Source organism: Pandoraea sp. SD6-2, from assembly GCF_000389825.1.
GTDB classification, from domain to species: Bacteria; Pseudomonadota; Gammaproteobacteria; order Burkholderiales; family Burkholderiaceae; genus Pandoraea; species Pandoraea communis.
In genome coordinates this window covers 1-57671 of record NZ_KB944426.1, presented here as the reverse complement: position 1 = coordinate 57671, position 57671 = coordinate 1, and the positions used below count along the sequence as shown (strand labels likewise).

The window sequence follows — 57671 nt, the reverse complement described above, 5'->3', positions numbered from 1 at the left end:
CGAAGTCCGAGGCTTTGGACGCACCGTCCCGGTTTGAGCTTCATATTCGCCGGATCGATGGGGGGTACTTCACACAGACGCGCCTGAGTGCGCTGCGCGCAGGCGACATGCTCGACGTGGAAGCCCCGCTGGGCGGATTCGGCTATCACGAGGACGACTACCGGCCAATCGTGATGGTGGCGACAGGCACGGGGATCGCGCCGCTGCGCAGTATGCTCGCCGAGATGCTCGCCAGTGGTGATACACCGCCGATCGATTTGTACTGGGGAGGCCGCACGCAGCACGCTCTCTATCTGCACGACGAATTGACCCGACTCGCGGCGCAGTACGAGGATTTCCGCTACGTGCCCGTACTCTCGCGGCCGGATGCCGCGTGGCCCGGAGCCCGTGGATACGTGCAGGATGCCGTGCTGGCGGACCATCCCGATCTGTCTGAGCACGCGCTTTACCTGTGCGGCTCGCCGGTCATGATCGCCGATGCCAGCCGTGCTTTCGTCGCCAATGGCGCCAGTGTGCGCTATTTGTATGTCGACAGCTTCACGTTCGGGCATTCGTCAACGGTGGAAGCTGCCGCCTGAACGGGGAAGGGCAGGGGAAGACAGACGCCAAGGGGCAGGCGATGCCTGCCCCGCTTCTCAATCCGATCGATCCGATTGATCTGACACGCCGGCGAAGTCAGATACTGCGGTCCATGAACGTCTTGTACGCCAGTGCTGCGAGCGCCACGTCCTGCAAGCCGAATCCGACCGCCTTATAGACAATGATCTCGTCGTCGCTCTGGCGACCCGGCGCTTTGCCTTCGAGAACATCCCCCAGTTCGTCGAGGCTGTCCCAATTCACCAGCCCCGGCGCTGCCAGCACCAGATCGCCAGCCTCCTCACGCGCCTGATCGCGCAGCTCGACCACAATGCGACTGGCGCGCTCAAGCGTGGCATCGTCGGTCTCCCGTGAGTGCGGCAGGCTCGATCCTATGGCCGCGACGAGTGTGCCCGGCGTCAAGGCCCGGCCGTCGAAGAGCGGGGTTGTCGAGCGGGTTGCCGTGACGATCACGTCGGCACCTTCGATCGCCTGAGTGGCCTCGACGGCGTGCGCGGTCAAGCCACGCTCGCCATAAGCCTCGTTGAGTGTGTTGGCAAGTGCTGCATCACCTTCGATGCCCACGATGCGAAGCGACCTGATGTCCGTGAATTGTGCCAGCGCGTGCGCATGGGCGCTGCCTTGCACACCGGTGCCGAAGATCGTCGCTGTTTGCGCACCGTCTCGAGCGAGTGCTCGCACGGCAAGCAGGGTAGTGGCCGCTGTGCGCAAGCGCGTGATCGCATTCGCATCCAGCGTGGCCAGGCACCGACCGTCGGACGCGCGGAACAGCACGATGACGAAATTGAATTGACCGCGGATCGTGGTGTAGATCTTTGCGCCAGCCACGTCGGCGCCGCTCAGCACTGCGCCGAGCGTGCTGAGCTTGGTCCCCCCGGCCTCGGTACGTATCCGACGCTGGACGGCGGCAGTGCCGCGAGCCAGTTCGCGAAAGGCACTCTCCAGTGCGGGAATTGCCTGCTTGAAGCCGATGAGTTCGTCAATCTGTGAATCGGTGAGATGGATCATGACGTGAGGTCCGGTGGATTGGATAAGACGCGACTTAGAATACAGTATACATAAATTCAAACTCTCTCGAATTTTCCCGAAGCTCGGCATTCGGAATAACCCGCGAATACGGGAATTTCGCACAGAGATGCGCGCGTTGAATTTATTTTGGTATACAGTATCCACAAATGCGCTACACTTTCGCCAAAAGCCTTACTGCGTTGAGGCCGGGGCGTTTCAGGTAACAGGAGGAAGCATGCCAGTCGTCGTATTTCGCAGGAGCGGGCAGACGTACCGGGAAGAAGTGAAGGCCAACACCAATCTGGTGGTTCGCGCGGGCATCAAGCAGTTCCCGTTCCCGCATTTGCGGTACGAGTGCGGCATGGGCAAATGCGCGCATTGCGCATGCCGGGTGTTGGCGGGGCAGGAACATCTGCCGGCCCCCAACTGGAAGGAGAAGAAGCAACTGGGTGACCGGCTTGACGCGGGTTATCGGCTGGTCTGCCAGTTGTGGATCGAACACGATATTGAACTGGAGCAGGGGGACGATCTGCCGGCGGCGCGCTGAGCGGCATCGGAAATCAGGCTACCCGCAATAAGGAAAGGGCATGTACATCGTACTTACGAGCCGGCCAGGCGAGTATCGCAGCGAGCCGACCCCGGGCATTACCCCCGTAGAAACTCACGACTACTACTACGGCACGCGCCATGTCGCTGCGTTTGTCGTCGCAAAACTGGACGCTCAGGCAAGGGTGCGGATCGTCGAAGAGGCGGCACCGCAAGGCGTGAATCTGGTGCCGACAAAGTTCTACGAGACATTCGAAAGTGTGTCCGAGGCGGTTGCCTCTCTGGAGGCGTTGGTCGGGCACGAGCACGCACAGGCACGCCTTAGCCGCCGTAATACCGAACCACCGGTTGCGGCAATGATCCGGATTACATTTCTGAACAACGGCGGCAAGACGGTCGAGGCGCAGCCGAACAGCAATTTGCTGCGCGTTTCCTTGCGTGAAAAGGGGGGGATTCCGTTTAAATGTGGCGGCGGATTGTGCGGCACCTGCCGTTGCAGGGTGGAAGCCGGCCGTGAACATACCGACGAGGTTAAGCAGAAGGAACGGCGTCACCTGAGTCCCGAAGAAATACAGAACGGGTATCGGATGGCTTGCCAGACCTTTATCAACGGCAATGTGAGCGTGTCATGGTGAGCCATTCAAGTGTCGCGATGGCCCCGTTCGGGGCACTCTCACCCGAGCAGCAACGCCAGATGCTCGCCCTCGGCCCGCGCTGGAATGACGACATCATCGCCCACCGCAAAGCGGTTATCGACTGCTACACGCCACTTCTGGCGAGCGCCGAGAAGAGTCCCCATGTCGAGCGCGATCTGGCCTACGGCATGAACGCGCGTCAGGTACTCGACGTTTTCGAGCCGGTAGATGCAGGTCAGGCGGGCAGGGCGGATGAATTGCGCGAGGCTGTCCTGTTCGTGCATGGTGGCGCGTTCGTGCGCGGCAACAAGAGCGTCAACGGGGAGGTCTATGACAATGTCTGCCACTGGTTCGCGCGGCAGGGTTTCGTCGCGATCAACGTGGAGTACCGTCTGGCCGACGAAGCGCCGTGGCCGGGCGGTGCGCATGACGTTGCCCAGGCCATTGCCTGGGTACATCAGCACGCCGCGCATTGGCGAATCGATCCGTCCCGCATCTTCCTGATTGGCCATTCGGCGGGGGGGACGCACGCGGCGAGCTGCCTGTTCGACCCCGTGGTGACACAGACGCGCGACAAGCTGTCCGGCGACGTGGCAGGGCTCGTGCTGATCAGTGCACGTCTGTTCGCCGACGTCGATCCGCGCAACCCGAACGCGGGGCCGGTGCGCACCTATTTCGGCACGGACGAGGCACGTTATGCCGAGCGCTCCCCACTTACGCACGCCGCGTGCCATCCGGTGCCGGCGATGATCGCGATTGCCGAATACGAGAACCGGTTTCTCGACGATTATGGCGCGGCGTTTTTCCAGCGCTTGCTGCGACAACGTGGCGTTGCGCCCCGTTTCGTGCAGATGCGCGGGCATAACCATACCTCGATCGTTGCGCACTTCAACTCGGGCGAAGAGTGGTTGGGACGGGAGATTCTGGCCTTTATGGCGTCGGTGCCACGCCATTCCTGATTGGGAGGGGCGGTCGGGTAAGTTGATGTCGCACAACAGGTGTCACTTTAAGCGCCGTGTACAGTCTACAAAATGCCGTGCGCTGCTAGAATGCGCTGATGAATAAAACGCCGTGATCTGGCGCGTCATGCGTCGATCAGCGCCATCAAAGGTTTGTGGAGATTGGAAATATGGTGCGGGGAGCCACAGGGGCAAACGGGCGCGAGCCGATCATGCACCAGCAGCTTTCGGATCTGGTGATTGCCCGCTTGCGCGAGTCGATCACGTCGGGCCAGTACAAGCCGGGCGACCGGCTCGTCGAGGGCCGGATTGCCGATGAGCTGGATGTATCGCGCGTGCCTGTGCGAGAGGCGCTGCGGGCGCTGGCCGTCGAAGGGTTGGTAGAAGTGCGCCCGCGCCACGGCGCCGTGGTAGCGTCGTTCGACCCGGCGTCGGCCCGCGAGATGGTGCAGATTCGCGCCACGCTCGAGGGGCTTAACGCGCGTCTGGCTGCCGAGCGTTGCACGCCGGAATTGGTCAAGCGTATTGAAAAAGTCCTGCAAGAAGGCAACGCCAAGGTCGCCGCAGGGGAGACGGCGGGGTTGCTCGAACTCAACGCGCGTTTTCACGATCTGCTTTACACCGCAGGCGCCAACTCGATGCTTGCCGAGCTTATGCGCTCGCTGCGCGATCGCTCTCGCATGCTCTTCGTCAATACGAACGACGAAGAAGTTCGCCTCACATGGGAAGAGCACGCGGCGATCCTGCGCGCAGTTCAATCCGGTGACGCAGCGTTCGCTGCACTCCTCGCCGAACGTCACGTCACCCGCGCGGCTCAGTACTATCTCGATCATCTGGCACGTTGATGCGTTGCAGTGCGTCGGTCGTCGGTTGACGCACCTTGAATTTCTTGTGCCTGTTCCGTATTGAGGGGCGCGCTAAGAGTAGTGTCTGCGGCCCCAATGATGTACTACAAAACAGTTGCCGGCGACCGGAATCAGGATGGCGCACGCCATCCTGAGGTGTATGACGCCGGCAATGAGACGAACGTACTAAGGCCGGCAACGTGAGGCAGATTGAACGGCGTGCCGGCAGCACGGGATTGAACCGACCGACGCATGAGTACGCACGAGGAATACTGCCGTGAAAAGTTGCTTTTGCCGCTGGGTGCTCTCCATGTCAGTTGTCGCGAGCCTCTTGGAGCCACTCGCCAGTCACGCCGCAAGCTTTGATTGCACCAAGGCTGCGTCAGCCACGGAGAAGGCTATCTGCGCCGACGCCAAATTGTCGAAGCTGGATAGCGACCTCGCCGTCGTCTGGAAAAGCGTCTCCCGCGCGTCAGGCACGCCATCCTTGATGGCGTCCCAACGGCAGTGGCTAAAGCGTCGCGATACCTGCGGCGCTGATGTAGCATGCCTCAGCGCACGTTATAACGAACGTTTAGCCGCACTCGCAGGTAACCCTGATACGTCAGTCAATCGCTGGGCCCAGACGTGGCATCTGGATAGCCATTACCCCGGTGTCGGTGGAACCCTGACCTTCACAGGTCAGCTCCCGCGTCTGCATTTTGAAATCGCCGGCTACAACGGCGGACACGCCGGAGGGTATGACGGAGACGTTGTTGTCCAGGGAGAGGGCGCGAGCTATCAGGCGAATGGGTGCGGCCTTAACTTCAAGCGCTCAAGCGATCACGTCGTAGTCACGCAGGAGGGTGATCCCATGGCTTGCGGGCAAGCCATGGGCGTTGACTACAGTGGGACGTACATCACCACTTCGCGGCTCGCTAACGAGCCGGAAGCGGATCTATTGTCCCTTAAGGTATTGGATAACCCTCGCCAGAACGTCGCGGCGCGCGCGCTACTGAGGAATGACTATCAATCGCTTGTCGACACCATCAACATGAGCGAGGGAGAGCGTCCCGACTTGGACCATCTCGGTGCAAAGGTAGACAGTTTCTTTGTACGTGGACTGGCCCCGACTAACGCCTCCATTGTCATGAGTCGAGGCGAAGAACTGTGGATCGGTCTGCTCGCCTTCGATGCCAATGGCAGGACGCGCATGCGTTATTACACCAACGTGGCGGCGTGGAAGACGATGGTGCCCAAGACGATTCAGCGGTGGCACGACACCATCGATACGGCTATACCCATCGACCGGATGCCATGAGGGCGCCGCCTGGCAGCATCTGGGATCCGCCGTCGAGCGTGGCGCGCGTAGCCTCCAGGGCACTGTGAATCTCTCACGCAGCGCTCGTTGCCTCGGAAAGACGGAACTCCTGCTGCAGCCATTCCGAAATCATCCGAACAGTTGCTCGACGCGAACTCCGTCGAGACATCGCGATCCACGTCGATTCCCTCGCCGGGATAGATAGGTGCGGGAAAGTCACCACACCTTGAGCGTGCTCAAGATAGGACTGCCTCACCAGGCCGATGCCCAAGCCTGCCTTCACTGCCTCAAAAACCAAGCTGCTGTCGGGAAACTGCCGAACGTTCAGAGTGCTCGCATCCGCATTGTTGTCCTTGAAGTGCTCGCACCACTCCGCCCACCCGTGCTCCCAGTTTTCCTGCAAGGCAGTGACTCCGGAGAGCGAACGAAAGTCACGGTTTGCAAGCATGTCGGCACCGATAGAGCCCTTCGCAGCGACGGGCACCATGCTGTCGTGGCAGACCTCGAGGGACACGAGACCTTCGAGGTGCTTATTTCCGTGTCGAACAGCGACATCCGCTTCGCCGGCATCCAGATCACGATATGCATAGGACATATCGACGTGAATACGGACTTCTGGAAAAACGGCCTTCAGTTTCTCCAGTCGGGGCAACAGCCATCGAGTCGCGAAAGCCGGGCTGACGGTCACGATTACATCGTTTGCCGATTCCGCTCTTGTGAGCGCTCGCGTCGCCTGGCGAACCGATGAAAAAGCGGCGATGACTTGCATTGCATAGGCTTGACCAGAAGGTGTCAGTGCGATACGGCGTCCGTCGCGAGTGGTGAGCTTGACGCCGAGGAATTCCTCGAGCTGCTTCAAGTGCTTCGATATCACCGTGTGGGTAACGTATAACTCCGCCGCCGCGGCGGTAACGCCACCTAAGCGTGCGACTGCCTCAAAGGCACGAAGGGGCAACATCGGGGGGAGCGTTGTATGGTTTTCCTTCATGGTGCTTCCTGGCGCGAGCGCGATGGCAGACCAAACGTCGTGGACGACATGACTACGGCAAAAAAGTCCGCTAGTGGATTTATGCGAACTTTACAGTCCCTCGACCATTGCGCACAACAACATGTGCGCCAGATGCACATGTTGCGGTAAAAAATCAACTATTTGCCATCAATTTGCCATGCTACTTTGGCCGCACTCGAAAGGCGGCTCGCAGGCAAGCTGTCCGCGCAAGCCTTCATCGACTCCGTAGTCAGAACGGGGCGGTGCATCCCAGTTGAATTGCTTACTACAAGACCATGTATCTCGACACAACTCAAACACGAGAGACGACGCATTCAAAGTCGAAAACGCGAGAAATCGTGGCAGCAACCATCGGCACGTTCTTCGAATGGTACGACCTGCTCCTGTATGCCAGCTTCGCTGTAGTGCTATCGAAACTGTTTTTCCCTATGCAGGATCCATCAGTCTCGATGGTGCTGACGCTACTGACGTTCGCGTCGTCTTACCTCATAAGGCCTCTGGGGGCAATCGTTATTGGCGGATACGCTGATCGGGCAGGGCGTCGAGCCGCATTGGTACTCTCCTCGATACTCATGGCTATCGGCACCTTCATGACAGCAGTACTTCCGACCTATTCACAGATCGGGATTGCTGCCCCGGTTATGCTGGTCATCGCGCGGCTTATCCAGGGCTTTTCCGCAGGCGGCGAGTTCGGCAGTGCCAACACGTATCTGACCGAGCAGAATTCAACGAAGCGGGCGTTCTTTGCCAGCTTCCAGTTTGCAAGCACCGGTGCCGCCATCGTTGCAGCGTCATTATTCGCGTATGTCCTGAACAATCACTTGGATCGTGTTGCCCTTGAGGGCTGGGGCTGGCGAATTCCTTTCTTGATCGGCTTGCTCATTGCGCCCGTCGCATACTACATCCGGCGCAACGTGGAGGAATCGCCGGAATTCGAGGCGGTCTCACCGAGCCGTAATCCTTTATCCGAGACCCTTCGTAGCGATAAATGGCGCTTGATCGTTGGGGCAGGCATCGTTTGCAGTGGAAATGTTGCGAGCTACGTCAACATCTACATGCCGACCTATGCGATTACTCAACTCCACTTGCCTGCCACGTCAGCATTCATCGGCGGAATCGGCGGGGGCATGGTCAGCGCCATATTTCCCCTGCTCGGTGGACATCTGGCTGATCGCTTCGGCGCGATTCGCGTCATGGCGATCGCACTGACGGTTGGCGCGTGCGGCATCTACCCCGCTTTCCTGTGGCTTACAGCGCACCCGTCGGTCGGCGCTTTGGTACTGGTACAAGCTGCGATGAGCCTTGTCTTCTATAGCTTCTACTACGCGCCAGCCGGTTCTGTGCTTAGTCAGCTTTTCCCCGTCTCTCGCAGAACCACAGGCGTTTCGATAAGTTACGTCGCGTCGCAGACGCTATTCGGCGGCATCACACCGCTGATTGTCAACCTGCTAATCAGCAAGACCGAAAACCCCATGATGCCGGCGGCGTATCTATGTGCCATCGCGCTCATAAGCGGCTTCGCCCTGCTTGCGGCGAAGCGCTTGAAAATCGACTAAATCCACTGTTTATCCTCGAGACAATATGAAACCAATCAGTTTGGACAGACTTCTCAAGATCGAGACCGCACGAATGCCGGCGACGGTTAGCTATCCTGCCGACGACATGCGCATCAATGGAACGCCCAGGCGAGCAAGCACCCCTGTGATCGACTTCCAGGCTGGATCCGCCGGCGTCGGGTTCTGGGAAGCGGAGTTCGGTGCCTGGAAATTCGCATATCCATTGGATCGCAGCGAAGTTTTTCACGTCTTGAAGGGCACCTTCTCGCTTGAAGGCGAGAACGCGCCACGCCAAGAGTTCACTGCCGGAGATACAGGCGTTATCCCCGCAGGATTTGTCGGCACGCTTAGCGTGTTGGAAGCCGTTCGAAAGATGTACGTTCTTCTTCCCCGCGCCGCTCGCTAAGCCTCGGTGCGTTAATCGCACGATGTCTTCGGAAGAGGGCGAGGCAGGTTTTCAACACGCGTGGCAAATCCACTCAACGAACAACAGGATCGACACATCATTTCGATGTTTTTGTCGTGAATAGAGAATGACGTCACTTATCGGTAGTTTTCCATCCGACCCAACCCTTCCTCAATCGTCCGATGTCGTCGTCATCGGCGCAGGTATTGTCGGCCTTTCTACGGCCCTTGAGTTGGCGAGAAAGGGGCTCAAAGTCGCAGTGGTGGAGAAGGGACTCGTCGGCGCGGAGCAATCGAGCCGAAACTGGGGGTGGGTGCGGCAATTGAATCGCGACTTTCGGGAATTGCCGTTGATGAGAGCAAGCAAAGACCTTTGGGAGGGCTTTGCGGCAACTACAGGGCATGACACCGGGTTCCGTCGAACGGGGCTGCTATTTGCCGCATCCGACGAAAAGTCGTTGAGTGAGTATCAACATTGGGTGGATGGCGCGAAAGACCGAGGTGTCCACGCTGACCTGCTCACACCCGCCCAAACCAAGGCCGCGCTCTCCAGCACCAACCAGTCCTGGCGGGGTGCCATCTATTGCAAGGAAGATGGCATGGCCGAGCCGTCGATGGCGCCGCTTGCCATTGCGAAAGCCGCGCGCGACCTGGGCGTCTCGTTCCATCAGGAGTGTGCAGCCCGCGGCATGGAGAAATCTGCCGGAAGGGTCTCAGCGGTAGTGACCGAGCGAGGTGTTATCAAGACCGGCGCCGTGGTCGTCGCAGGCGGGGCATGGTCTTCCATGTTTTGCGCTTCGCTGGGACTGCGACTCCCGCAGGCATCCGTGAACGCGACGGCGATGCGAGTGACATCCGAAACCAGAATGGTTGACTGCCCAATTGCGACCTCCACATTCTGCTTGCGGCCGAGATCCGACGGCGGATACACGCTGGCCTTATCGGGCCGGGGAACGCTCGATCTGGCGCCTCGCGGGCTCTTGTACGCGCGACAGTTTCTGCCCACTTACCTGCGCCGTCGAAAAGGGCTCAAGGTTCGCATCGGGTCGGCTTTTTTTCGCGGGCCAGGCGCGTTTGGCCGTTGGTCCCTCGACAGAGCGTCGCCGTTCGAAAGCATGCGCATTCTGGATCCCGGCCCCGATACGACACTGATTAGCGCCGCGCTCGCCTCCTTGATCGACGCTTACCCAGCCGTCAAAGGCGTGCGTATCGCCAACGCATGGGGAGGCGTGATCGATAGTACGCCCGACGCCATTCCCGTCATCTCCAGCGTTTCGAAAATTCCGGGGCTGTTTCTTTCCACTGGATACAGCGGCCACGGATTCGGGCTGGGACTCGGGGCAGGGCGACTGACGGCAGATCTTGTCGCGAACGACACGCCCATCGTCGATCCATATGCATTCCGGTACTCACGCTTTTTTGATGGCACCGCACTTGGCGGGCCCAGCGGAATGTGATTTCCCTGAAACCATCTATGGACGAGACACGCGTCCTCCTTATTAACAAACGGATGCTCGCGTGCACGCGGTGCCCGCCGTTGTGAGACAGCGTAAATACAGGGGTGTGACATGAGCTACATCGATACGAAATTATTCATCGACGGTCAATGGTGTGATGCACTTGACGGTGCGACGATCGCCGTGACAAGCCCTTCGACAGGCGAGACGATCGGCTTTGTCGCACGGGCGACGAAAGACGATCTCGAGCGGGCGGTCTCTGCCGCCGCCAGAGGTTTCGCCGAATGGCGCAACGTTCCCGCCATCGAGCGTGCGAAGATTATGCGACGTGCGGCAGCGCTCTTGAGGGAGCGTCGCGACGACATTGCCCGATTGCTAACGCAAGAGCAAGGTAAGCCGATCGGAGAGGCCCGTGTCGAGATTTCTTTCGCATCCGACATCATCGAATGGTTTGCGGATGAGGGATTGCGGATTTATGGAAGGATCGTCCCGCCGCGAAGTGCAAACGTTCAGCAAACTGTCCAGAAAGAACCGGTTGGCCCCGTCGCGGCATTTACCCCTTGGAATTTCCCGGTCAATCAGATCACCAGAAAGCTGTCCGCCGCGCTGACGACCGGCTGTTCGTTCATCGTGAAGGCTCCCGAGGAAACACCGGCGTCTGCGGCAGCACTCATCGGCGCATTCGCTGACGCCGGAGTGCCCGATGGCGCCATCGGGCTGGTATTCGGCGATCCGGGCGAAGTGTCGCAGTTTCTGATTTCCCACCCAATCATTCGCAAGATCACATTCACCGGCTCCACCGAAGTCGGCAAACATCTGGCCGGCCTCGCTGGCCGGCATATGAAGCGCGCGACAATGGAGCTAGGCGGTCATGCGCCCGTTATCATTGCTGCGGACGCAGACGTCGATGAGGCGGTGCGGGTTCTGGGCGCGTCGAAGTTTCGCAACGCCGGCCAAGTATGTATTTCGCCGACGCGGTTTCTGGTGCATAACAGTTTGCGCAGCGATTTCACGGCGGCGCTCGTTCGATACGCCGATCAGTTGCAGCTTGGCGACGGTCTTTCCGAGGGGACGTCGCTAGGCCCCTTGGCGAACGAACGGCGGTTATCTGCTATGAAAGCCATCGTTGACGACGCTCGTCGCGTTGGCGCGACCGTCGCAACCGGCGGCTATCAAGTCGGGACGCGCGGGAATTTTTTCGCGCCGACGGTGCTTGCCGACGTTCCGTTGGCGGCATCGGTGCTGAATGATGAACCGTTTGGCCCTATTGCAGCCGTCCGAGGTTTCGAGACATTGGACGAGGCAATCGCCGAAGCCAACCGATTGCCTTTTGGTTTGGCGGGATACGCCTTCGCTCAGCGCTTGAAAGATATTCAGAAAATCTCCAAGGATCTGAACGTCGGCATGCTGTGGATCAATCAAGCCGCGACGCCTTGGCCGGAGATGCCGTTCGGGGGCGTAATGGATTCGGGCTACGGCTCCGAAGGCGGCTCGGAAGCGTTAGAGCCGTATCTGGTTTCGAAGGCGGTTACGGTCAAATGGTGACGCTGATGGCTTACACCGTGCGGAGCGGGCAAAGCATGCCGTCACATTGAAAAATCGATGGGCTACCCGGTGGTATCGACGACGCCAGAAGGACACGAAGGTCCTCTGGCGCGTCTGAGAGATTTACGGTGATGTGCCGTCTTACGATGCTCGCGTCAACTCGCTCGCAGGCGAGCCCACCGTTGGCGCAACGGGTGTCGTTGTCGCCAGGGCTTTAGCTGCGAGTTGGGCGACGTGCATTGGCGTTTTTCCTGTGCCGTGTGCTATCTGCTCGCGACAACTGAATCCGTTGGTCAGAATGACGGTGTCTGCCGGCGCGTTGCGCACCAAGGGAAGCAGCTTGCTTTCAGCGATTTTCATCGATAGATCATAGTGTTTCGCACTAAATCCGAACGATCCCGCCATTCCGCAGCATCCCGTGTCGAGCAGTTCCCACGTCACGCCGAGCTTGTCCAGCAACGTTGTGTCTCCTTTCATGCCGAACAGTGACGTTTGGTGGCAGTGCCCATGCACGACCACTTTAGCGTCGAGCTTCGGCCAGTCGAAGTCTGCGCGGGCCACAAAATCCGAGAAAAGGAATGTCTGCTCCGATAGCATCTTTGCCATCGTGTCATCGGGCAATTGCTTGAGCAATTCGTCCTTAAAGACGGACAGGCAGCCGGGCTCCAGCCCGATGACGGGCACACCTGCCCGGACATCGCTTGCCAGTTCATCGACGGCGCTGCGCAGCAGTGACTTCGCCGCGTCCAGAAGTCCGTAGTCGTAAAGCGGACGGCCGCAGCACAACCGCTTGCGTGGTACTACCACTTCATAGCCGATCCGGGTCAAGACATCGTGTGCGGCCGTAGCGATCTCCGGAGAAAAGTGATCGTTGAACGTATCGATCCATAAAATGACCCGCTTGGACGGGTTCGAAACGTTGCGGCCTCTCGCCGCGCCTCGACGGCTCGCCAGCGCCCTGAACGTACGTGGTGCAAATGCAGGCAGATTGCGCTGGGGCGCGACGCCGGCAAACCATTTGCCGATACGAGCAAAGGGGGGACTTGAAATCAGGAAGTTCGTCAATCGCGGAAGACGACTTGCCAGGGGCGCCCATTGCCCGATTCTCCCCATGACCATCGCCTGCCTCGGACGCCGATGGTTTTCGTAGTAGTGTGAAAGGAACTCCGCCTTGTATGACGCCATGTCCGTATGCGTCGGACATTCCGACCGGCATCCCTTGCAGGCAAGACAGCCGTCGAGCGCTTCCTTCACTTCCCGGCTGTTCCATCCGTCCGTAATGACTTCGCCCTGGAGCATTTCCCAGAGCAGATGCGCGCGACCACGTGTGGAGTACATCTCCTCTCTCGTGGCGCGGAAGCTGGGGCACATCGTGCCGCTATCGAGCGACCGGCATTTTCCCATCCCGATGCACCGCTCGACTGCGCGTTGAAGGCCGTCTCCTTCCGGGCTGGTGAAGTTCAGTTTGGTCGTCAAAGTGACTGGCTTGTAAGACGGCCCCATCCGCAGATTCTCGTCGGCACGATAGGCGTTCACGACCTTACCCGGATTCAACCGGTTTGCCGGATCCCAGATAGCTTTGAATTCCTCCATCGCCCGCATGATTTCCGGGCCGTACATAATGGGCAGAAATTCGGCTTTTGCCTGACCATCGCCATGCTCGCCGGATAATGAGCCTCCAAAGTCGACAACGAGCTGCGCTGCCTCCCGCAGGAAACTTCGCCACGTCAACACGCCTTGCGCGGAGCGCACGTCGAAGCTAATGCGCGCATGAACACAGCCGTCGCCGAAGTGGCCGTAGAGAGAGGTTTCGTAGCCATAGCGGTCGACAAGCGCCTGAAACTGCCGAAGATAATCGCCAAGTCGCAACGGGTCGACCGCCGCATCTTCCCAACCGATCATCGGATCTGGCGTCGACGGGTCGATCGACAATGCCACAGCAGAAGCGCCGGTCTCCCGGATCGACCAAATCTTCTGTTGCTTCGCCCTTTCCTCGACGACGAACCCGGTGACGCCGGGGCCACCCCGGCCGGCCGAAAAGTACGCGTGGGCGTCGTTGGCCTGCCTGACGGCATCGGGCAACGTGTCTGCGCCGAACTCCAGCACAACCCATGCATCCCCTGGCGGCAACAACGCTATTTCGTCGGTCTTCAGCGAGCGCGCCTGCAGTCCGCGGATGATAGCCCGGTCGAGCCCTTCGATGGCTATCGGGGAGAAGCGATTGAAATGAACCACGGCGTCGGCCGCCGTATAGATATCGTGGAACCCGAGAACGAGCAGTACACGACATGACGGGCTATGCACGAGACGAACTTTCGCCCGAAGCGTGACCGCGCAAGTTCCCTCCGTGCCAACCAGCGCGCGCGCGACATTGAACCCATTCTCAGGCAGAAGCTGGTCGAGATTGAAGCCCGACACTCGTCGCTTTATCTGCGGGAACTCGGCGCGAATGCGCTTCGCGTACCGGTCTCGAAGATCGCGAAGCTTGCGGTAGATATCGCCGCGCCGTCCACCTTGCAAGATGATGTCCTCGAGTTGGGCTTCGGTCGTAGGCCCAACCCAGAACCGCGCGCCATCGTAAGTGGCAATTTCGAGCGCCTCGACGTTCTCGACCGTCTTGCCCGCCATTACGCTATGCGCGCCGCACGAGTTGTTCGCAATCATTCCGCCAAGCGTGCAGCGACTGTGGGTCGCCGGATCCGGCGCGAACGTGAGGCCGTGTGCCTCTGCCGCGTCGCGCAGGGTGTCGCAGACGACGCCAGGCTCAACGATTGCCGATCGACTCTCGGGGTCGACTGAGACGACCCGGTTCACGTACTTGCTTGCGTCCGCCACGACCGCCACATTCACGCACTGCCCGTTCTGCGACGTGCCGCCGCCGCGTGTCAGAAATGGAACATCCATTCTGCGACACACATCCAGTGCCGCTGCGAGGTCATCGACATCTGCGGGAACGACAACGCCAAGAGGAATCTGGCGATAGTTCGATGCGTCAGACGCGTAGGCGGCCTTTGACCCGGCATCGAAACGGACTTCGCCTCGAATCGCCGTCCGAAGCTCGGCTTCAACTGTCTGAAGCAAGCGCTTGCTTGCTTGAAAAGGAGTGGCTTCTTTCACGTCACTTGGCGCCGTTGGCGGTCATCTTGAAGATGCCGGTTGCATTGCCGGCATCGAAGCGCAGGTCGGTCTTCCAGGCTCGTTCTGCTTTGTCGAATTCGCGTTTGCGCGTGATGAATTCATAGAACGAACCTGGCACGTCCCGCGTTACGGTTTTACCGTCGGCGGACTTGAATTCGCGCTTTATCGTGTCTGCGCGATAGGCCGTTTGGAAAACCCGCCCCGAGCGGGACTGCTCAACATCCGGCTTCATCGGACGGCCCTTCGCCTTCTCGGCATCCGATAACGCGAACACGTCGTCTACGCGATCGGTGGCATGATTGAAGGCGTTTCCTTCCGTCGCGATCCACGCCATCTCGGCCGACTCTCGCAATAGCGTCTCATAGTCCACTTCGCTGGGATTGTCGTGCTGGCGGGCGAACGCGCCGACGATCACAGGCAACAGCGCCTGCGCCGTCGCAAGCGGCAGCGAGCCGTCGCGTTCGAGCTCCGACAGTTGCGAAACGGCAATTGGCGTCAGTGGGTCCTTCGATGATTCGAGAACGTTGGTCACCGCGGCTTGGAACGCCGGCGAGAATCGCTCGGGGTGCAACTCGCTGACGAAAAACTGCGCGATCTCATCGGGCGCATCTTCGTGCGCGTAAGCTCGGCCTGTCATCCCAAGTTTGTCCAGCGGATAGCGCCCATTGAGCCGGAATCCCAGCGGACGCAGAATTCTCGTGAAAGCCGCTTCCCCCGGCGGCAACGCTCCGTGATGCGGCCAGCGAACAGTGCGCAACGCACCGTGATCGAAATACACCGAGCCACCGTTCGCCACGGCTTCTGTCGTGTAGGCGTATCCGTTCGGCGAGCGTTGCAGCAGGTCGTCAAACAGTGCCATGTTCATGGCCTGAGCGAGTTCGGCGCGCGTGACCGTGCCAGCTTCCCAGTCTTGTATGGCGGACGGCATGTTGAGCGTTGAGAACAGGCGCTCGGTTTTCTCGAGGCCGAGGAGCTCCAGTAACAGCCGTTCTACGTTTGCATTGCGCATGACTACATTTCTCTCTGAAGAAACGCCGCACCGGGGCGAAGATGGGGTATCGGCGAGCCGTCGAGACCGAAGCGATCGCCACGCTTTCAATGATTGAACTTCGACACGCCTCACAAATCGATGCGAAATGTGACGCCATTTGGACGAGCGTTTATCCGGCGCTGCGACATCTGGGTGAATTTATATATTTAGGGTTCCGATATTTTTTGAAATCAGGTGATTTCCTCTCGGGTGTGCGAAAAATAGCACGGAGAAATCAAGTCATAAAGTGCAATTTTGTCGAGCATTTGTGCATTATTTGCACGTGTTTTTCTTGCGCGACGAACGTACAGTGACACCGTTCTAGCGCGGCTCTCTGATGATATTGTCTCGGGCCGGGGCGCGTGCTGACGGCGGCATGTCAACGCCGTTGGCGTGCTCCAGCCACAGGCTGCTGATTGACGATCACGATGACGCACGACATTGCCAGTCGTAGATGTTGGGGGGGAGTGCTCCGAATCGGATTCCGTCACGCCGTTTGGCATGTCGCCGCACGCACGCTATGCCTTGCGTCGACGGTGCCCGTAGTGAAGGTCGACGACGCCCCGAATGTGATAAATCATCTCTGCAACACCGATTGTCTCGTCGCGTCGCTCGAGTGCACTAAGCACACGAGAATGCTCGTCGATCGAATATTCGATCCAGTTCGGTGCACCGTATTCACGGCCGCGTGTCAGGCAACTCTTTTCATGTATGACCGTCAATTGCTGTAGCAGAAGTGCATTGCCCGCGCCCTCCGCGATTGTCAGATGGAACGCCGTATCAAGCGCCGAGAACCGCTGCAGATCGGCGCTTTTGAAGGCCTCGTTCTGTTCGGCAATCAGTTTTCGCAGCCGATCAATGAGGGAGTCGTCAGCGCGTTCTACGCATAGCCGCACGGCAGTCGCTTCCAGGCTCTCGCGTACTTCATAGAGGTCGCGGATATCGCTGGGCGTCAGCTCCTTCACTTGATAGAAGCGGCCATCGCGTTCGATGAGGCCATCATCGAGCAACTGGCGGAGTGCTTCGCGCACCGGCGTGCGGCTAACACCGTAATTTGACGCCAGTTCGACCTCCTGCACTGGAGTACCCGCCAGCAATCGCATTTCCAAGATGTCTTTTTTGATGCTCGTGTAAACGTTGCCGCCTAGCGGCCGCTGCCCCACAACTTCCGGGATCACGCCATTTTCAGACATTGCTTCCCTCGCTATAACCATTGGTCGGTCCATTCTTGCACATTGCGTGTATACCGAAAATATACAAGCAGCGTAAACGAGTAATTAAAACGCATTATTTTCGCTTGTTTTCTTTTTTCTTATTTGTAATTGTATACCCAGCGCGTTTGGAATACGCGCCGTCTCTGACAAAAAGGCCGACCATCAGTTAGGCAATCAGGGCTGCCGATATACATTGCTTGCATGCCGACCATGCCTTCGATTGCTTCGGAGTTCTATCGCCAATTGGCACGTTCGGTCACGCCTGATTGCTTCCCGACGGCGTGTCCTCGCCGCTCGCGCGATAGGCGTTTGCACTAACGACTCTGAAGAAGGACTTTGGAAATGAAAAAGCTGAGCAAGTTTTTGGTGGGCATCGCTCTGGTCGCGGGGGGTATCTCGAGCGGCGCCGCTAGCGCCGAGACATTGAAGGTGGGCTCAACGCCCACCGGGGTACCGTTCACCTTCCTCGACACGTCGACTGAAAAAATTACCGGCGTTATGGTCGATATCATGGCCGCGGTTGCCAAGGAGGCTGGTTACGACGTCACGACCGTGCCGCTTGCGTGGTCGGCGCTCATTCCCTCGCTTACGACGGGCAAGATCGACGTGATTGCTGCGGCGATGTTCATTACGCCAGATCGTGCCAAGGCTGTCGATTTCACCGACCCCGTTTATCAGTATGGCGAAGGGGTGATCGTGCCGAAGTCGGACACGAAGAACTATGTCAGTCTGGCCGATCTGAAGGGAAAGGTGGTCGGTGCGCAAATTGGGACACCGTTTCTGAAAGCGCTTCAAGATTCGGGGCTGTTCGCTGAAGTCAGGGTCTACGAGACGCTTCAGGATCTGATGCGCGACGTCAATACCGGCCGCCTGGATGCTGGCGTTGCCGACTTTCCGATTGTTGCCTATCAACTCTCGCACGGCGGCTTCTCCAACACGCGGCTCGTCACGAGCTATAAGGCTGTCATGCCCGGTCAAGTCGGTATCGCAGTTGCAAAGGGACACCCGGAACGCATCGCGAGGCTCAACGTCGCTATTGCCAAGGTCAAAGCCGATGGCCGGATCTACGCCATCGTGAAGAAGTGGGGATTCTGACATCCGGCTCGCCGGCGCGATTTTCGCGTCGGCCTTTGGGCCGGTTTGTTACGGGCACATTCCTGCGAGCTTCGGCAATAGGACCTTGATTCATGCAAAATTTTTTCCATTATTCAGTTGAATTCCTCCCGATTCTTCTGCGGGGGGTGAAGCTGACGATCGCCGTCACGGTCGGCTCGCTCATCCTCTCGACCCTGCTTGGCATGGTATGGGCGTTGATGCGCGTATCCGGGGTGCGCACGCTTGATCTCATCGCACGCTGCGTCATCAATTTTCTGCGTGGCGTGCCGATCATTGTCCAACTCTTCGTGATCTATTTCGTTCTGCCGGAGCTTGGCATATCGCTAAGCGCGCTGAATGCGGCGATCTTCGGGTTGGGTATAGCCTATTCGGCATATCAGGCCGAGAATTTCCGCGCGGGCATTCAAGCGATCGATAGGGGGCAGTTGGAAGCCGCTCAGTCGATCGGCATGCGCCACACGATGACGATGCGCCGTGTGATCCTGCCGCAGGCGTTCCGCATTGCGTTGCCGCCCTACGGCAACACCATGATCATGATGCTCAAGGATAGCTCGCAAGCGTCGACCATCACCGTCGCCGAGCTGGCAATGCAAGGCAAATTGATTGCCACTTCCACTTTTCAGAACGCGACAGTCTTCACGTTGGTCGCGGCACTCTATCTGGTGATGTGTATTCCACTGTTCCTGCTCGTCGGTCGGATGGAAAAGAAGCTCGGGAGCGGACGCAAATGATTGAGCTACAGGAAGTTCATAAGAGTTACGGCGCACTTCAGGTCATCAAGGGCGTGTCCGCCTCGGTATCAAAGGGTGAGGTTGTCTGCCTGATTGGGCCGTCCGGATCGGGCAAGTCGACTATCCTCCGCTGCATCAATGGCCTTGAGACATATCAGAGCGGCACGATTGAGATCGAGGGGCGCAGGATTGACGCGGCGCACCGGTCGATCGCGGAAATTCGCACGAACGTATCGATGGTATTTCAGCGATTCAACCTGTTCCCGCACCGAACTGTGCTTGAAAACGTCATCGAGGGGCCGGTATTTGTCAAAGGCGAGCCGAAGAAGGAAGCGATCGAGCGCGGACGTAGTCTGCTCGACCGTGTGGGCTTGTCCGCCAAGGAAAACGTATATCCGACGCAGTTATCGGGCGGTCAGCAGCAACGTGTGGCCATTGCACGGGCCCTTGCCATGCAACCCAAGGCGATCCTCTTCGACGAGCCAACCTCGGCACTGGATCCCGAACTCGTCGGCGAAGTCCTTGCGGTCATGCGACGCCTCGCCGACGAACAAATGACCATGATCGTGGTAACGCACGAGATGGGTTTTGCGCGCGACGTTGCGGATCGTGTGCTGTTCCTCGACGGGGGCATGATCGTGGAGCAGGGGACGGCCAAAGAAGTGCTGGGCAACCCGCAACATCCGCGTACTCAGGACTTTCTCAAACGAGTGATCGAGCATGTCTAATTTCAAGACGTCAAGCGTAGACGACCGAAGTCAGCTCGCTTCTCAGTATTCTGGATCCGGGACGTCCGGCAACCTTTTTCCCTTGGCTCCAGCATTGTGGGCCGATACGGCGGTGCCTGCCGTCTCCACGCCTGCGCTCGGCGAAAGCACAACGGCCGACGTTGCGATCATTGGTGCCGGCTACGCGGGCTTGTCGGCCGCCTACCATCTCGCCAAGCACGGCGTGAGCGTTGTCGTGCTGGAATCTCGCGAGCCTGGCTGGGGTGGTTCCGGGCGCAACGGCGGGCAGATTATTCCTGGCCTCAAGTACGATCCGGACGAACTGGAGGCAAAGTTCGGCGGTGAGGCTGGGCGCGCGGTGGTCGCTTTCGCGGGATCGACGACGGAACATGTGTTCAGGCTGATCGAGACCGAGAAGCTGGCGGTGCCGCACGTTCGCAACGGCTGGGTTCAGGGAGCCCACAATGAAAAGGCAATGAAAACGGTCGAAACGCGCATGAGTCAGTGGACACGGCGGGGTATGACGGGAGCCCGCCTTCTCGATGCCGCGGGCGTCCAGCGACTGCTGGGCACGAACGCTTACAAGGGGGGCTGGCTGAATCCCCATGGCGGCGGACTGCAGCCGTTGAGCTACGCGCGAGAGCTGGCCCGCGTGGCGATCGGCGCTGGCGCGAAGGTCCATGGCCTGACCCACGTGACCGGCTGGCGGCGTGAAGGCAGTGCGTGGAAGGTCGACACGAAGCAAGGGGCTCACGTGCTAGCAAAGACCGTGATGGTATGCACCAACGCCTACACGCGCGAGCTCTCCCCGCAATTGGCCAGCACGGTAATCACGCCGAACTCTTACCAGCTCTCCACGGTTCCGCTGACGGCGGAGCAGGCAGCGAGCGTGCTACCCGAAGGGCATGTATCGTCGGACACTCGCAATCTGCTGCTGTATTTCCGCAAGGATCATACGGGCCGCTTGCTCATGGGCGGACGAGGCCCGTTCCGTCAGCCCAGGTTGAAAAGCGATTGGGCGCATCTCGAACGCGCTGTCTGGAAGATGTTTCCGCAGTTGCAGGGAATTGCGTTTGACCATAGATGGTGCGGCCATGTGTCGATAACACGCGATTTCATACCACATCTGCATGAATCGGAACCAGGTTTGATCGTCAATATTGGCTGCATGGGCCGTGGCGTGGCGCTCGAAACGGCCATGGGAGCGGCGCTGGCTCGCTACTATGTCACTCGCGACGAGAGGGCGTTGCCCTTTCCCCTGACCCGGATCTCGCGGATACCACTCCATGGCCTGCAGCAGCTGTATCTTGCTGCGGTTGTCAGTTGGTATCGCATGCGCGATGCGGGGCTGATCTGAGTGCACGTCGCGGCAAGCTGACTTTTTTCGGTTCACCATCCCGTTCGGGAAGGGGACTCAGCCGCTGGGTGCCGAACCGGTCAGCGTTTCATAGACCCTTGTTAGCCGCGGATAGTCGCTAACAAAACCACATCATCGCCAGGACGGCTCGCCGAGGCATCGAGAAGAACGATCGACTTGGCGGGCGTCGTTGGGTTGTTGAGCGCGCACATGCCGGGCCAGACCCATCTCGCTTTGCTCTGTCTTGGTTGTCCCCTCATCCGCGCTCGACGTGTCGATGGGCTTTGTTTGCGGAGCCTGGCGCCGTAGCCTCGGCGCCGCTTCACATCCGCCACCCGCGACCTATACTTTTTGAATGATTTCGTTCGCGGAAAGGAGGCGCAACGGTGCTCAACGGACTTCGCGGAACATTGCGCGCAGTCATCCACACAAACCCTGCCTATTTCTTTTCGTACGAGGAGAAAATCATGGCTCGCAAATACATCGATTGCCGGGAATTCCCGAGCGAAACGAACTGCTCCGTCGCGCTGAGCGCCGATTCCGAAAGCGAGTTGCTGGAAGCGGCCGTGCAGCATGCGGTTACAGTTCACAAGCATGCCGATTCGCCGGAGTTGCGTTCACAACTGAAGACGCTTTTCCATGACGGCACCCCACCAGTAGAAGCGCCGCGTCGCGGGTAAAGCGCTCGCTGTCCGATTGACGAGCGTTCACATGACTCCCTCAATTGCCAACGCCTGATCCTCGTTGACCATAGCCGCCTATCGTCGCCGTGGCGACAATGCCTTCTTCACAGATTAGCGACGCAGAGTCACCGATGGCGACGCGTATTGTCGTCCTCTTTTGACGCGGGCAAAGCCTTCGAGATTTGTCGAGTCTCCCTGTGATTGCCTCGGATATGGTTCACACGGCATGAGGTGTTTCATGGCCAAGCTATCCAACAATGCAATCGAAGCACTAAGCGCGGCGACCAGAGGCCAGGTGTTGCGGCCGGGGGACGTCGATTTCGATCAGTCGCGACGTCTCTGGAATGCCATGATCGACCGCCGCCCAGCGGTGATCGTGCGCTGTGCCGGCGTTGCTGACGTTCGCCGCGCGGTGGCCTTCGCGCGCGATAACAACTTGCCGCTTGCCGTGCGCGGAGGCGCGCACAACATCGCCGGTACGGCGGTCTGCGACGACGGACTGATGATCGACCTGTCGCCGATGAAATCGGTGCGTGTCGATCCGGCTGCGCGTCGCGCCTACGTTGAACCAGGAGCCACGCTTCGCGATTTCGACCACGAAGCACAGGCGTTCGGGTTGGCGACACCGCTCGGTATCAACTCGACTACCGGCGTGTCGGGCTTGACGCTCGGCGGCGGGTTCGGTTGGCTCAGTCGTAAATACGGAATGACGGTCGACAATCTCATCTCGGCGGATGTCGTCACCGCCGACGGGGAACTGGTTCACGCCGCTGCCGACACGCATGAAGACCTCTTCTGGGCGATTCGCGGTGGTGGAGGCAATTTCGGCGTCGTCACGATGTTCGAATTCCGGCTGCACCCCGTGGGTCCGGAGGTGTTCGGTGGCCTTGTCGTACTGCCGATGGAGCAGGCGAAAGAGGCGCTCAAGAAATATCGCGTTGCCGCGAACGAAATGCCGGACACACTCTCCGTATGGGCTGTGCTGCGCCTTGCACCGCCGCTACCGTTCCTGCCGGAAGATGTCCATGGAAAACCGGTTGTCGCTTTTGCAAGCTGTTACACCGGCGCTCTCGAAGACGGCCCGGCAGCGTTAGAGGTCGTGCGCCGCTTCGGTACCCCATACGGAGAACATCTCGGCCCGATGCCGTATGCGATGTGGCAACAGGCGTTCGATCCGCTGTTGACCCCCGGCGCCCGAAATTACTGGAAATCGCACAATCTCGCCGAATTGCCGGATGGGTTGCTGGACGTGCTGATCGATGCCATTGGCAAGCTACCGTCGCCGCAATGCGAAATCTTCTTTGGGCAGATCGGGGGGCAGACAGCTCGCTATCCGGTGGATGCTACGGCCTATCCGAGCCGCGATACACAATATGTCATGAACGTGCACGGACGATGGGACGACGCGAACGACGATGCGCGATGTATCGCATGGGCGCGCGCATTTTTCGAAGCGGCCGCGCCCTTTGCGCTAGGTAGCGCGTACGTCAACTTCCTGACGCAGGACGAAGCGGAGCGTATCGGTGCCGCCTATGGTCCGAACTACGAGCGTCTCGTCGCAGCGAAAACCCGATATGACCCGCACAACCTGTTCCGTCACAACCAGAACATCAAGCCTTCCCATCGCTGACGTCGACGCGCCAGACGCATTGGGTGCGTCGATTACGCGCTACCGTTCTTTTTTTGGGGGGGCTATCTCCAGCGGCCAACGCTTCCCCCCCCCCACTTGCGAAACCGTATGTCAACGTCTCAGGAAAAGATCGCCTCGATATCCGGCGAAGCCTCCTTAATCACCCCGAAGTTCAACGTCGCCTCGATATGCTGCAGATGTTCAAGCATGCACGCGGCCGCGCGTGCTCCGTCGTGCGCTTCGATCGCGTCGATCAGATCGTCGTGCTCGTGATGCGGACAGGCCGGTGCGTTCGGTTTGTCATAGAGGGTGATCACCAGGCACGTGAGCGGCGCGAGTTCGCGCATCATGCGTACCAGAATCTCATTGCCGACCATCTCGGCGACCAATACGTGGAATTCCCCCGACAGCCGGATGATCGCCGGCCTGTCGTTGCGCTTGCGTGCGTCGCCTTCGAGCTTGACGTGTTTGCGTAGCGCCCGGACCTGTGCGGGCGTTGCCCGTTCGCTAAGGAGACGTGCCATCTCCGGCTCGATCATGCGGCGTGTGACGAACACGTCACGCGCCTGTTCGACGCTCGGGCTCGCGATAAACGCGCCGCGATTCGGCACCAGTGTGACGAGCCCCTCATGGGCGAGCTTGTTCAATACCTCACGTATCTTTGTGCGGCTCACGCCGGAAACTTCCGCAAGCCTTTCTTCGATCAGTTTGGTGCCGGGCGCGAGCCGATGTTCTAGCACCGCCTTCTGGATGCGCGCGTAAATCTCCTCGTTCGAATAAGGCGTTCGAGGTTCGGTGCTTCTGCTGGCGGGTGGCGTAGATGTGCGGGGCAAGATAGGTCTCGTCACTGGATGTCTGGGGCAATGATAGAACAATCGGCGATATTTTTGTGTACATAAGGACGTCTGACCATGACGGTACTCGCGGTCGCTTTGCCCCAACCTGGGAAGCGTGCACCGCGATGCAGCACCAGGCGCACCACCGCGAAACACTGCGGATGGAAGTGCCGCCACTTGCTCGGTCAGTGAACGCTTATTCGACTACGGCTCGTGCCGGGCATTTCGCAAAGCCTGCAAAGCGAATACATAGTCAATAAATTTTGCATACAAAACGTCATAATATTGTTGGCACAAATATTGCGTATGACTTCGGCACGCCACCCGGCGGACATATTCGAGGAGAAGCACCCATGTTTCGTCAAGCATTGCTCGTTGCCGCGTTTGTCGGCCTCGCCATCACGTCACCGGTTCATGCGCAGTCCAGCGGTGCGGCGCCGGAAGTGAAACTCGGTTTTGCGAAATGCGCGCAGTGTCTGTCGATGGCGCTGGTGCCGCAGTTCACGAAAACCGTGAAGATCGACGCCATCAACTTCACTTCCGGCAATGACGTGCTGACCGCGCTCGTCTCTCGCAGCGTCGACATCGCACAGGTCACGTATCTGCATTTCGTCACCGCGCTGGATCGCGGGCTCGACGTGGTCGCGGTATCGGGTCAAGTGAACGGCGGCTCTGCGATCGTGATGCGCAACGGGCTCAACCTGAAGCAGGACGACTGGGCAGGCTTGAAAAAACTTGTCGACGATGCCAAGGCGAAGGGCACGCCGTTGAAGATCGCCGCCTCGCGCGGCAACGCACAAGACCTGCACATGCGCGGCGAATTGCAGATGCACGGTATCGATCCGAACAAGGACGTGCAGTTCATTAACATCCCGAATCCGGCCGACCACGTGGGCGCATTGCAGCGCGGCGAGATCGATCTGGTCTGCTCGGTTGAACCGTTCGCGTCGCAGATTCGTTTGTCCGGCGCGGGCAAGCTCTTCAACTTCCCGTACGAGCAGGCCGCCGGCAAGCTCAGCAATCTGATCGTCACGCGCTCGGACATGATTAAGGATCACCCGGAAGAGGTGAGGGCGACGGTCGCTGCGGTGGTCAAGATGGTCGACAGTCTGAAGACCGATAAAACGGCCTGGCTCGATTCGATCAAGAAGTACACCGCGCTCGATAAAACGGTGGCCATCGAGTCGCTGAAGAACGCCTATCCGGACTACCACATGTACCGCACACAGACGGTCGCCATCGCGAAGATGATGAAGGATCTGCGCTACGTCTCGACGGATGTGACGGGCGGCATCGAAAAGAACATGAACTACACCTTTCTAAGCGAAGCAACCGGTCAGCCGAAGACGGCGTTGGGCTACTAAGTCAGGAGGACACTCATGTCTCGAGTTTCTGCCACGGGCGCATCCGCAAAGCCTGCTGACGCAGCCTTCGCCAACCGGAGAACCCAATTGGCGCTTACGTTCGCGAAGTCGGGCGCACAGGCGCGCGCCGGCTTCATCAGGTGCTTCGTGCCGGTCGTTCTGATCGTGTTCTGGGAAGTGTTTTCGCGCTCCGGAATCATTCCGGCCTCGTTACTGCCGGCGCCGTCGCGTGTGATCGTCACCTGGGCCGACTGGCTGTTTGCGACCGACGGGTCATCACAATCCTACAGCGGACGTTGGTTCTTCGACGCCGCAGCGAGCCTCACGCGCGTGTTGTCGGGCTACGCGATCGCCGCCGTGTCCGGCATCCTGCTTGGCATTGCGATCGGCTGGTGGCGCTGGGTCGAACAGGCCGTGGAGCCGACGCTGCAGATGCTGCGGCCGATTCCGCCAGTCTCGTGGATTCCGCTCGCGATCATCTGGTTCGGTATCGCCAACAAGCCGGCGATTTTCCTTGTGTTTCTCGGTGCGTTCTTCCCCATTCTGATGAACACGATCCACGGCGTGAAAGCCGCCGATCGCAACCTGATCCGAGCGGCCGCGATGATGGGTTCGACGCAACTGCAATTGCTGCGCTTCATCATCCTGCCGGCTGCGCTGCCGAGCATCTTCGCCGGCTTGCGCATCGCGATCGGCTCGGCATGGATGCTGACGGTGACCGCCGAAATGGTCGCGGTGAAGAGCGGACTCGGCTACGCGCTGTGGGACTCGTATTACTTCCTGCGTTACGACCTCGTGATCGCGGCGATGGTGAGCATCGGCCTGCTGGGCTACCTGTCCGATCTCGGCATGAAGCGCCTGATGGGCGCCGTGCTGCACTGGCAACACCGCGGCGCTAACGCCGGCCATCGCTGAACGCGAGCAATCGAAGGAGTCTGATCATGTCCTACGTCGAATTCGACGATATCACCAAGGTTTTCGCCGATGCGAAGCGTGGTACGAACCTCGTCACGCTCGATCACGTTTCGTTGAGTCTGGAGAAAGAGGCGTTGCTGTGCCTGCTGGGCCCGTCGGGTTGCGGGAAGTCGACCTTGCTCAATATGATCGCCGGTTTCGAGAAGCCCACCAGCGGCACGGTGCGCGTCGCCGGCCGCGCGGTGGATGCGCCCGGTGCCGATCGCGGCATGGTTTTCCAGCAGGCCACGCTGATGCCGTGGTTGCCGGTGTGGGAGAACGTCGCGTTCTATCACAAACTGCAGGGCCGCTCGAAGAAAGAGCGATACGCGCTCGCCCAGCCGTATATCGACCTCGTCGGCTTGACGGGCTTCGAGCATCACTATCCGGCGGAGCTGTCGGGCGGGATGAGTCAGCGCGTCGGCATCGCGCGCGCGTTGCTGCTCAATCCTGGCGTGATTCTGATGGACGAGCCGTTTGCCGCGCTCGACGCGCAGACCAAGTCGGAGATTCAGGAAGAACTCGTCACGATCTGGCAGAAGTCGCGTTCGACGATCGTGTTCGTCACTCACAGCGTCGATGAGGCCTTGCTGCTCGGCACCCAGGTCGCCGTGATGACGCATCGGCCCGGCCGTATCCGCGAGCTGATTCCGGTGGACTTGCCGCGGCCGCGCGATATCACGTCGCCGCGTTTCAACGATCTCAAGCGACACGTGCTGGCGCTGATCCGCGAAGAAGCCGCAGCGGCCAACCGGCTCGCGCGGGAGGCCGCCTGACCCGGATCGCTGGTCGCCTGTTCCAATAATCGAGACCATCAATCATTTGCATCGATCAACATGACTGCACGCATTCTGCTTGGCATGCTCACGCCGTCGTCGAATACGACGCTTGAGCCCGTTACCTCCTCCATGCTCGACGGGCTGCCCGAAGCGAGCGCCCATTTCGGTCGCTTTCGTGTCACGGAGATTGCATTATCGCAACAGGCGCTCTCGCAGTTCGACGACAGCGAAATTCTCGCGGCCGCCGAATTGCTGTCTCACGCGAAGCTCGATGTGATCGGCTGGAATGGCACCTCGTCCGGCTGGCTCGGTTTCGACGCCGACGAACGGCTATGTGAGCGCATCACTGAGCGCACCGGTATTCCGGCTTGCACCTCGGTGCTCGCGCTGAACGAAATCTTCACGATGACCGGCGTGCGCCGTTTCGGTCTCGTCACGCCGTATCTCGACGATGTGCAGGAGCGCATTATCTCGAACTACGCGACGAGCGGCTTCGAGTGCGTGGCGGAGCGGCACTTGCGCAAGCAGGACAACTTCTCGTTCTCCGAGGTGAGCGACGACGAAATCCGCCGCATGGTGCGCGAGGTCGCCGAGGCGAAGCCGGATGCGATCACGATCTTCTGCACCAACCTGCGGGGCGCACCGCTCGTCGAGGAACTGGAGCAGTCACTTGGCATTCCGGTGTACGACACGATTGCAACCGTGGTCTGGAAGGCGCTGCGCCTGACGGGCACGGATCCGTCGCGCGTGCGCGGTTGGGGGCGGTTGTTTACGGAGGTCGCATGAGCGATGACGTGTGCCTCGACCTCGTCGTGCGCAACGCCCGCATCGCGACGGGCTCCGACGTGTTCAACGCCGACATCGGCATCGCCAACGGCGTGATCGTCATGCTCGGCGCGCAGTTGCCACGCGGCGCGCGCGAGATCGACGCGGCAGGGCGATGGGTGCTGCCGGGCGGCGTCGACGCGCATTGCCATCTCGACCAGCCGACCGGAGACGGCTCTGTGATGGCCGACGACTTCGCAAGCGGCACGCGTTCGGCCGCCTGCGGCGGTACGACGACGGTGATTCCATTTGCCTGTCAGCAGCGTGGCGGCACCTTGCAGGCGGCCGTCGACGATTATCATCGGCGCGCGCAAGCGCTTGCGCTGATCGATTACGCGTTTCATCTGATCGTTACCGATCCTACGCCGGATGTGTTGGAGCGCGAACTGCCCGCCCTGATCGCGCGTGGCTATACGTCGTTCAAGATCTATATGACATACGACGCGCTCAAACTGAACGACCGGCAGATCCTCGATCTTTTGGCGATCGCGCGACGCGAGCGGGCGATGACGATGATCCATGCCGAGAACGCCGACTGCATCGCCTGGCTGACGGAGCGCATGCTGGCGCGGGGCCTGACGGCGCCGTCGTATCACGCGCTCTCGCGTGTGCCGGTGGTCGAGCGCGAGGCGACGCACCGGGCGATTTCCCTATCGGAAATGCTCGATACGCCTGTGTTGATTGTGCACGTATCCGGACGCGAGGCGATCGAGCAGATCCAGCAGGCGCAGTGGCGCGGTGCGCCGATCTACGCCGAAACCTGCCCGCAGTATCTGTTCCTGACCGAAGACGATCTCGCCCTTGAAGGCTTCGAAGGCGCGAAGTGCATTTGCAGTCCGCCGCCGCGCGATGCGGCGAACCAGGACGCCGTATGGCGCGCACTCGATCATGGTGTGTTCAGCGTTTTTTCATCGGACCACGCGCCGTTTCGTTTCGATGGCCCGCATGGCAAGAAGGCGTACGGCGAGCAAGCCACATTCGACAAGGTGCCGAACGGCATCCCCGGTCTGGAGACGAGGCTCGCGCTGCTGTTTTCCGAGGGCGTGCTGGCGGGGCGTATCGATGTGAACCGGTTTGTCGAGATGACATCGACCGGGCCGGCCAAGCTGTATGGCCTGCACCCGCGCAAAGGCACGATCGCCATTGGCTCAGACGCCGATCTGGTGATTTGGGACACGTTCGAGCCGCGTCCTATCCGCAATGCGGATCTTCATCATAACGTTGACTACACGCCGTATGAGGGGCGTCTGGTGCGCGCGTGGCCGGGCATCACGATTTCGCGCGGCGATGCCGTGTGGCAGCGCGATACCGGATTCGTTGCCGATGTGCCAGGGCGCGGTCAGTTTTTGCCGTGTGAACGGCCGGTGGCGTTACACCGGTCGCGACGTGAGCGGAAGACTGGGGGAAGCGTATTTCCGTGGCTTGAGGCGTTGGGGATGTAGGGGCCTTGGTCGTCCATCGCCGGCCATCATCGAAAATCACAGAAGACTGCGACCGTCGGGTATGGCCGGTACAGTTGTCAATTCGAATCGTCGAGTGATGGATGGTTTCGGGGCGGCCAGAACCGTCTGCGTTGGGCACTTATCGGCCAGTTTGAGACATTCGACACCGCCTCCTGAATCGTTGACAATCGACGGTGGTCCCGAGAGGTTGGTCGGTCTTGCGTCGCCCGTATAGGACGTTCGACATGCCGTCCCCGGTCTGGCATCGCAATCAACGTCAACGCATCTATGGAAAGCAAGCATCCTGTCGCCCTTGTCACCGGCTCGACCTCCGGTATCGGCGCCGCTATTGCCCGCCGCCTCTCGATGGACGGGGTTCTCGGTCGTCCTGCATTCGCGGAGTTCTTCGGCCGGGCACGCATTCGCCCGTGAACTTGGGGCGGCGGCCTACGTGCAAGCCGGTCTGGCCAATGACACGGACAGGGTCAAGCTGATCCACGACGCGATTGGCGTATGGGGGCGACTCGACGTTCTGGTCAATAACGCTGGCATCAGTCGAGTTATTCCTCATAACGATCTGGCGGCGGCCACGCCAGACGTCTGGCAGCAGTTACATGAAGTCAATGTTGTCGCGCCATTTCGCCTGGTAACCGAAGCACAATCGGCGCTGCGTGAAGCTGCCGCACGAGGAAGGCCGGGTTGTGTCGTCAACATAAGCTCGCACGCCAGAGTCCGGCCTAAGGGGGCGTCCATTCCTTACGCGGCGACCAAAGCAGCGTTAAACCACGTGACCCGCTTGCTCGCGCTTTCGCTTGCTCCAGACATCCGCGTGAATGCCGTCGCGCCCGGACTGGTCAAGACGCCGCTCACAGCGCAGTGGACGCAGGCGCAACAGCTATGGAAAGAACGTTCCCCTATGCGGCGGGCCGCTAGCCCCGAGGACATTGCTCAAGCAGTTTCTTTATTGGTTGCTCCGGATTATCTGACGGGGGAGATTCTGCTCTCGGATGGAGGATTGAACCTCACGTAGCCAAGTGTGTCGACCCACCAACTGCCTACCGGGCAAGTGGTTCGTCCACAAAGCGACGACCTGAGCCGAACGCCATCGGCTCGGTGCGCCGAAGCTGTGCCAGGAAAGGCTACGAGGGGTTCTGTCAAAATACCAGCCTAATCCTTCTGACCGATCACGGAATGGAACTCAGACAACTACGCTATTTTCTCAGTGTCGTGGAACACGGAAGCATGGGCAAGGCAGCGCTGGAACTCGGCGTGGTGACCTCGGCATTGAGTCAGCAGATCAGCCGTCTCGAAGGCGAATTGTCCACGCGTCTGCTGCAACGCACCTCAGGCGGCGTTGTTCCGACCGATGCAGGTTTGGCGTTCTGGCGTCAGGCGCAACTCGCACTGCGTCATGTCGACGATGCCGCGCTCGCTGCGCGCTCTGCCCGTCTGTCGGGCCACGTCAGCGTTGGCATGGCGCCGAGCACTGCGAGCGTGCTAGGTGTCGCATTCATGCAGGCCATGCGCTCGCGCTATCCCGATGTGCGGCTGCGCATGGTCGAAAGTCTCTCCGGCTATCTTGCGTCCATGTTGAGCTCGCGTCAGATCGATCTCGCCGTGCTGTTCCGTGAGGAGCCCGCGCAACGCTGGAGCGTGCTGCCGCTGCTGGACGAGCGGCTGTTCCTGATCGGCGCGGGCGATCTCGATGGCATGCCGGCGAGCGCGTCCGTCCGGCTGAAAAATCTCGGCGGGCTTCCGCTGATTCTCCCCAGCGGCACGCACGGGCTGCGCTCACTGTTGTTATCAGCGTTCAGGCGTGCCGAGTACGTGCCTAACATTGTTGCCGAAGTCGACGGCCTTGCGCTCTTGATGGACGTCGTTCGCGCCGGCATCGGCGCGACGATACAGCCGGGCGCGGCGCTCGCAAGGCCCGAGAACGTGGTACTGACGAGCGTGCCCGTCGCGGAGAAATACGCCACGCGGCCCAATATGCTCGCCAGCATCTCCGACGACGAGCTGTCTCCCGCGGGTCTCGCTGCGCGCGTGGTGCTCGCCGATGTCGCCCGCCACCTGGTGCAGGAAGGCCGCTGGCCCGGTGCGCGGCTGCGGGAGCCTCGGCCTTCACAAAAAGTGAAGACCCATTGATGGCTGGCTGGTAGCGACGCGGGCACGAGACCTTTACGATTTGTCCAAAAGGAGACAAGTCTGATGGTCGATGTGCTCGTAATCGGAGGAGGTAATGCCGCGCTGTGTGCCGCATTGATGGCGCGCGAGGCGGGCGCCTCGGTCCTGCTTCTCGAATCTGCGCCGCGCGAATGGCGCGGCGGCAACTCGCAACACACGCGCAATCTGCGCTGCATGCACGATGTACCGCAAGACGTTCTCGTCGACGCCTATCCGGAAGAGGAATTCTGGCAGGACCTGTTGAAAGTCACCGGCGGCATCACGAACGAGCATCTCGCGCGGCTGACGATCCGCGCGTCGTCGTCGTGCCGGCCATGGATGCGAAAGCACGGCGTGCGCTTCCAGCCGCCGCTGTCCGGTGCGCTGCACGTGGCACGCACCAACGCGTTCTTCATGGGGGGCGGCAAGGCGCTCGTCAACGCGTATTACCGCAGCGCCGAAGCGCTCGGCGTCGATATCCGCTATGAAACGCCCGTCGATTCGCTTGAACTTGATGGCAGCCTCTTCGTCGCGGCGCGCAGCGGCAGCCAGCGGTTCGAGGCGCGCGCCTGCGTGCTGGCGGCAGGCGGCTTTGAATCAAATCGCGAATGGCTGCGCGAAGCGTGGGGGCAAAACGAGCGCGGCGAATGGCCCGCCGACAACTTCCTGATTCGCGGCACGCGCTTCAACAAGGGCGTGCTCATCAAGCATATGGCCGACGCCGGTGCGGACATGATCGGCGACCCGTCTCAGTCCCACTGCGTCGCCATCGATGCGCGCGCGCCGCTGTATGACGGCGGCATCTGCACACGCATTGATTGCGTGTCGCTGGGCGTCGTGATGAATCGTGACGCCGAGCGCTTCTACGACGAAGGTGAGGATTTCTGGCCGAAGCGCTATGCAATCTGGGGACGGCTCGTTGCGTATCAGCCGGGGCAGATCGGCTATTCGATCATCGACGCGAAAGCAATCGGCCGCTTCATGCCGCCGGTGTTTCCGGGCGAAACGGCCGACACGCTGCCGGAACTCGCACGCAAGCTCGGGCTGCCGGAAGCGCGCTTCATGGAAACGCTCTCGCGCTATAACGATTCGTGCCGCGACGGCACCTTCGACCACACCGCGCTCGACGACTGCCACACCGAAGGCCTCGCGCCACCCAAGACGCACTGGGCGCGCCGCATCGAGACGCCGCCGTTCTACGGTTTTGCGTTGCGGCCAGGCATCACGTTCACGTATCTCGGACTAAAGACCAATGACCGCGCGCAGGTTCACTTCGGCGGCAAAGCCAGTGAAAACCTGTTCGTGGCCGGCGAAATGATGGCCGGGAATGTGCTCGGTAAGGGCTATACGGCGGGCGTCGGCATGTCGATCGGCACGGCCTTCGGGCGTATTGCCGGGACGCAAGCCGCGCGCGCCGCACGCAAATCAACGGAGGCAACCAGTGCAGCAGTCTGACCCGCTCGCGCCCGAACGCACGCGCACGGCGTTATCGGTCGATACGAAAAAAACTTCACACGGCAGCGCGGCGCGCGTGATCCCCATTGTGCAGATGAGCGCCAGCGAAACCGAAGTGGCACGGCAGATGCGGATCTGCAACGCCTGCCGCTACTGCGAAGGCTTCTGCGCCGTGTTCCCGGCCATGACGCGCCGCCTGGAATTCGGCAAGGCGGACGTCAACTATCTGGCGAATCTCTGCCACAACTGCGGCGCGTGCTATCACGCGTGCCAATACGCGCCGCCGCATGAATTCGGCGTGAACGTGCCGAAAGCGATGGCCGAAGTCCGGCTCGACACCTACACCGAATACGCGTTTCCCGCGTCGTTCGGCGCGCTGTACAAGCGAAACGGCCTGACGTTGTCGGTTGCCCTGGCGGCCGGGCTCGCGCTGTTTCTGCTGCTCGGTACGGCATTGCACGGCGGCTTGTCGGGCGATGTCGCGCCAGCGAACTTCTACGCAATCTTCCCGCACAACCTGCTCGCGGCGATGTTCGGCATCGTCTTCCTGTTCGCTATTCTCGCGCTCGGTCTGGGCGCCACGCGCTTCTGGCGCGACGTGTCGGCAGGAACGGCGAGCGCGCCAGCCGTCGCGGAAGCGGCCAGGAACGCGCTGACGCTCAAGTACCTGGACGGAGGCCACGGCGATGGCTGCAACGAAGAGAACGATGCCTTCACGCTGGCGCGGCGCCGTTTCCATCACCTGACGTTCTACGGTTTCATGCTGTGCTTTGCGGCAACCGCAGTCGCGACGTTCTATCACTATGCATTCGGTCTGGAAGCGCCGTATCCGTTTCTGAGCGTGCCGGTGCTGCTGGGAACGGCGGGCGGCGTCGGACTGATGGCGGGGCCGGCGGGACTGCTGTGGCTGAACCTGAAACGCGCTCCGGCGCGGGGCGATGCCCGTCAGCGTCCGATGGACCGCGGCTTCATCGCGCTCCTGCTTCTGACGAGCGTATCCGGTCTCGCGCTGCTCGCGCTTCGCACGACCTCGGCGATGCCGTTGCTGCTCGCGATTCATCTCGGCATCGTGATGGCGCTGTTCGCGACGCTGCCTTACGGCAAGTTCGCGCACGGCATCTTCCGCTCGGTGGCGTTGCTCAAATCGTCGATAGAGAAGCGGCAACGCGACACACTGGGCCTCAGTTCGGATTAGCAGTCACTCGGGCGCGTGGGCGCCCATCACCAAAGATAAGAATCAGGAGACGCAATGAACCGCACAGAACCGATCGCTGCCACATCCAGCGTTTCGCCCATGACGAGGGCTGCCGCCGTGTTGCGCGTGACCAGCGGCAATTTCATCGAACAGTTCGATTTCTTCCTGTTCGGTTTCTACGCGACATCGATCTCAAAGATATTTTTCCCGTCCACCAGCGAGTTCGCCTCGCTGATGCTCACCTTCGCCGTGTTTGGCGCGGGTTTTCTGATGCGTCCGCTCGGCGCGATCTTTCTCGGCACGTACATCGACAAGGTCGGGCGGCGCACCGGGCTCATCGTTACGCTGTCGATCATGGCGAGCGGCACCATTCTGATTGCTTGCGTGCCGGGGTACGAGACCATCGGCCTGCTCGCGCCAGCGCTCGTGCTTCTCGGGCGTCTGTTGCAGGGCTTCTCGGCGGGGGCGGAACTGGGCGGCGTGTCTGTCTATCTTGCGGAAATGGCAACGCCCGATAACAAGGGTTTCTACACAAGTTGGCAGTCGGCGAGCCAGCAGGTCGCCATCGTCGTGGCGGCGGCCATCGGTTACGGGCTGAACCAGTGGCTGTCCGCGCAGCAGATCGGTGCATGGGGTTGGCGCGTGCCGTTTTTCATCGGCTGCGCGATCGTGCCGTTCCTGTTCATGCTGCGTCGTTCGCTGCAAGAGACCGCAGCGTTCGAGGCGCGGCGGCATCATCCGCAGGCGCGCGAGATTTTTGCGATGCTGCTCGGCAACTGGCGCACCGTCATCGGCGGCATGCTGCTGACGGCGATGACCACCACCACCTTCTATCTCATCACCGTGTATACGCCGACCTTCGGGAAGTCGGTGCTGAAGCTGTCCACCTCCGATAGCCTGATGGTGACGCTGCTCGTGGCTGCATCGAATTTCGTCTGGCTGCCGATCGGCGGCACGATCTCCGACCGCATCGGCCGCAAGCCGCTGCTGCTGGCCATTTCCGTGCTGACGATCTTCACGGCTTATCCGGCGCTGTCCTGGCTCGCCGATGCACCGAGCTTCACGCGCATGCTGATCGTGCTGCTGTGGTTCTCGTTCTTCTTCGGCATGTATAACGGCGCGATGGTCGCCGCGCTCACCGAAGTGATGCCGGTCGAAGTGCGCGTCGCGGGCTTCTCGTTGGCGTTTAGTCTCGCGACGGCGGTGTTCGGCGGTTTTACGCCGGCGGTATCGACGTATCTGATTCAGGTCCTGCATGACAAGGCCGCCCCCGGCTACTGGCTGAGCTTCGCTGCGCTCTGCGGCTTGTGCGCGACGCTTGGGCTGTACCGTCGCCGCTCGGGCAGCAACGCGCCGGCGGCATCGTCGGCCTGATAGCTCATGTGCCCGGCGCGCACATCATATTGGTTACCGTGGGGGGGCTAGCCGTTTCGGTGTCGCGTCGAGTTCGCGAGATTGCCTCGGTCTGAGGATTCTTTCAACGAGTCGAGCGACGCCTTGACGACTCAGTAACCTGGGCAAATTGGCAAGGAGCCGGTTTTGCGTCCCGACAACGCGATGGCTTCTGTTACGGTCCACGGCCCGGAACGCATCCTGAATCACCTTGGCAATAGGCATTGGTGTCCCGACGGCCGCCTCCTGAGCGCCAACCACGTCAAAGAAGCCGGTTTGCGTCGCACCCGGACACAAGGCGACGACCCGGACCCCACGATGGCGGTTCTCCGCCCAAACAGCTTCGGAAAACGAAAGCAGGAACGCTTTCGTGGCACCATAGACTGCCATGTACGGGTCGGGCTGAAGTGCTGCTGTCGATGCAACGTTGACGACCACGCCATCCGATTTCGCCAGCATTCCCGGCAAGACAAGGTGCATCAACCCGACCGCCGCCACGCAGTTCACCTGTATTTCATCGCGTTGACGCGACAAAGGGATTGTTTCGAAGCGCCCGTATGCTGCAAAGCCAGCGTTGTTGATCAATACATCGACGATTGTCCCTGATGCTTTGATGTTGTCGGCGATTGCGTCTACCGCACCGGATGCGCTCAGGTCGGCAGTCAGAAAATCTGCTTCGCACGCAAAGTCGCGTCGCAATTCTTCCGTGAGATCGCGCAGCTTGTCGTGCGAGCGTGCGACCAGCAGAAGTTTGGCGCCCCGTTCTGCTAGCGCGTATGCAAATGCCCGTCCGATCCCGGATGATGCACCAGTGACGAGTGCGGTCTTTCCGCGAAAGTCGAAGTGAGTGGTCATGACGTGCTGAAGGAGTGAAAGACGAGTAGGACTGTAAACCGTTGACTATAGACAACGGTCAAGTCCTAATGTGGGTTCACGATTTCGATGGAGGCGGCATGCGCATTGGTGAATTATGCAAGCAGGCGGGTGTATCTCGCGATACGGTTCGCTACTACGAAAGATTGGGGCTGTTGGAAACGCCAACGCAACCTCACGCAACGAATACCTACAAGCGCTATTCCGCAGTTTCGTTGCAGCGGATTCGACTGGTGATCCACGCCAAGGCGTTGGGTTTCACACTCGCCGAAATTCGCAAGGTTATCGAAGTGTGGGATAGCCCGGGTTTTGACACAGGGCAGAAGGTTGCATGTCTACAGAGAAAACTCGAGGAACTCGAGGAAAAGAGTCGGGCGTTGAGCGCCCTGCGGGTAGGGCTGCGGAACGCCTTGGATAAAGTTGGCCAGAAGTGTGAGGACACTGAAGATGTCGAATGAGGCCGGACGGACGCGTTGCACGCGTCATTGAGCCAGAAAGCCGACCTCGACGTTCGCAATCGCGTTGCGGGTCAGACGCCGGAGCCGACCGTACTTCGATCTCAGCGTGGATTTATTACCGTGGCCGATCACATGCGAACGTCGCGTAGACGATGCGCCGGGACGAGGCCGGAAGCCGTTTAAATAACCTTCCTAGCCCAGCGATTGCAGCAGTCTGAATCCTTCGGGCCAATCGCCCAGGTTGCTCTCTGCATTGAGATGTCCTCGCTCTCCAACTTCGACAAGCTTGCTGCCCCACGCTTTCGCGCAGCGACCTGCGTGCGCTACGCTGCCGTACGGGTCGTTGGAACTGGATACAACGATAGTAGGAAAAGGTAGCTGTTTCGATGGCAAAGGAGCAAATCCGGTTGCGGCCGCCACGGGAAACGCCGATGCAGAAGGATCCGGCACTGCGACGAGCAGCGCCCCACGAATTCGGGGCGAATATCGGCTCGCCCAATGCGCCACCGCGAGGCATCCGAGGCTGTGCGCCACGATGAGAGTGTCGTCGTCGCTTTGCGACAATTGATGTTCGATGGCTGATACCCAATCGTCGCATGCAACCTGATCCCAGTCTTCGACAACGAGTCGCTGCCAGTCGGGATGCGATGCCTCCCATACACTTTGCCAGTGCAGTGGGCCGGAATTTCCAATACCGGGAACAACGAACACGGGGTAGACCATTTGCTAACGCTCCATCATTGAATGAGCCTCCAGTGTAAAAGCGCACGAATTCTGGCAACATCCAAAATCAAATGAACTAACGGCCTCAACCCGTCAAATCGACGGAAGTTGCCAGACTGCACAAATGAAACCTAAGCGGATAGCGTTGGACCGGCTGGATTGGCGAATATTAGAGGCTCTTCAGAGCAATGCGCGTATCAGCAACACCGAACTTGGCAAGCAGATCGGACTTTCGCAACCCGCCGTCACTGCCCGTATAAAGCAACTCGAGGAGCAAGGGGTAATCGAAGGTTACGCGGCACGGATCAATCCCGGTCTCGTCGGCCGTGGGATTGCAGCCATCGTCCGGATCAGGACCACGCATGCCCAGATCAAACATTGCCTGAATGCTTTCGAAGCAATGCCCGAAATCATCGAGGCGCATCGCATCACAGGCGAAGACTGCTTCGTGGTACGGATTGCGGTCGAAGACATGGCGCAACTGGAGGTGGCGATCGACACGCTGGCGAAGTTCGGGCCGGTGACCACGGCTGTCGTGCTGGCGAGCTATCCCCCGAAGGCGATCCGTGGATCGCCACTTTGAGCGGCTGCTATGTAGAGAGGAGGACATCTGCTGAGGGTTGCGGCCAGTGGCGCAAGACCGCTTCCGGTCAACTTCAGCCTGCGGCGTGCCACCACGCCATGACATTCAAATGTCCGCTTCGAGGCTGCCAGCGGCCACACCCGGCCGAGCGGTATGCCTCTCCGTATTCAGGTTTCGTAAGGCTATCGCGGCCCCCACAAGCAACAGCAGGGCGGAAGTCACTAGTGCCTGCTCGACGCCGTGCATGAACAGCGCTGTCTCCGTGTGACGTACAAAGAAGCCGAACAGTGCGACGCCCATCACCCCTCCGATCTGGCGGGCCGCGTTCAGCAAGCCGGATGCGACGCCCGACTGCGTGCTGTCTACCGCAGCAAGCATCGCGTGGGTGATAGTCGGAATGGTAAGCGCAACGCCGCTGCCTGCTAGCAGCATCGGCAATGCGAGCACCCAGAGAGACTGCGCGGAGAGCGCCGGTATCATCGCCAGATACCCGGCTGCGGAGATCAGCATGCCAGCCGTTGCCAGTGCACGCGCGCTGATCCGGCTGGCCAGTCGCCCCGCGACGATATTCATGACCATCAGGATGCCCATCATCGGAAGGAATGCCACGCCTGTCCGTACCGGTGTCATATGCCAGATCGTCTGAAAGAGCAGGCTCAACGCGAAGACGACACCGTAGAAGGCGAGGTTCAGGATTACGCCAATGCCGGTTGTGCTTAGAATCGTCCGGTTCCGCCACAGTGCGGGCGGCAGCATCGCGACGGGGTTGCGCGCTTCGAGCCGGACGAACGCGAGGCCCGATGCAATGCTCAGTGCGAGCGCGCCGAGAATGACTGGGCTCTGCCAGCCAAGGGCGCTGGCTTCGGTCAGTGCGTACGTGAACGCGGCCAGCGTTAGCGCACCCGCCAGTTGTCCAGGAACGTCCAGATTGCGGTCACGTTGCGCATCGGTGCCGGGCGCGAAGCGCCACGTCATCCAGATGCCGACGATGCCGACAGGCACATTCACCAGGAAGATGCTGCGCCACCCGAGCGTGGTGACGAGCAACCCGCCGATCACCGGGCCGGCGGCCAGCGCGATGCCGCCGCCGGCCCCCCACCAACCGATCGCCCGGCCGCGCGCGGCTGGGTCATGGAACGCCAGCCTCAGGATCGCCAGCGAGTTCGGCACCAGCAGCGATGCGCCTATGCCCTGGACGAGACGCCATGCCAGCAAGGCCTCCAGGGACTGCGCGAGGCCGCAGCCGATCGACGCTAGCGTGAAAATCGCGTAGCCAGCCATGAATATGCGTTTGGTGCCGAGCCGGTCGCCAAGTGCGCCTGCCATCAACAACGATGACGCGAAGACGAGCGCGTACGCGTTGACGACCCATTGCAGGCCCGTGACGTTCGCGCGAAAGACGGCCCGCAATGCGTCAAGCGCGACATTGACGACACTGACGTCAATCAGCACGACGACGAAGCCAAGGCATGTCGCAATCTGGACCAAGTGGGGACGGCGCCTTGATGGGGTATGCATGGGGAATCCTTCGAATACGAAAGGTTGCAGTGTAGGGAACCTCCTTCTGTGCGAATATTCCGTAAACTCGCACGGCTAATTGGAGAAAACGCACCGATGTTCGACTGGGAGAACCTGCGCTTTTTCATCGCCATCGCACAATCGGGCAGCATCTCGGCGGCCGCGCGCCGGCTGAAGGTCGATCATGCGACGGCCAGTCGGCGCTTGAGCGCGCTCGAAGCCGAACTGAACATGCGCCTTGTCGACCGGATGCCACGGGCCTGCCGGCTCACCGCCGCGGGCCAGCAGGTTCTCGAAGTGGCTGAGAAGATAGAGGAGAACTCGTTCTCCATCGAACGGCTCGCGCTGGCGGAACAGGCGCCCATGCAGGGCGCTGTGGTGATCAGCGTGCCGCCTGTCCTCGCGAATAATCTCTTCGCAAAGCACTTGCATCTGTTCGTGCAATTGCACCCGGGCATTCGGTTGGCGATTGCCAGTCAAGCACAAAGTGTGTCGCTGGGACGTCGCGAGGCAGACATCGCGATACGCTTGTTCCGCCCCGAGGAGCCTCAAAACGTAACGCGCAAACTCGGCGAAATGCCCTTTGCGCTATATGCAAGCCGGGAATATGCATCGGCATCGAACCCGAGCGAATGGGCATTTATCGGATACGAAGCGCAATACGCTGAGATGCCGCATCAAAAGTGGCTTCAATCGATTGCTCAAGGTCGCCGCATTGTTTGCGAAGTGAGTGATATCACCATGCAGCACGCTGCTGCCCGCACGGGTATCGGTGTTGCCGGCCTGCCGGTGTTCATCGGCGAGAATGATCCTTCGTTGCAACCTCTACCATTCGATGGTGAGCCGTTTCGGCGCGAAATCTGGCTGGTCGTGCATCCTGACCTAAGGCGTTCCCAAATGATTCGCGCGGTCGTTGACTTCGCTGTAGACGTTGTCGGTAAGACATTTGGGCCGATTTCCGGGCGCTAGCACAGACTTCACGTCCGCTTGCGGGCTGGAAGCTGACACACGTCATGCCGCAAATCGCTATCGGCCAGGGGCTTGATGCTTGCCTCCATTGCCACCCATGCCGTTGGTCCGCGAGATCACCGACTCGTTTTGCGCGGCTTTGACGACGTCACGTCGTGCGCGATCTCGGAGAGTCGCTTGTCACCAAGCAATTGAAGCAACGTATTTTCCGCTGAACCCAACGCCTCATTGATGTGGCGATTTACCGCCGCCTCCACCGGACAAGTGTGATTGTCTTCGGCTAGGCCGATCACAAACGGCGCGGTATGTCCAATGGCCTCGTAGACATCTCTCACCGTAAGATCATCGAGGTCACAGGCGAGCGCCCAGCCTCCGCCTGGACCACCAGTCGACTTTACGTACCCCGATTCGCGTAACGCAGCCATCGTTCGGCGGACAAAGACGGGGTTCGTATGCAGCATCAGCGCAATCGTCTCTGAGGTGGTCGCGCCTCCTCGAAGATGCATGTGGATGAGGATGTGCAGAAGTCGAGCCAGTCTGGTATCGCGTTGCATATTCGGAAGCTTGGTAATGTGCAACTTTTGATGTTACGCTATCTCGGGATCCTTGTGTGCATACATCTCTGCCAGAGCAACCATGACCGCATACCGTCAAACCTTTATTGAAGCAAACGGAATTCGCCTGCATGTCGCTGAACAGGGCGACGGCCCGTTGGTGCTCCTTTGCCACGGCTTTCCTGAGACCTCGCATGCTTGGCGCCATCAACTGGCGGCACTTGCGCACGCCGGCTTCCGCGCAATAGCACCGGATCTGCGTGGCTACGGATCAAGCGAATGCCCAACGGCAATCGGACAGTACACAACGTTAGACGTTGTCGGTGATCTGGTGGCGCTCGTTGACATTCTCGGAGAACGCGACGCAGTTGTTGTGGGAAACGATTGGGGTGCAACCATTGCCTGGCAAGCCGCGTTGCTTCGGCCTGACCGCTTTCGCGCTGTCGTTGCGCTCGGGGTGCCAATGATGGGCCGCGCGCCGATGGCGCCGAGCCGGCTTTTTCCGCAGACCGACCAAACGTGGTTCTATACGCATTACTTTTCCGAACCTGGGTTGGCCGAAGCCGAACTTGAGCGTGACGTTGCCGCGACATTGCGCAAGATCTATTTTTCCGCATCAGGCGACGTCGGAGCCCGCGACGTAAATACGCCCAATCCATTCGGACTCATGCTGCGGAGTGGTGGACTCCTTGACTCTCTGATTGATCCGCCTTTGTTGCCCGCGTGGCTTGCACCCACCGACCTCGACAAGTTTGTGCAAGCATTCAGCATTTCTGGCTTTCGCGGTGGATTGAATTACTACCGCAACCTCGATCGCAATTGGGAAGTGCAATCGGCTTTCGAGGGCCTGCTCGTCGAGGTTCCCGCCCTGTACCTTGTCGGCGAGCGAGACACAGGTCTGGCAATGCCAGGCATGCACGAAATTATCGACGGCATGCCCCTGATCGTGCCTAGGCTGTCGGCTTCTCGGGTCGTTCCGCGAGCAGGGCATTGGCTGCAACAGGAGGCGCCGGATGTCGTCAACGCGGCATTGATTGACTTTCTCCGCGATCTTTGATGTACACGGCGCGATCTGACGGCTCAACTACGGTTAGCGGCCATTCCGCCCGCAGAACGGTATGTCGGAGAAGGGGCGGAAACCGCCATTCCGGAGTGTCTTTAGACGGCCAGAAGCAGTCACCCATCCTAGGCTAAGATAAGCGTGATGCGTCGATCGATTCAGCCCTGAGGAATACATCTGCATAGAAAACAACTTCGGCCCCACACCCATTTTCATACCAATTCGCTTCAACCAACGCGGCAGTCTGGATCGAAGCTATTTGTCGGGATTGTTAGCAAATGAGTTCACCATCGATAGTTCTTCCGCTCGAACGCCCATACGACGAATTCTCTCCTGGCGAATCATTACCTCGTGAGATTGTCCTGGCTGGGCTGAGATGGCCAAGTGAGTACTGGCGAAACTTGGCCATACGCTGGATTGAGCAGGGGGCGCCGTTGGACACTGAGGTCGCTGATTTGCTATTCACCATATCGGAAGATAGACGGGGCTGCTCTCAGCGTCTCCGTCAGCGTGCGTTCGCGCTGAGAGTCAAATATCTACGCGGCAACTAAGGCAAAGCAGCCGTGGGATCGTTTCTCAACTCTACGTTGCATCACCCACTGGCTCCACGCGCTCATCTGGCTTCTCTGCGGTGATGTCCGCTTCGGCCACGACCGGCCATTCGACATCAATACCTGAATCGTTGACAATCACCCGCATCACGTTGAGTGGAGCTGCAACAGAATGGGAATACTCTGGACGGTTTGGCCGCTTGACTCTGAAATGAAGACTTGGCTACAGGAGCTTGCGGTTCCACACCCCAACGTCTCGTCTCGCTTTCCGACCGGATGCGAGGTCAAGGCCGCCTTATCCCAACTTCATGGCTTCAATGTGGAAATTCGAGACAACGGAATCGGCTGCATTTGGCAGGCTTCTATTGTCTCGGAACTCGGTGGTGACAAAGGTGAATGGACTCTGCTTAACATCAACGAGTATTCAGGTGATCAGGAGCCGCAGCAACTCTGGTTTGAAAAGGGCCGGGAATCGCTGATAAAGACCGTTCTCTGTCACCTTGCAAAGGATACAGGTCCGCTTGTGCTAATTGATGACGCTAGCAGCCAGCCACAGGTCATAGATTGATTTGGTGCCACGCACCGACGTCCTCGACTTTTCGGTGGGCCGACTTTCCGTAACGGGTCGCAAACCGTCCGCCGCGGCCGGCAGCAACCGGCCATTTTCGATCGCTCGACCTCGGGACGTAAATCGTCGAAAATCGAAGACCAACTATGAAGGATTCAACTCCCGGCGAAAAATTCACGAAACGCGACTGTATTGACTCAGATTTTTTTAACGAGATAGTGCTAAATTAGTAGCCCCTAAAAATTTGACAGAAAAGAATGAAATGGACACCCCTGCCTCAAGGTGAGAGAGGCTCGCCAAAGTGGCTCAAGACGAGCCTGACTTTGCTCTGTCGGTTCCTGTTCGGACTTCTGCTAATGGGCGCGCTTGCGCTTGTTGTGGTGCATGTATTTGATATCCCGATTAAGTTCAATGCGATTCGGGTGGTTTCGCTATTTCTCCTTGCTGGTGGCCTGCTCTCGATCATAGACACGTGGCGTACTTGGTTCTTTCGCCTAGCTGGCAAGACTCGATTTTCTCCGCCGGTGCTATATGGCTACCCAGGATGGCGCGCTGTCATCCAATCTCAGTTTGTTAGCGGATGCTTCCTAATTGGATTCGGTTTGCTACTATTTTTTGCTTCGTGACGCACCAACGAGAGTTTAATAAAATAATGATCATATCGATCGAGATCAATAGCCTTTTTTCAAAAATTTAAATAACCGGTCGTTTTTCATCGGGTTAAACGCCATTTCTGGGTTGTGGATTCAACCGGTCGACGCAACCTCACCGTTACAACTACGGCTACGATTAACCAATGCCGAAGTTCGCAAGCGCCATGGTAAAGCCTATTTTGACGGTCCTACTGAAGGGCCCATTTCCGGACATTTTTCGCTTTGTCGAGGCGTTGCTCGAGCAGCTTGGATTTTCGCTTGCCAATCCGGAAACTGGGCGAGTAACTCACTGGAGCGACGACGGCGAGCAGATCGCGATACCCCGTGACATGATCACTAACCAAGCTTCTATGGCGACTCCGAAGAACGTTCAGTTTTGGGGCGCTAGCAACGAAGACCTATTTGTGTCTTGGGTCGATGCGTCTTCTGGGTGGTGGTTTTCCTTTCACCTGGACGGCATCACCCCGGAGTTGAAGGTTGCGTTGACGGCTGCAATTTCGAATTCAGTCCTGGTTGAATTAACGCGGCAGTACGAAGATGAGTGCGCCTTTAGGATCGATTTCGACTAACTTTTCAATCGAGAATTCGGCCAGAATAATTGCTTGAGCAGGTCGGCAATGTACGCCTCAGCGACCGATTTCTGCCGAAGCGGAGGGCTGTTCAGGGGCGAAAACAGGCATCCGACTGATGTCCGTTACCGGCCATGAAGGGACAGTCGACGGTGCCTCCTACGTCGTCAACAATCTGGAAGCGGTCAACGCATCGTCCTCAGGAGAAAGGAGCTAGGGATGCAAGCTTCGAACCACCCGCGTAGCGCGCAGCTTTGGAGGCGCACGCTGTCCGGCTGTCTCCATCGGTCTGTCGCTCTGCCGGACAGTTTGCGCCACATCTGTCCTAACGACATATCGGCTCTCGGGCTGCTTTTCTTCGCGGCGTTTCGAGGAACGGTCGACGAAGCTGGGCAGACCGAAGCTCAATATGCGTTAAAGGCATCGGCGATTCTTGGAGGACGGTATGGCCAATGGATCCCCGAGGCGTCGCGGACCTTGGAGCAGACGGACGCACTCGTGTCAGCGTGGGCGGTGCTCGCCTCGTCTCGGCGATCAAGGGACACCGGTCGGGGCTCCAACCCGGTTGGCAATCAATGGCCGCCTTGTGGGTGGTTTGGACGCTCGTAGAGGACATGAATGGGTATGCTCGCGACTATCGCATTGGCTGCTGCTATCCAATCGGGAATTCCATCGCTGACGGTGCAGGCGAACGTCGAGGCGCCGGGTCCCGCAGGGCCTTTGCAAGGCACACTACTATCGCCTGGGAATCAAGACGGTCAAGTGGTTCTGATCGTGCCGGGTTCGGGGCCAACCGACCGGAACGGCAATGGCCCCAATGGGCTTCGAGCTTCGACGTACCGATTGCTCGCCGACGGACTTCTAAGTCATGGCGTCGCGTCGGTTCGAATCGACAAAAGGGGTATGTACGGTAGTGCATCGGCGATACCTGATGCAGACGACGTCACGCTCGACGACTACGCGGCGGATGTTCACTCGTGGGTGACGACCATCCGAATGCGCACAGGTGTCTCCTGCGTATGGGTGCTGGGCCATAGCGAGGGCGGATTGGTGGCGCTGGTAGCCGCACAGCACACGGCCGACATTTGCGGTTTGATTCTGTTATCCACAGCCGGACGCCCGCTCGGAAAGGTATTGAGAGAACAACTTCGATCTAACCCTGCGAACGCTCCTATCCTGGAAAATGCGATGTCGGTACTCGACACCCTCGAAGCAGGGCAAACCGTAGACGCGTCCAAAATCGATCCCTCACTGATGCCGTTGTTCAGGCCGCGAGTGCAGCGGTTTCTCATGAGCGAATTGGCAGTTGAACCAACGACCCTTCTGGCAGGTTACAGAAAGCCAGTACTGATTGTGCAGGGGTTGCAAGATCTTCAGGTCGGCCCCGGAGATGCGCAATTGCTGAAGCATGCAGATCCCCGGGCGGAACTCGTGCTCATCGCCAGTGCAAATCACGTCCTCAAGGCGGTACGAGCGCAGGACCGGACAGACAACGTCGCCGCTTATTCGGACCCAAATCGTCCCTTGGCCGATCATGTCGTCGAAGTGATTTCGGCGTTCGTGCAGAATTCGGCGGCGGCCCATCGTTAAGCGCGGCAATCAAATTGTTTGACGATGCCTTCATTGAACTGCAGGGTAAGGGATTGTCCAGCGATGAACGTCCGCTTCGGAGAAACGCGGCGGACCGTTGTGGGTCGCAAACCGTCCGTCGCGACCGTCGGCAACCGGCCAGTTTCGGTCAGTCGACCGGCGAAAGGAGCCGGACATTCGAAGGTCCGCTACACGCAGCTAAGCGACGTTCAGTCCATGATTTTTTTCCTCGGGTCAATTGCCGGTATCGATGCCACGGCGCTCGTTTGGCGGACGACAGTTGCTAGTCGCGCGAGGACGTTAGCTTGACTGTATCAAGGTGACCAATAAGGGCATCAATGAAAGCGCGGACCTTTGCTGACATGCTGCGGTGAGTCGGATACAGCGCGTGAAGCTCAATCGGTTCCCGTCTCAATGACGGAAGTACCCGCACCAGGGTACCTGCCGTCAAGGCGGGAGCTGCGAGGTAGCTTGGAAGAAAACCAATCCCGCCACCGCCTTCAAGAACAATCTTCTGCGCAGCCGCGTCCGGGATGATTGCCGAACCGCGCGGGTGTAGGGCCAATTCCGTGTGGCCATCCTGAAAGACCCAACTAGTGGGGGCCTCCCGAACGACGAGCCTATGTCCATGAAGTTCATTTGCCTCCATCGGGACGCCCGATCGCGATAAGTAGGATGGACTTGCGCATAGCCACAATTCGACAGGTGGCAGTCTGCGAGCGATGAGCGACGAGTCAGGAAGTGTACCGACGCGCACCGCTACGTCGATACCTTCGCGCGCGATGTCAACGTAATTTGAGTCCGTGGTCAGCTCGACGGTAAGTTCCGGATAGCGGTCTAGAAAGTCAGGCAGCATGGGCGCAATGAGTCCCTGTGCGAACGATTGCGTTGTGTTAATACGTAGCAGCCCGTGTGGCTCCCCCGCGTAACCATCGATGATCGCCTGTGCTTCCTGCAGGTCGTGAACTACCCGCGACGCGTAGGGCAGTAGCAGTTTTCCCGCGTCAGTCAGCCTGAAGTGTCGTGTGGACCGGTCGAAGAGCGCTGATCCAATTTCCGTCTCCAATCGTAAGAGCGCCCGGCTTACGGATGATTTGGGGGACTTCAGCGTCCGTGCCGTGCCTGAAAGGCTTCCGCTGTGAGCTAATCGGAGAAATATGATGAGGTCGGCCTGGTCCATTTCGTGTCGTTTTCCGGAACAGCGAGTCGCGATTAAGCTATCTTATATTCAAACGTGGAACGCCCTAGACTTCTCCCTGACGCCCTACACCGCGCGTCACGACGAACCGAGGGAGATATGGAAAACACACACGCGAGCTATCTGGTCGCCGGCGCCGCCGGCGGTCTGGGTCACCGAATCATCGATGCGTTACTTCGCACACGGCCCGGCAGGAAGATCCGTGCGGGTGTTCGAGGCGGTTCAGCAGGCAAACACGGCAATCGGGCAAGGGTGTGGATAGCGAACGGCGTAACCGTCGTCAATATGGATCTGGACGACCCGCTCAGCCTCAAGCACGCCTGTGCAGGCGTCGGTACCGTTATTTCAGCAGTGCAAGGTGGCCCTGACACCATCATTGATGGCCAGTCCCGGTTGCTTGAAGCAGCGCTCGCGACGGGCGTTGGGCGATTTGTTCCGTCGGACTTTTCTGAGAACCTGTTCTCGATTCCTGAAGGCATTAACCCTTACCTCGACATGCGGCGGACCTTCGATCGCAAGGTCGCCCCAAGTGGCATCGGCTATACCCACATCCTGAACGGTGGATTCATGGAGGCGGTGTTCTCCAACCCCGGCCTGATCGACGCCGACGCGGGCGCGATCACTTACTGGGGCGACGACGAAGTGCTTCTCGATTTCACCTCCATGAACGACGTTGCAGCATGGACAGTGGCTGCCGTTGAGGATCCGGTGACGGTTAACAGGATGGTTTCCGTGGCAGGCGACCGTCGCACCATTGCCCAGATTGCGGGTGACTATGCAACAGCAACGGGCAACGCGCTTCGTCCGGTACGCCGAGGGTCGATTGCGGACGGATATGCCGAACTACGGCAAATGGCGAAAGCCGGTGCTCATCCGATGGCAATGCTGCCGCTCCTGTATCTGCTACCGATGATGTCGGGCGAAGGGACTTTGTGCGACATCGCAAATGACCGATATCCGACAGTGCGACCAACATCGCTCCTCGACTTCATGAAACGTCACTACATTACCAGGGGTAGCAAGCGATGATTGATCTGATCAAGCCGTTTCAGCTCAATGTGTCTGAGCGGGAGCTGACCGAGTTGCGTGAGCGACTGCAGCGGGTGCGCTGGCCAGACCGTGAAACCGTCAATGACACGAGCCAAGGTCCGCAACTTTTAAAGCTGCAGGCACTCGTCGCGCATTGGATAGAGGGTTACGACTGGCGTCGCTGCGAGTCGATGTTGAATGACTTCGGACAGTTCAAGACGACCATTGACGGCTTGGACATCCATTTTCTTCACATTCGGTCACCTGAACCTGATGCGATTCCCTTGCTGATGGCGCATGGTTGGCCCGGCTCTGTGCTTGAGTTCCGCAAGGTGATAGCGCCGCTTACCAATCCCAGCGCACAGGGCGATGATCCGAGGCAGGCGTTTCACCTTATCATTCCGTCGATGCCGGGATTTGGCTTTTCCGACAAGCCAGGTGAACCCGGGTGGGACATGTCGCGCATTGGGCGTGCTTACGTTCAGCTGATGCGACGGCTTGGCTACGACCGTTGGGCTATGCACGGTGGTGATTTTGGCGCAGGAGTGACCGACGAAATCGCATCACTGGCGCTCCCCGAGCTAATCGGTATCCATCTGAACTTCGCGATGTTCATGCCCACGCAAGACGAAATGCGCGACGCTACGCCGGATGAACAGAGAATGCTCGACAGTGCCAGGTATTTCTGGAGCACGCTATCCGGATACGCTCAACAGCAGCAGACGCGACCGCAGACGATAGGCTACGCGCTCGCAGATTCTCCAGTCGCGCAGGCAGCGTGGATTTACGCAATGTTCCAGGACACGTGTGGTACGGCAGGCAACGCAGAAGCTTCCTTCACGCTCGACGAAATACTCGACGACATCATGTTGTATTGGATACCCAATGCGTCAGCTTCGTCGGCTCGACTTTATTGGGAATTGAAGCGATCCAACTGGTCCTCTGCGGCTCGCACCGATCGTCCAATTGGCGTGCCTCTGGATTCACCATGCTTGCCGGCGAACAGGTGCGTAAATCGCGACGCTGGATTGAACAACGCTACAGCGATGTGCGGCACTTCGCTGAGCACGAGCGGGGCGGCCACTTTGCCGCGTTGGAAAATCCGCATGCTTTGGTAGGCGATATTCGCTCGACCTTCGCGAGCCTACGCGATAGCTAACCCAATGGCATGCCTGCGTCGAAACGATGTTCGGGTACTTCCTTCATGCGGCAATTAGCTGAGGGTGTCGACGAGGCAAATAGGCTGATTACTTGTCCATCGACTTCGCCTGCGGGAATGACCGTTATTATCCGGAGAGCAGCCTTAGGCTTGGCGCCCGGCTGATGGGCCGAACTGGGTCGGAAACCGCCATTCCGGAGTGTCTTTAGACGGCCAGGAAGCGATGTTCGCGGCCTGCCCATCGACGTTCAAACGGCAGCTATGGTGCCATCCCGGCCTGTCGCCGCCAGTCCAATCGACCGAGCTTAATTGTGATGCAACGGTCGTTGACGCCTTGAAGCGGTTACTGCATCATGCATGACATGAACTTCCTCGCTCTCACTACCACTACCATCACCACGACCGCTTATGGCGGGCCGTGAGGTCGGTGCGCGAGTTTCAAATATCGTATCGCCCCAAGGCCCCGCCAGTGATGGACGGGGCCTTGAAGTTTCTCCGTGCGTCACTGGCAACAATCCAGGAGAAATGCAATGCAGGGTCCTCAGCCTCAACGCCGCGCCCTCTTAATCGTTGACATGCAAGTCGGACTGTTTAATGGCCCAGAAACGCCTCACAACGGGCCGCAAGTTCTTGCCAACATCAACCAGTTGATCGAAAAGGCTCGCCGAGCCGGTGCTTCAATCTTCGTTGCGCGACATACCGGCCCTCAAGGTTCCCCCATTGAGCCTGGGAGCCCGCTGACACAACTACTGCGAGATTTGGCCGTTGATGCGATGACGGACGCCGTATTCGACAAAAACCGGCCTAACTGTTTTTTAGGCACTGGACTGGCGGACTCGCTCCGGGATGCATCCGTTAACGAGTTGGTTATCGTCGGAATGAAAACGGAATACTGCATCGACGCAACTTGTCGGGCAGCAGCGGATTTGGGATTCCAACCTTTGCTGGTGGCCGACGCGCATACCTCCATGGACACGCCGGTGTTGTCTGCGCGAAACATTATCGACCACCACAATCGGACATTGAATGGCCCCTTCGTGAGGCTTGTGAGCACGGCGGAATGCGAGTTTTAGTGATCCGTGATGGCGAGTGGAATCACCGGGATTTGCGGGGGGGCGCGTCGTCTAGCGCTTCCGATTTTGCGGTAGCCCCTAGTTAGCGATAACGGGGGCGCCACGAGGGGGCATTAGTCAATCAGCTTCTGAAGTGTTCCAACGGCAACTTCCAATAAAGCACGCTCTTCGCGGCTGAGTTTCCTGATCAGTTGATCAGTAAGCCATTGCGAACGTGTGGTTCGCTCATGCGCAATCTGTGCGCGTCCTTTATCGGTCAGGTTCACGATGTAAGCGCGGCCGTCTTCAGTGTCTTGCCTCAGGGTTGCCACCCCTTGTTCGACCATTTTCATTACGATCACCCGCATAGTTTGATGAGTCACTGCCCGGCCCACGGCGAGTGTTGAAATACTGACAGGGCCAGCGCGCTCCAGCAGCGAAAGTGTCTCGCTCTGCGCATTCGAGTGCGTACCAGTTTGCTCGCGGACAACCTTAACGAGGCGGCTTACGACATCACGAATCGACTCTCCTAAGGATGCGGCATCTTCGGTCTGGACGGGGAGAGAGTCAGCTCGACCCACTTTGCGAGCGCTCATTGTTTGTGAAGTCGCGCAACGACGGCGGCAAGCGTATTCACACCCCAATGTTCGACGTACCGTCCGTCCCGAACACGGACGATGTCGATTACATCGATTGAAATATTCTCGCCGGTGGCCTCCACGCCAAGCAGCGGCCCGACATGCTTGCCAGAGATCGACTTTCGCGTCGTGACCTTATCGCCGTCGCACAGTTGCTCATGAATGTGGACCTTCATGCCCCCGATCGCCGGGCGCAGCACGGAAGCAAACGTCGCCCACATCGTTTCGGCGCCTCGCGTCGCCTCACTCGGTGCCGACCAGTTGATGAAGTCGGGCGCCATGAGCGCCTCGAAGCTTTCCCGATTGCCATCACGGATGACTTCGTAATTGAATCGCTCGACAACAGCTTTGGGGTCATTGCTGTGCATGCCAGTCCTCAACATTTTTCATACATTCTTTACATTCCGCAGACGGGTACGCGAGGATAATATACAGCAATGCTGTATATTTCAAGTGTCTGACCACCCCAGGTCGATCTGCGCATGACCAATCCGCCTGACTATTGACGTCTGATACGGGGGAGGTTGCTATTGCGGCCGAGCGGCCGCTCTAGAGAGCGTCAACTGACCGAATTGGGCCGCGTGTTGTCGATCGCCCCCAATGGAGATCGAGCCGCCGATGCGATTTGCACGGGGCAGCGTGCGGCCAGTTGCCGTCACTCCGGGCAATCATGCCGTAGACGCTCCGTCAGCAGCCCATCACTTTGCGTCGGTCGGTTTGACGAAGGGTTTCACCAGCGTTGCCTTGGTGTAAGCAAGTCTGAAGCCAGCCCGTTCCGTGTTTCGAGCGCTGACGTTCTGAGCCCGTGCGGTGACGCTCGCCAACGTGCAACCCGCCTCCCGGGCGGCGGACAATCTCGCACGGATCAGCGCAAGTTGCACGCCTCGGCCGCGATAGTCAGCGTGCGTGCTGGCGATGTAGAGGTGCGCGATCTTACCCATCGGACTGTCAATCACGCTCATACCCGCGGTACCTGCGATGTGCCCGTCAAGCGTTGCGACAAAGCGTGTCGTATCCGTTCGTGCAGCAGCGATGATGGCGAGCGCTTCGAGCAGGGCCCGCGGCCGAGGCTTGGCTTGCATTTCGAATGCAGATACCGAATGCGACACAAACGCGCTCTCCGCGACGGATCGGCCGCTCACGATTTCAATCCCGGCAGGGGGCGGAACCTCAAAGTCATCGCCCCCCAGTTCACGGACATAAGTGTTGCTGAACGCATTTACCACATATCCGCGCGCCGATAAAACATCAAGCGTGGAAGGGACGGCGTGAGGGCATGCATCGATTTCGACATCGAGCGATCGCGCACCGTATTCCGCTTCAAGTTGCTCGATCGCCTCATCGCTGACGGCGACACCCATCCCGAGTCCCGTAACGTGATTCAGTTTTCGTCCGAAGGCATTGTCGGTCAACGCAGCGATCCCACCGCAGACGTTCAATGCGCAAACGTCTTGTCGCTTCGTGACGCTGCGAAACGTTGCCACCTGTTGCGCCAAATGCCGCGCCTCGACAAGTTCCAGCGAATGGGCGACCTCAGGTCCGGTCAAAATCATGGCGAGCGCATCCGAGAAAGTCTGAATATCTGCAATTTACCACCGGCATGTTTACCGCGGGTATCTGACTCAGAGGATCACGTTCCCCACTTGCCCCAAGACCCTGACGGCGATTGGCTTTTCCCAAATGACCGTTCGGGGTCGGGAACAGTGGTTCCCGAACGACGGTAGACGGCTGCGGATTCAAGCGGCCGCTTTGCAATCGAAAGCTGCCGACCGGATAGCAAGTTGGCGAGTTGTCTCGCTGCGAAGGCATGCGGGTGCATTCGCGTGAGAACGCAAGTGAAAGCGGGCGGACCGAGCCGCCCGCATGACACACGCTCGCTGTCGCTATTACGCCCGACGTCCCGCCCAAACTACGGGCCGTCGATTGATCCACGGCCGCGCGCGTTCGAGCTGTCCTGCGAGTCGCAGCAATTTATCTTCGCGCGCGAATGCTCCCGCGAACTGCATCCCGATCGGCAAACCCGTTTCTGGATGACTTGCTAGCGGTACCGACATCGCGGGAACACCGGCAACATTGAACGGTGGGGTAAAAGGCGAATGCCGGAATACTCGCTGCGTCCATTCGAGGCCGTTCATCGATTCCGCGCCCTTGCCGTATTCTCCAACGCGCAGCGGCATTTGCGGCAGCGTCGGCGTGAGCAGCACATCGAAGTCTTCGAACCAATGCCCGACAGCTCGCGTCACAACGTTGCGCATCGCCAGCGCAGCGGAAAATGCGGATGCCTTTTCTTCCTTGCCATAGCGATAACAGGCCAATGTGGTGGGCTCCAGCGTTGTCTCATCAATCGGGCGTCCCGTCGCCGCAGTCAGGCCTTCGATCCAGCCCACCAGCGTCGCCGTCCAGATCGTCGCGTTCATCTGCACGAGCGCATCCCACGACACGCCAAGTGACGGCCGTGCTTCGTAGACCGTGTGGCCGAGGTCCTCCAGGAGCCGCGCCGTCGATCCTACCGCTGCCGCGATAGCCGGGTTGGTTCGATCCGCGCTCCACGGATCAATCATCATGCCAATCCTGAGTTTGCCCGGTTCGCGGTCGACCTGCGACAGGAAGCTGTGCTCCGGCGCGGCGGTGAGGTAAGGCTCGCCGATCGCCTGTCCCTGGATCGCATCGAGTAGCGCGGCGCTGTCCCGCACGCTCCGGCTCACGCCCAGTTGCACGCCGAAGCCTGCAAAGATTTCGTCGAAGGCTGGCCCGTTCGAGCTGCGCCCGCGCGTCGGCTTGAGTCCGAACAAGCCGTTGTAGCTTGCTGGCACCCGGATCGATCCGGCGGCATCGGTGGCATGCGCCAGCGGGACGGCGCCGGCTGCGACTGCCGCGGCCGCTCCACCGCTCGAACCACCGGCGCTTAAGTCCGGCTGCCAGGGATTGCGCGTCGCGCCCTGCAGCGTGGATTCAGTGGTCGTGCTGAACGCCATTTCGGGCGTAGCCGTGCGGCCAATCGTGACGAGTCCGGCTGCGCGGAACCGCGACATGAGCCACGAATCCGACGGGGCGACAACGCCGCTGGAGAGCCGGCTTCCTAGCTCCAGCCGCTTACCGCTCATGGCGACCGCAAGATCCTTGACCAAAAACGGTACGCCAGCGAGCGGACCGTTGCAGAGTTCCGGGCAGCCTCCGCTATCGCTGGCCGGCCAGTGCTCGATAATCGCGTTGATCGCCGGATTGACTGCTTCAATCGCCGAACGGGCGAGTTCGGCAAGCTCCGCCGGCGTGACTTCGCGGTTGGACACGCGTTTTGCGAGCCCGATTGCATCGTGACTTGTGTATTCGCTGAGATTCATTTGCGCCTCCAGGTTGAAGGCGACAAGATATTCCAGGCCCGCGCCGGCGATTAGCCCGTGCTGCCAGCAAGGATTGAGCCATCAGCGGCACAATCTCTATGCTAGTCTCGATCCATCAACAAACGCTCAGTCGGGATACAGTCGTCGATGACCAGGGACCTCAACGACACGCTTATCTTTATTCGCGTCGTGCAATCAGGCAGCTTTACGGCGGCAGCGATCGCGTTGCAGATTCCCAAGACGACGGTCAGCCGGCGAGTGCGGGAACTCGAGGCGCACCTCGGTTCACGCCTGTTGCACCGGACCACGCGCAAACTGCGTTTGACCGAGGCGGGTACGGCTTACTTCGAGCACTGCCGCAGCATCTCCAGACAGCTCGACGAGGCGGAGAATGCCGTGCAGCGCATTCGCGGCACGCCAGCAGGCTGGCTGCGCGTGACGCTGCCGTATTCGTTCGGCGTCACGTGGATCGCGCCATTGATTGCCGGATTCTGCTCTCGCTATCCCGATGTGCGGCTCGATATTCTGGCGACGCATGTGCCATTGGATCTTTTCGACGACGAAGTGGACGTCGCTCTACGTCTTGGCGTCCTTCCCGATTCCAGTCTTGTGGCGCGGCGGCTCGGGACCTTTTCGACTTCGGTCTACGCGAGTCCCGCGTACATTGAACAGCATGGCTCGCCGGCCGCTCCCGATGAACTCCGGCTCCATCCTTCACTCGCACTTCATCAGGCACGCACCGACAGCGGCTACACCTGGCCTCTGCGCAAGCCGGGACGGAAGTCGACTCACTATTCGCTTGAACCGGTGATCGTTGCCAGCGACCCCGCGCTTATTCTTGACGCCGCGCGCGCCGGAAAAGGGTTGTTGCTGGCGATGGATGCCAGCATGGCCCCCGAAGTCGAGGCAGGGCGCTTACTGAGAGTGCTGCCCGAATGGATAGGTCCACCGCAAGATCTGAATGCGCTGTTCCCGCGAGAGCGGGTTCCGTCGCCCAAGCTGCAAGCTTTTCTGAATTACCTCAAAACGCAATTGTGTTTCGACGATACGACGTGACAGACATTGAAGGCCTTCGCGTTCGACGAACGGCGGTAATGCAACAGAAGACGCAACGACCGGCTCAGTTTGAGATCTCGGAGCAGACTCCTCAGAGCCTTGACGCATGGATTAGGGCGCGGGGTTTGAAGGCTACCAACGATCTGTTCCCAAGCCGATTGCATGCGTCGCCGCATCTGTCGACACGATAATATGCCCGAGCGGTTTATCGGTGGATCGCATCGATCGGACTCGACGATACGGCGTACGGCGTGCACACCATGCGCCGCACCAAGACTTCGCTGGTCTACCGGCGCGCGAATTGCTGCGCCATCTGGACGTCCAGCTTCGCTCACCTATGAGTCGCTGGTAGAGCCCCTTCAGATATGTGAGGGGCGTCACACCTTCGGCGCTGTTCAGTTCAACCCGGCCGGATTGGAGATCCGCAGCCTCCACCCACCGTCGCGGCCCTTTTCCAGAACCTGCGTAGCGCGGCCACTTAGGGTCGCGGATTCAACCGTTCGACAACGATGCCAGAATCATCGAGAATCTCAGCGCATCCCACGCGGAATATAAAACACCAGTTCGCTAGAATCCCCACCGGGGCAGCGCCGGGCGGTCGGCCAGTCGCTTGCCTGCAATGTGAGAAACCTTCCAGAGGAAAATCATGATCGCGAGAAGCCCTGAGCATGCTGTCGAGCTATTAGACCGAGCGTTCAATGCAGGCGATATCGACACCGTCATCGACTTCTATGAGGATGAGGCGGTCGTGGTTACGGAGCCGGGGAGGACAGTTCGCGGGCGCGAGCAGCTACGGAATTTCTTCGAACGTGCGATGAAATCCGGCGCATCAGCCAAGCAGCTTAAAACTCACGTGCTGGAAGCGGATGGGGTTGCGTTATTCCTATCTCGGTGGATTCTGGAGTACCCGGTGCCGGGTGGGGAGGTTTCCTCGAGAGAATTAGTGGCGACGACAGTCTTCCGCAAGCAGCCAGGCGGTGGATGGAAGGTACTCGTCGACAATTCCCTTGGACCGTTGGTGCTTGAGGCCTGAATTTAACTTTTCTTTACAGCCACTTGTAGCCTCGCCTTTGCGTTTGCAGACGACCGCGATAGGGATGACCTGTCCTGAGAATCTCGTACCAAAGAAATCTGGAGTTAATGGCCTTGATGATCCGCTTGGGTTTTCTGTACCAAATCCAGAGCGAGTTTTTCGGCGTATCGGGTCAAGTCGACCCGGGTAAAAACACCAATTGTCGGGCGAATTCGGCCGGCGCCATCTCTTTGAGAGCTGAGTGAGGCCGACTCTCGTTGTAGTCCCCGCGCCATACCTCGATAATCGCTTTCGCTTCGTCCAGCGTCTCGAACCAATGCACGTTCAAGCATTCATCACGGAATGATCCGTTAAACGTCTCAATGTGGCAATTGTCCGTGGGCTTTCCTGGGCGACTGAAATCGATTTTCGACTTGTGGTGATATGCCCACATGTCGAGCAATCGCCCGGAAAACTCACTGCCGTTGTCTACAAAAATATGCCGAGGAGCGCCGCGTTTGGCCGCGATACGATTGAGTGCCGACACCACGTGCTCTCCCCTCAACCGTTGACCAACTTCGATGGCCAGGGCTTCTTTCGTGAATACATCGACAACTGTCAGC

At 59.4% G+C, this 57671-nt stretch carries 53 protein-coding genes and 2 pseudogenes (1 of these 55 running past the window's edge); 39 read left to right on the top strand and 16 right to left on the bottom strand.

The genetic code is table 11. The annotated features are described in order from the left end of the window. A protein-coding gene (locus C266_RS04995) for a 2Fe-2S iron-sulfur cluster-binding protein (RefSeq protein ID WP_036661600.1) crosses the window boundary here: on the top strand, positions 1–578 show its 3' portion. The gene continues 454 nt to the left of window position 1, outside the view; 578 of the gene's 1032 nt are visible here — the last part of the coding sequence; its start codon lies off the left edge, out of view; it ends in the stop codon at positions 576–578. A 97-nt stretch (positions 579–675) separates the two neighbouring features. Here C266_RS04995 and C266_RS04990 read toward each other — a convergent pair whose 3' ends face one another. Then, positions 676–1605, bottom strand: coding sequence for an ornithine cyclodeaminase family protein (locus tag C266_RS04990; protein WP_010806152.1), 930 nt, complete (start codon positions 1603–1605; stop codon positions 676–678). 235 nt (positions 1606–1840) lie between these two features. On the opposite strand from C266_RS04990, the gene C266_RS04985 reads away from it, so the two are divergent. The 5 genes from C266_RS04985 to C266_RS04965 all read left to right on the top strand — a co-directional run bounded on the left by C266_RS04985 (position 1841) and on the right by C266_RS04965 (position 5890). Continuing rightward, positions 1841–2152 (top strand): 2Fe-2S iron-sulfur cluster-binding protein, encoded by a 312-nt coding sequence (locus C266_RS04985; protein WP_010806151.1) that lies wholly within the window; start codon positions 1841–1843, stop codon positions 2150–2152. A gap of 355 nt (positions 2153–2507) precedes the next feature. Beyond that, entirely contained in the window at positions 2508–2786 is a 279-nt protein-coding gene (locus tag C266_RS04980; protein WP_036661665.1) for a 2Fe-2S iron-sulfur cluster-binding protein, read from the top strand. Then, complete coding sequence (locus C266_RS04975; RefSeq protein ID WP_036661598.1) at positions 2780–3745, top strand: alpha/beta hydrolase; 966 nt, start codon at positions 2780–2782, stop codon at positions 3743–3745. The genes C266_RS04980 and C266_RS04975 overlap by 7 nt, the downstream gene beginning before the upstream one ends. A gap of 212 nt (positions 3746–3957) precedes the next feature. Continuing rightward, positions 3958–4590, top strand: coding sequence for a GntR family transcriptional regulator (locus tag C266_RS04970; RefSeq protein WP_246189786.1), 633 nt, complete (start codon positions 3958–3960; stop codon positions 4588–4590). Between the two features lie 310 nt (positions 4591–4900). Further along, positions 4901–5890 carry a lysozyme inhibitor LprI family protein gene (locus C266_RS04965; protein ID WP_036661595.1) on the top strand — a complete coding sequence of 330 codons (990 nt, stop codon included), beginning with the start codon at positions 4901–4903 and terminating at the stop codon, positions 5888–5890. 73 nt (positions 5891–5963) lie between these two features. On the opposite strand, the gene C266_RS26035 is transcribed toward C266_RS04965, so the two are convergent. Then, complete coding sequence (locus C266_RS26035) at positions 5964–6878, bottom strand: LysR substrate-binding domain-containing protein (protein WP_081636161.1); 915 nt, start codon at positions 6876–6878, stop codon at positions 5964–5966. 359 nt (positions 6879–7237) lie between these two features. On the opposite strand from C266_RS26035, the gene C266_RS04955 reads away from it, so the two are divergent. The 4 genes from C266_RS04955 to C266_RS04940 all read left to right on the top strand — a co-directional run bounded on the left by C266_RS04955 (position 7238) and on the right by C266_RS04940 (position 11862). Further along, positions 7238–8455 carry an MFS transporter gene (locus C266_RS04955; protein ID WP_246189785.1) on the top strand — a complete coding sequence of 406 codons (1218 nt, stop codon included), beginning with the start codon at positions 7238–7240 and terminating at the stop codon, positions 8453–8455. A 25-nt stretch (positions 8456–8480) separates the two neighbouring features. After that, positions 8481–8861 (top strand): cupin domain-containing protein, encoded by a 381-nt coding sequence (locus tag C266_RS04950; protein WP_010806144.1) that lies wholly within the window; start codon positions 8481–8483, stop codon positions 8859–8861. 127 nt (positions 8862–8988) lie between these two features. After that, complete coding sequence (locus C266_RS04945) at positions 8989–10317, top strand: FAD-binding oxidoreductase (protein WP_010806143.1); 1329 nt, start codon at positions 8989–8991, stop codon at positions 10315–10317. 111 nt (positions 10318–10428) lie between these two features. Next, entirely contained in the window at positions 10429–11862 is a 1434-nt protein-coding gene (locus tag C266_RS04940; protein ID WP_010806142.1) for an NAD-dependent succinate-semialdehyde dehydrogenase, read from the top strand. A 141-nt stretch (positions 11863–12003) separates the two neighbouring features. On the opposite strand, the gene C266_RS04935 is transcribed toward C266_RS04940, so the two are convergent. The 3 genes from C266_RS04935 to C266_RS26030 form a co-directional block, all read right to left on the bottom strand. Then, a complete protein-coding gene (locus C266_RS04935; protein ID WP_051126143.1) occupies positions 12004–14979 on the bottom strand; it encodes an FAD-binding and (Fe-S)-binding domain-containing protein in 2976 nt (991 codons plus the stop codon). A gap of 1 nt (position 14980) precedes the next feature. Further along, a complete protein-coding gene (locus C266_RS04930; RefSeq protein ID WP_010806140.1) occupies positions 14981–16009 on the bottom strand; it encodes a DUF1338 domain-containing protein in 1029 nt (342 codons plus the stop codon). Positions 16010–16548: 539 nt separating this feature from the next. Continuing rightward, the gene (locus tag C266_RS26030; protein ID WP_010806139.1) at positions 16549–17223 is read right to left on the bottom strand and encodes a GntR family transcriptional regulator; all 675 of its coding nucleotides are present in this window, start codon (positions 17221–17223) and stop codon (positions 16549–16551) included. A gap of 363 nt (positions 17224–17586) precedes the next feature. Here C266_RS26030 and C266_RS04920 point away from each other — a divergent pair, with 363 nt between their 5' ends. The 6 genes from C266_RS04920 (at position 17587) to C266_RS04895 (ending at position 23489) form a co-directional block, all read left to right on the top strand. Then, positions 17587–18339: an ABC transporter substrate-binding protein gene (locus C266_RS04920; protein WP_010806138.1), complete on the top strand. Its 753-nt coding sequence runs from the start codon at positions 17587–17589 to the stop codon at positions 18337–18339. A gap of 92 nt (positions 18340–18431) precedes the next feature. Next, positions 18432–19091 carry an amino acid ABC transporter permease gene (locus C266_RS04915; RefSeq protein WP_010806137.1) on the top strand — a complete coding sequence of 220 codons (660 nt, stop codon included), beginning with the start codon at positions 18432–18434 and terminating at the stop codon, positions 19089–19091. After that, on the top strand, positions 19088–19819 hold the full coding sequence (locus C266_RS04910) for an amino acid ABC transporter ATP-binding protein (protein WP_010806136.1): 732 nt from the start codon (positions 19088–19090) through the stop codon (positions 19817–19819). Before C266_RS04915 ends, C266_RS04910 begins: the two co-directional genes overlap by 4 nt. Next, positions 19812–21176 (top strand): FAD-binding oxidoreductase, encoded by a 1365-nt coding sequence (locus C266_RS04905; protein WP_081636159.1) that lies wholly within the window; start codon positions 19812–19814, stop codon positions 21174–21176. The genes C266_RS04910 and C266_RS04905 overlap by 8 nt, the downstream gene beginning before the upstream one ends. Before the next feature lie 467 nt (positions 21177–21643). Continuing rightward, positions 21644–21856, top strand: coding sequence for a DUF1059 domain-containing protein (locus C266_RS04900; protein ID WP_010806134.1), 213 nt, complete (start codon positions 21644–21646; stop codon positions 21854–21856). A gap of 241 nt (positions 21857–22097) precedes the next feature. Further along, positions 22098–23489, top strand: coding sequence for an FAD-binding oxidoreductase (locus tag C266_RS04895; RefSeq protein WP_010806133.1), 1392 nt, complete (start codon positions 22098–22100; stop codon positions 23487–23489). 119 nt (positions 23490–23608) lie between these two features. Here C266_RS04895 and C266_RS04890 read toward each other — a convergent pair whose 3' ends face one another. After that, the gene (locus C266_RS04890) at positions 23609–24322 is read right to left on the bottom strand and encodes a GntR family transcriptional regulator (RefSeq protein WP_036661588.1); all 714 of its coding nucleotides are present in this window, start codon (positions 24320–24322) and stop codon (positions 23609–23611) included. Between the two features lie 356 nt (positions 24323–24678). Here C266_RS04890 and C266_RS04885 point away from each other — a divergent pair, with 356 nt between their 5' ends. The 10 genes and pseudogenes from C266_RS04885 to C266_RS04840 all read left to right on the top strand — a co-directional run bounded on the left by C266_RS04885 (position 24679) and on the right by C266_RS04840 (position 35876). Further along, on the top strand, positions 24679–25689 hold the full coding sequence (locus C266_RS04885) for an ABC transporter substrate-binding protein (protein ID WP_010806131.1): 1011 nt from the start codon (positions 24679–24681) through the stop codon (positions 25687–25689). Positions 25690–25704: 15 nt separating this feature from the next. Next, positions 25705–26604: an ABC transporter permease gene (locus C266_RS04880; protein ID WP_081636158.1), complete on the top strand. Its 900-nt coding sequence runs from the start codon at positions 25705–25707 to the stop codon at positions 26602–26604. 26 nt (positions 26605–26630) lie between these two features. Next, the gene (locus C266_RS04875; protein WP_010806129.1) at positions 26631–27419 is read left to right on the top strand and encodes an ABC transporter ATP-binding protein; all 789 of its coding nucleotides are present in this window, start codon (positions 26631–26633) and stop codon (positions 27417–27419) included. A 60-nt stretch (positions 27420–27479) separates the two neighbouring features. Further along, positions 27480–28208, top strand: a complete 729-nt coding sequence (locus tag C266_RS04870) for an aspartate/glutamate racemase family protein (RefSeq protein ID WP_010806128.1) — start codon at positions 27480–27482, stop codon at positions 28206–28208. Further along, a complete protein-coding gene (hydA, locus tag C266_RS04865) occupies positions 28205–29689 on the top strand; it encodes a dihydropyrimidinase (RefSeq protein ID WP_010806127.1) in 1485 nt (494 codons plus the stop codon). Before C266_RS04870 ends, hydA begins: the two co-directional genes overlap by 4 nt. 288 nt (positions 29690–29977) lie before the next feature. Further along, positions 29978–30719 (top strand): annotated as a pseudogene (locus C266_RS04860) (SDR family NAD(P)-dependent oxidoreductase). A 161-nt stretch (positions 30720–30880) separates the two neighbouring features. Then, a complete protein-coding gene (locus C266_RS04855) occupies positions 30881–31834 on the top strand; it encodes a LysR family transcriptional regulator (protein WP_036661586.1) in 954 nt (317 codons plus the stop codon). 63 nt (positions 31835–31897) lie between these two features. Further along, positions 31898–33307 carry an FAD-dependent tricarballylate dehydrogenase TcuA gene (tcuA, locus tag C266_RS04850; RefSeq protein ID WP_010806123.1) on the top strand — a complete coding sequence of 470 codons (1410 nt, stop codon included), beginning with the start codon at positions 31898–31900 and terminating at the stop codon, positions 33305–33307. Beyond that, positions 33294–34502 (top strand): tricarballylate utilization 4Fe-4S protein TcuB, encoded by a 1209-nt coding sequence (gene tcuB / locus C266_RS04845; RefSeq protein ID WP_010806122.1) that lies wholly within the window; start codon positions 33294–33296, stop codon positions 34500–34502. The genes tcuA and tcuB overlap by 14 nt, the downstream gene beginning before the upstream one ends. A 54-nt stretch (positions 34503–34556) precedes the next feature. Next, positions 34557–35876 (top strand): MFS transporter, encoded by a 1320-nt coding sequence (locus C266_RS04840; protein ID WP_010806121.1) that lies wholly within the window; start codon positions 34557–34559, stop codon positions 35874–35876. 33 nt (positions 35877–35909) lie between these two features. Here the strand turns inward: C266_RS04840 and C266_RS04835 are convergent, their stop codons facing one another. Further along, positions 35910–36749: an SDR family oxidoreductase gene (locus C266_RS04835; protein WP_010806120.1), complete on the bottom strand. Its 840-nt coding sequence runs from the start codon at positions 36747–36749 to the stop codon at positions 35910–35912. Positions 36750–36847: 98 nt separating this feature from the next. Between C266_RS04835 and C266_RS04830 the strand changes: the two genes are divergently transcribed. Continuing rightward, positions 36848–37225, top strand: a complete 378-nt coding sequence (locus C266_RS04830) for a MerR family transcriptional regulator (protein ID WP_036661583.1) — start codon at positions 36848–36850, stop codon at positions 37223–37225. Positions 37226–37417: 192 nt separating this feature from the next. Here C266_RS04830 and C266_RS04825 read toward each other — a convergent pair whose 3' ends face one another. Beyond that, positions 37418–37948 (bottom strand): alpha/beta hydrolase, encoded by a 531-nt coding sequence (locus C266_RS04825; RefSeq protein ID WP_010806118.1) that lies wholly within the window; start codon positions 37946–37948, stop codon positions 37418–37420. A 124-nt stretch (positions 37949–38072) separates the two neighbouring features. Here C266_RS04825 and C266_RS04820 point away from each other — a divergent pair, with 124 nt between their 5' ends. Beyond that, positions 38073–38531, top strand: coding sequence for an Lrp/AsnC family transcriptional regulator (locus C266_RS04820; RefSeq protein ID WP_036661580.1), 459 nt, complete (start codon positions 38073–38075; stop codon positions 38529–38531). Positions 38532–38636: 105 nt separating this feature from the next. Here C266_RS04820 and C266_RS04815 read toward each other — a convergent pair whose 3' ends face one another. Next, the gene (locus tag C266_RS04815) at positions 38637–40049 is read right to left on the bottom strand and encodes an MFS transporter (RefSeq protein ID WP_051126142.1); all 1413 of its coding nucleotides are present in this window, start codon (positions 40047–40049) and stop codon (positions 38637–38639) included. A gap of 96 nt (positions 40050–40145) precedes the next feature. On the opposite strand from C266_RS04815, the gene C266_RS04810 reads away from it, so the two are divergent. Then, the gene (locus C266_RS04810) at positions 40146–41018 is read left to right on the top strand and encodes a LysR family transcriptional regulator (RefSeq protein ID WP_010806114.1); all 873 of its coding nucleotides are present in this window, start codon (positions 40146–40148) and stop codon (positions 41016–41018) included. Between the two features lie 116 nt (positions 41019–41134). On the opposite strand, the gene C266_RS04805 is transcribed toward C266_RS04810, so the two are convergent. Beyond that, complete coding sequence (locus tag C266_RS04805) at positions 41135–41572, bottom strand: Rrf2 family transcriptional regulator (RefSeq protein ID WP_010806113.1); 438 nt, start codon at positions 41570–41572, stop codon at positions 41135–41137. 82 nt (positions 41573–41654) lie between these two features. On the opposite strand from C266_RS04805, the gene C266_RS04800 reads away from it, so the two are divergent. The 4 genes from C266_RS04800 (at position 41655) to C266_RS04785 (ending at position 46563) form a co-directional block, all read left to right on the top strand. Then, a complete protein-coding gene (locus tag C266_RS04800) occupies positions 41655–42629 on the top strand; it encodes an alpha/beta fold hydrolase (RefSeq protein ID WP_010806112.1) in 975 nt (324 codons plus the stop codon). Positions 42630–43394: 765 nt separating this feature from the next. Next, positions 43395–43751, top strand: coding sequence for a hypothetical protein (locus C266_RS04795; protein ID WP_144265706.1), 357 nt, complete (start codon positions 43395–43397; stop codon positions 43749–43751). Positions 43752–44547: 796 nt separating this feature from the next. Then, on the top strand, positions 44548–44973 hold the full coding sequence (locus C266_RS04790; RefSeq protein ID WP_010806110.1) for a hypothetical protein: 426 nt from the start codon (positions 44548–44550) through the stop codon (positions 44971–44973). A gap of 624 nt (positions 44974–45597) precedes the next feature. After that, positions 45598–46563, top strand: coding sequence for an alpha/beta hydrolase (locus C266_RS04785; RefSeq protein ID WP_051126155.1), 966 nt, complete (start codon positions 45598–45600; stop codon positions 46561–46563). 283 nt (positions 46564–46846) lie between these two features. Here the strand turns inward: C266_RS04785 and C266_RS04780 are convergent, their stop codons facing one another. Next, positions 46847–47743, bottom strand: a complete 897-nt coding sequence (locus C266_RS04780; RefSeq protein ID WP_010806108.1) for a LysR family transcriptional regulator — start codon at positions 47741–47743, stop codon at positions 46847–46849. A 117-nt stretch (positions 47744–47860) separates the two neighbouring features. Here C266_RS04780 and C266_RS04775 point away from each other — a divergent pair, with 117 nt between their 5' ends. The 3 genes from C266_RS04775 (at position 47861) to C266_RS04765 (ending at position 51022) form a co-directional block, all read left to right on the top strand. Continuing rightward, entirely contained in the window at positions 47861–48790 is a 930-nt protein-coding gene (locus C266_RS04775) for an NmrA family NAD(P)-binding protein (protein WP_010806107.1), read from the top strand. After that, the gene (locus tag C266_RS04770; RefSeq protein WP_010806106.1) at positions 48787–49908 is read left to right on the top strand and encodes an epoxide hydrolase family protein; all 1122 of its coding nucleotides are present in this window, start codon (positions 48787–48789) and stop codon (positions 49906–49908) included. The genes C266_RS04775 and C266_RS04770 overlap by 4 nt, the downstream gene beginning before the upstream one ends. A gap of 571 nt (positions 49909–50479) precedes the next feature. After that, positions 50480–51022, top strand: a complete 543-nt coding sequence (locus tag C266_RS04765) for a cysteine hydrolase family protein (protein WP_010806105.1) — start codon at positions 50480–50482, stop codon at positions 51020–51022. Positions 51023–51135: 113 nt separating this feature from the next. Here the strand turns inward: C266_RS04765 and C266_RS04760 are convergent, their stop codons facing one another. The 4 genes from C266_RS04760 to C266_RS04745 all read right to left on the bottom strand — a co-directional run bounded on the left by C266_RS04760 (position 51136) and on the right by C266_RS04745 (position 54980). Then, positions 51136–51597 (bottom strand): MarR family winged helix-turn-helix transcriptional regulator, encoded by a 462-nt coding sequence (locus tag C266_RS04760; RefSeq protein ID WP_010806104.1) that lies wholly within the window; start codon positions 51595–51597, stop codon positions 51136–51138. Then, positions 51594–52007: an ester cyclase gene (locus C266_RS04755; protein WP_010806103.1), complete on the bottom strand. Its 414-nt coding sequence runs from the start codon at positions 52005–52007 to the stop codon at positions 51594–51596. Before C266_RS04755 ends, C266_RS04760 begins: the two co-directional genes overlap by 4 nt. Before the next feature lie 330 nt (positions 52008–52337). Further along, positions 52338–53192, bottom strand: coding sequence for a GNAT family N-acetyltransferase (locus C266_RS26025; RefSeq protein ID WP_010806102.1), 855 nt, complete (start codon positions 53190–53192; stop codon positions 52338–52340). Between the two features lie 333 nt (positions 53193–53525). Next, complete coding sequence (locus C266_RS04745) at positions 53526–54980, bottom strand: amidase (RefSeq protein WP_010806101.1); 1455 nt, start codon at positions 54978–54980, stop codon at positions 53526–53528. A gap of 147 nt (positions 54981–55127) precedes the next feature. On the opposite strand from C266_RS04745, the gene C266_RS04740 reads away from it, so the two are divergent. The 3 genes and pseudogenes from C266_RS04740 (at position 55128) to C266_RS04735 (ending at position 57069) form a co-directional block, all read left to right on the top strand. Next, entirely contained in the window at positions 55128–56036 is a 909-nt protein-coding gene (locus C266_RS04740; protein WP_010806100.1) for a LysR family transcriptional regulator, read from the top strand. 26 nt (positions 56037–56062) lie between these two features. Continuing rightward, positions 56063–56332: pseudogene (locus tag C266_RS28015) on the top strand (integrase); the annotation flags it as partial. 350 nt (positions 56333–56682) lie between these two features. Beyond that, entirely contained in the window at positions 56683–57069 is a 387-nt protein-coding gene (locus C266_RS04735; protein WP_010806099.1) for a DUF4440 domain-containing protein, read from the top strand. Between the two features lie 172 nt (positions 57070–57241). Here the strand turns inward: C266_RS04735 and C266_RS04730 are convergent. Then, the coding region (locus C266_RS04730) for an integrase core domain-containing protein (protein ID WP_036661571.1) at positions 57242–57671 on the bottom strand (430 nt) is incomplete at its 5' end.

Bases quoted from the DNA above. Each gene is read 5' to 3' on its own strand.
- C266_RS04990 (WP_010806152.1), bottom strand. From the start codon at position 1,605: ATGATCCATCTCACCGATTCACAGATTGACGAACTCATCGGCTTCAAG.
- C266_RS04985 (WP_010806151.1), top strand. From the start codon at position 1,841: ATGCCAGTCGTCGTATTTCGCAGGAGCGGGCAGACGTACCGGGAAGAA.
- C266_RS04980 (WP_036661665.1), top strand. From the start codon at position 2,508: ATGATCCGGATTACATTTCTGAACAACGGCGGCAAGACGGTCGAGGCG.
- C266_RS04975 (WP_036661598.1), top strand. From the start codon at position 2,780: ATGGTGAGCCATTCAAGTGTCGCGATGGCCCCGTTCGGGGCACTCTCA.
- C266_RS04970 (WP_246189786.1), top strand. From the start codon at position 3,958: ATGCACCAGCAGCTTTCGGATCTGGTGATTGCCCGCTTGCGCGAGTCG.
- C266_RS04965 (WP_036661595.1), top strand. From the start codon at position 4,901: ATGTCAGTTGTCGCGAGCCTCTTGGAGCCACTCGCCAGTCACGCCGCA.
- C266_RS26035 (WP_081636161.1), bottom strand. From the start codon at position 6,878: ATGAAGGAAAACCATACAACGCTCCCCCCGATGTTGCCCCTTCGTGCC.
- C266_RS04950 (WP_010806144.1), top strand. From the start codon at position 8,481: ATGAAACCAATCAGTTTGGACAGACTTCTCAAGATCGAGACCGCACGA.
- C266_RS04945 (WP_010806143.1), top strand. From the start codon at position 8,989: ATGACGTCACTTATCGGTAGTTTTCCATCCGACCCAACCCTTCCTCAA.
- C266_RS04940 (WP_010806142.1), top strand. From the start codon at position 10,429: ATGAGCTACATCGATACGAAATTATTCATCGACGGTCAATGGTGTGAT.
- C266_RS04930 (WP_010806140.1), bottom strand. From the start codon at position 16,009: ATGCGCAATGCAAACGTAGAACGGCTGTTACTGGAGCTCCTCGGCCTC.
- C266_RS26030 (WP_010806139.1), bottom strand. From the start codon at position 17,223: ATGTCTGAAAATGGCGTGATCCCGGAAGTTGTGGGGCAGCGGCCGCTA.
- C266_RS04920 (WP_010806138.1), top strand. From the start codon at position 17,587: ATGAAAAAGCTGAGCAAGTTTTTGGTGGGCATCGCTCTGGTCGCGGGG.
- C266_RS04915 (WP_010806137.1), top strand. From the start codon at position 18,432: ATGCAAAATTTTTTCCATTATTCAGTTGAATTCCTCCCGATTCTTCTG.
- C266_RS04910 (WP_010806136.1), top strand. From the start codon at position 19,088: ATGATTGAGCTACAGGAAGTTCATAAGAGTTACGGCGCACTTCAGGTC.
- C266_RS04905 (WP_081636159.1), top strand. From the start codon at position 19,812: ATGTCTAATTTCAAGACGTCAAGCGTAGACGACCGAAGTCAGCTCGCT.
- C266_RS04900 (WP_010806134.1), top strand. From the start codon at position 21,644: ATGGCTCGCAAATACATCGATTGCCGGGAATTCCCGAGCGAAACGAAC.
- C266_RS04895 (WP_010806133.1), top strand. From the start codon at position 22,098: ATGGCCAAGCTATCCAACAATGCAATCGAAGCACTAAGCGCGGCGACC.
- C266_RS04885 (WP_010806131.1), top strand. From the start codon at position 24,679: ATGTTTCGTCAAGCATTGCTCGTTGCCGCGTTTGTCGGCCTCGCCATC.
- C266_RS04880 (WP_081636158.1), top strand. From the start codon at position 25,705: ATGTCTCGAGTTTCTGCCACGGGCGCATCCGCAAAGCCTGCTGACGCA.
- C266_RS04875 (WP_010806129.1), top strand. From the start codon at position 26,631: ATGTCCTACGTCGAATTCGACGATATCACCAAGGTTTTCGCCGATGCG.
- C266_RS04870 (WP_010806128.1), top strand. From the start codon at position 27,480: ATGACTGCACGCATTCTGCTTGGCATGCTCACGCCGTCGTCGAATACG.
- hydA (WP_010806127.1), top strand. From the start codon at position 28,205: ATGAGCGATGACGTGTGCCTCGACCTCGTCGTGCGCAACGCCCGCATC.
- C266_RS04855 (WP_036661586.1), top strand. From the start codon at position 30,881: ATGGAACTCAGACAACTACGCTATTTTCTCAGTGTCGTGGAACACGGA.
- tcuA (WP_010806123.1), top strand. From the start codon at position 31,898: ATGGTCGATGTGCTCGTAATCGGAGGAGGTAATGCCGCGCTGTGTGCC.
- C266_RS04840 (WP_010806121.1), top strand. From the start codon at position 34,557: ATGAACCGCACAGAACCGATCGCTGCCACATCCAGCGTTTCGCCCATG.
- C266_RS04835 (WP_010806120.1), bottom strand. From the start codon at position 36,749: ATGACCACTCACTTCGACTTTCGCGGAAAGACCGCACTCGTCACTGGT.
- C266_RS04830 (WP_036661583.1), top strand. From the start codon at position 36,848: ATGCGCATTGGTGAATTATGCAAGCAGGCGGGTGTATCTCGCGATACG.
- C266_RS04825 (WP_010806118.1), bottom strand. From the start codon at position 37,948: ATGGTCTACCCCGTGTTCGTTGTTCCCGGTATTGGAAATTCCGGCCCA.
- C266_RS04820 (WP_036661580.1), top strand. From the start codon at position 38,073: ATGAAACCTAAGCGGATAGCGTTGGACCGGCTGGATTGGCGAATATTA.
- C266_RS04815 (WP_051126142.1), bottom strand. From the start codon at position 40,049: ATGCATACCCCATCAAGGCGCCGTCCCCACTTGGTCCAGATTGCGACA.
- C266_RS04810 (WP_010806114.1), top strand. From the start codon at position 40,146: ATGTTCGACTGGGAGAACCTGCGCTTTTTCATCGCCATCGCACAATCG.
- C266_RS04805 (WP_010806113.1), bottom strand. From the start codon at position 41,572: ATGCAACGCGATACCAGACTGGCTCGACTTCTGCACATCCTCATCCAC.
- C266_RS04800 (WP_010806112.1), top strand. From the start codon at position 41,655: ATGACCGCATACCGTCAAACCTTTATTGAAGCAAACGGAATTCGCCTG.
- C266_RS04795 (WP_144265706.1), top strand. From the start codon at position 43,395: ATGAAGACTTGGCTACAGGAGCTTGCGGTTCCACACCCCAACGTCTCG.
- C266_RS04790 (WP_010806110.1), top strand. From the start codon at position 44,548: ATGCCGAAGTTCGCAAGCGCCATGGTAAAGCCTATTTTGACGGTCCTA.
- C266_RS04785 (WP_051126155.1), top strand. From the start codon at position 45,598: ATGCTCGCGACTATCGCATTGGCTGCTGCTATCCAATCGGGAATTCCA.
- C266_RS04780 (WP_010806108.1), bottom strand. From the start codon at position 47,743: ATGGACCAGGCCGACCTCATCATATTTCTCCGATTAGCTCACAGCGGA.
- C266_RS04775 (WP_010806107.1), top strand. From the start codon at position 47,861: ATGGAAAACACACACGCGAGCTATCTGGTCGCCGGCGCCGCCGGCGGT.
- C266_RS04770 (WP_010806106.1), top strand. From the start codon at position 48,787: ATGATTGATCTGATCAAGCCGTTTCAGCTCAATGTGTCTGAGCGGGAG.
- C266_RS04765 (WP_010806105.1), top strand. From the start codon at position 50,480: ATGCAGGGTCCTCAGCCTCAACGCCGCGCCCTCTTAATCGTTGACATG.
- C266_RS04760 (WP_010806104.1), bottom strand. From the start codon at position 51,597: ATGAGCGCTCGCAAAGTGGGTCGAGCTGACTCTCTCCCCGTCCAGACC.
- C266_RS04755 (WP_010806103.1), bottom strand. From the start codon at position 52,007: ATGCACAGCAATGACCCCAAAGCTGTTGTCGAGCGATTCAATTACGAA.
- C266_RS26025 (WP_010806102.1), bottom strand. From the start codon at position 53,192: ATGATTTTGACCGGACCTGAGGTCGCCCATTCGCTGGAACTTGTCGAG.
- C266_RS04745 (WP_010806101.1), bottom strand. From the start codon at position 54,980: ATGAATCTCAGCGAATACACAAGTCACGATGCAATCGGGCTCGCAAAA.
- C266_RS04740 (WP_010806100.1), top strand. From the start codon at position 55,128: ATGACCAGGGACCTCAACGACACGCTTATCTTTATTCGCGTCGTGCAA.
- C266_RS04735 (WP_010806099.1), top strand. From the start codon at position 56,683: ATGATCGCGAGAAGCCCTGAGCATGCTGTCGAGCTATTAGACCGAGCG.